Source organism: Rhodothermales bacterium, from assembly GCA_034439735.1.
In the GTDB taxonomy this organism is placed as follows: domain Bacteria; phylum Bacteroidota; class Rhodothermia; order Rhodothermales; family JAHQVL01; genus JAWKNW01.
Window position 1 is genome coordinate 1 of record JAWXAX010000117.1, and the last position, 57671, is coordinate 57671.

Genomic DNA, 57671 nt, shown 5'->3' on the forward strand with positions numbered 1-57671 from the left:
GACGCCGGCGCCGGCGTCATCGGGGCCTACGATTCATGTGCCTTCGTTGGGCCCGGACAGGGCTTTTTCCGGCCGGGTCCGGACGCATCGCCCCATATTGGGTACGCCGGCGGCCCGCTCGAATCGGTCGATGAACGCCGCATCGAAGTAGAGGTGGCGCGCTGGGCCTTGCCGCGTGTCGTGGATGCCCTGCGCGCCGTACATCCGTACGAGACCGTCGCGTACGACGTCTACCCCGTCCTCCAGCCCGACGCTCGCATCGGGATGGGCGCCATCGGGACGACCGATATGCTGCCGTTGCGCGCTTTCCTCGCACGGGTGCGTGACATCCTCGGCGCCGGCCACCTGCGGTTCACTGGCGCGCTTGACGCCCCGATCCGTCGCGTCGCCGTTTGCGGCGGCTCGGGCGGCGACCTGATCCCGGACGCGCTCCGCGCCGGCGTGGATGCGCTGGTGACGGCGGACGTGACGTATCACCGCTATTTCGATGTCTTGGACGCCGCCGGCCACTCTCGGATGGCGCTGATCGATGCCGGCCACTACGAGACGGAACGCCACACCGCGACGCTCCTCCAGTCCTGGCTGGCCGCGCGTTTTGCGAATGTTCGATGGATTTGCTCGACCCGTGAGACAAACCCGGTCCAGTCGTTTCCATGACAGCCCCGCTTCCGCGCCCCGCGTGTCTGGATTCGCGGATCTGAGCCGCCGGGTTACCGGAGAGAACGGGGCCGATGCCCGGCATCCCGGCCCGGACGGGGCGAACCTTCTTTGTGTTGCGCGGTTTATCCCGTTTGCGTTTGACCACGAAGTGAAGCCCAAAAAAAACCTGAGAGTCGACCATGTCAAGCATTGTCCATGAAAGTGGCATCGGTGAACAGCTCAAGGCGCTCATCCGCCTGCAACACGTAGATAGCCGTATCGATCGGCTCGAAAAGATGCGCGGGGATCTCCCCGACGAAATCCGGGACATGGAGGACGAAAAGACCGGCCTCGAGACCCGCCTCAACAACCTCAAGCAGGAGGAAAAGGAGAACGAAGTCGGCATGCGGCAGGCCGAGATCACAATCAAGGAGAGCGAGGGCCTGATCAAGAAGTATGAGGAGCAGCAGCTCCAGGTCCGCAACAACCGCGAGTACGACGCGCTGACGAAGGAGATCGAGGCGCAGAAGCAGCGGATCGTGGACTCGAATCTGCATATCGAGCAGATCAAGATGACCACCGTCTCCAACAAAGTAGCCTTCGAGGAAGCGCAGATCCGGTTGAAGGATCTGCTCGACATCCTCGGTGGGAAGCGGAAGGAGCTCGATGAGGTCCTGGGCGATACGAAGCAGGAGCAGGACGAACTGGAAGGGAAGCGGGCCGAGGCCGAGGGCGCGGTGGATATGCGCTACCTGCGTGCCTACAAACGCCTCCGCAACCGCCTACGCGATGGCCGTGCGTTGGTGCCACTGGAACGCGGTGCCGCGTCGGGCTACGCCGTACCTCCCCAGCGCCAGGTGGAGATCCGCCAGCGCAATCGCATCGTCGCCTGCGAACACACGGGCCGCATCATCGTCGATAGCGAGCTGTATCTGGAGACGATCACCGAACTTGAATCCGCGATGCCTTCAACGCGGTAAAAGAACCTGCAGTACGAGATTATCGCCGGCCGGATCATCGCATACCGCGCAAGCGGCATGAGGAAAGTCCGAACACCATAGGGCGCCGTGCTTCCTAACAGGAAGGTCCCGCCATGCGCGGGAACAGCACGTGCAACAGAGAGCAAACCGGCCGATGGCCCCTCACGGGGCACAGGCTACGGGTGAAAGGGTGGGGTAAGAGCCCACCGGCGTTCCAGGCGACTGGGGCGGCCAGGTAAACCTCACGGGGTGCAAGGCCAAACAATCCCGGCTCGAGCAGGCTTCGGCCAGCTCGGATATGGCGGCCCGTCGAACGGGGTGGGTAGGCTGCTAGAGGCGTGCGGTGACGTACGCCCGAGATAAATGATGGTCGCTGCCTCGTAACGGACGCGGTACCGTTTGGGGGAGACAGAATTCGGCTTACAGGCCGGCGAAATTACCGCAAAAAAGAAGGCAGCAGGATCCGTCCTGCTGCCTTCGCCTTTTTTCTACTGTGCTGATTACTGTGCTGATCTACGGTGCTGTCAGGGCGCCGTAAAGACGCAATGTATTGCGTCTTTACCGAACGCGTGACGCCCTATCGTCCGCTATCGCGCTATCGGTTAGTTATTCACCTCTCCGGCCGGGGCGGCCTCCGTCGCGGGTGCCTCGGTCGCCGGCGTGGGCGGCGGCAACACTGGGACGGCTTGCTCGGTCTGCTGACCCTGAGCCCGCTGCTGGAGCACGCTATTCCGTGTCTCGCCCTGATCGATCAAGAAGTTCGAAAGGACGCAGAGCACGATAAAAAGACCTGCCATCGTCCACGTTGCTTTTTCCAGTACGTCGGGCGCTTGCCGTGCACCCAGCATCTGCTGGGTACCGCCGGATGCGATGCCGGCCAGACCGCCGCCGCGCCCACTCTGAAGCAGCACGACAAATGTCATCAGAACAGCGATGATCGCGATGAGGATAATCAGAAAGGTATACATGATCGTCTAATCGGTTACGGAGCCCTGCGTTTAATCATATCCCCATTGATAAGATCCGGTACCCATGGGGGAATTTGCTGCGCCCTACCGCAGCCTGTCCGCCGCAAGCCGCAAGGCGAGCGCGGTTTTCATATCGGTGATGGCGCCGGAGGCAATACGCTGGAGTGCCTCGTGAAACGGGAGGTATACTACCTCGACAAACTCGTCCACATCCGGACGCGCCTCGCCCAGATGGAGCGACCGCGCCATGAAGAGATATATACATTCATCACTGAAGCCGATCGCCGGGTGGAACGCTCCCAGCGGCTCGAGCCGGTCACACGACCAGCCGGTCTCCTCCTCCAACTCCCGCATCGCCGCGCGTTCGGGGTCATCCCCCGGACCGTCGAGTTTGCCTGCCGGCACTTCAAGAAACTCACGGTCTAGCGCATACCGAAACTGTCGTACCAGCACCACCCGGCCGTCCGGCAAAACCGGCACCACGGCCGCCGCACCGGGATGGACGATACGCTCTCGTACCCCCTCGTTACCGTCCGGCAGCAACACAACATCCCGATATACATCCAGCAGCTGACCGCGAAAGACGGATTCTGATGCCAGGCGTCGTTCCTCGAGGGATTTCATGGGGTTGATGGAATATGGCGTTGATAATGAAGCATGATGCCAGCGCATACCGCGATTGCTGCCGTCTCCGCACGTAATCGGCGCTCGCCTAGAGATACCGCCCGGGCGCCGGCCGCGGTAAGCCGCGCCACCTCGTCGTCCGTAAACCCCCCTTCGGGCCCCACCAGCACCGTCAGCGCCGGTGGGGTCCCCGCACGGGCGATAACGTCCAGAAGCGCGTCTGACGCCGCGTCGCTCGCTTCATGGCAGACGAGTAGAAGTTCGGCGCCGACACCGGAGAGGCATTCCACGAGCGACCGCGGCTCGGCGGTGGACACCACCCGCGAACGCAGGCACTGCTTCATAGCCGCCTGCAGGACGTGTTCGACTCGCGCGGGCCGAATCGACTGCTTCTCCGTCCGCGCCGTCACCAGAGGAATCACCTCGGACACCCCCAGCTCAGTCGCCTTCTCCAGAAAATGACTGAACCGCTTTTCCTGCTTGAGCAGCGCCATGCCGACCCGTAGCCGAAACGCCGGCTCTCCCACCTCCTCCCGTCGCTCTACGATCCGGCCGGCAACCTGGTGCGCATCGATTCCATCGATCACGACGCGATACCACCCCCCCGCCCCATCCACTACAACAATCTCGTCCCCGGTCCGGCGCCGCACCACGCGAAACGCGTGGAGCGCCTCGTCCGGAGGCAAAGTCAGCCGGTCACCGTGGACCCGGTCGGGCGGGGTATAGAAATACGTTGTCATGGCGGGCGGGTTGAAGAGCGGGCAACCACCAAATCGCTCCGCCGGCACGGTGTTCCCACGTCGTTTTACATCGTTCCCACCTCAGAGCCCCACCGACAACCCGACATGCACTTTTGCGTCCGTCGGTGTGTCTTCCGGACTGAGCGCGAAGCTGGTGTTAATGATCCCCATGGCGGTCTCAAACTGAAAACCGAAGCCGTACCCGGGGTACACGGCTTTCTGGCGAACGACGTTCTGCAACGCGGATCGATCCACATACCCGAGATCAAAAAATAGATAGGCAAACGAGGCGCGTTCGAACTGGTAGCGGTACTCCACGAAGCTTCGGTTTACAACCTGACCCCGAAAACGATCCTCTTCGTACCCCCGCAGGCTGGCCGCCCCCCCAAATCGAAAGAGATCGCTTTCGTCAAGCGCTTCGCCAATCACCGCTGAGGTGGCATTTCCAATAACGGCTACCTGCCGAGGGAGCGTCGGGAGATAGACCCGAGCCTGCATGTGGAGCCGCTCCTGCCGGCCCAATGTCACCGACCGCACCGTATCCCCTGCCACCCCTGCATTAAAGGTGGCGCGCTCCTTGAGCCCTCGTTCGAACCGGGTCTCCACGACAAGCCCCCGGCGCGGATTGGCCGGCCGATCCACCCGCCGAAATCGAACCGTCGCACCGGCGTAGAAGGCGTCTGCGCGGGCGATGCGCTGCTGGCCGGCCACAAGCTGGGCGCCGGCAAAACCCGGACGCGTCACCTCCCGACTGAGCGTCAGCAGCAGCTCCAACCCACCTGGCAACCGATACCCCAGCGCCCCGTCGTAGCGCTGCTGCCCATAGGTCGAGTCCTGTTGAAGACCTTCGAAGTTCAGTTCCAGCTGCACGGGCAGCTTCGCCACAAAGGGATCGCGGAACGAGGCGTCGAGTTGGCTGATCTGCCCCGGTAACCGATTGAGCCGCAACGCCATCTCACGACCGCCGCCAAACAGATTACGGAGGTGTAGATTACCGTTGCCCACGAGGCCCTGCGCCCGCCCTCCACCGGTCGGCGGCTGATACCCCAGCACAAGGTCGAACACCCCGGGCGATGCTTCTTCCAGGCCGACGCGTAATCCGATGGCGCCCGACTCGAGCCGGTACAGCGCCGGCCGATCGACGCGCGCAAACTGCATCGTCTCTTCGAGGCGCTGCTGCAAAGCGTCCAGATCGTGTGTAAGCGGGTCGCCGGCGCGAAGGCCCAGCAACCGTTCCACATAATAAGGCCGCGTCCGCGCCGCGCCGGCAAGTTCAATCGCACCCAGAACGACCGGCTCCCCCTCATCCACCGCCATATCGATCCCCAACGACGACTCGGCAGGGTCCCCCTCCACGGTAATAGACTGGATGCGCACGGTCGTCAAGACGTACCCCAGCTCCACGTACGCGTCCAACATGTTCGCGACATCCTCCTCCAATTCCTGTGGATCGAGCAGCCGGCCCGAACGAGTTTTCATGAGCGACCGGAGCGACTCCGGAGACACCACCGCCGCCCCGTGGATCCGCACGGCGCCCACCCGAATCTCTGGCCCGGGAGCCACATATACGACCATTGCTCTCCGCCGATCCGTCCCCACGCGCCGAATGGAGTCGACCTCCGCCAGATAGTGCCCACGCCGGTGGAAAAGCGCCACGATATCCCTCGACACTCGCCCCAGACTGTCCGGATGCCAGCCCGACTGCGGCTTCACCTCGCGGCGCTGCCGGCCGTCGTCGGTCTGCCAGCGCAAAGTCGCCGAGCCGGCCTGCGCCGCCGCGTCCGCACCTACCCACAGTAGCATGCCTATCCACACCACCACGCCGGCCCAGATTTTCAGCCTGCGCCCCGTGGGATTCCCAGCGCTTTTTGCATATCTTTGCATAAACAACGCCTACCTCGCCATGCCCGTGAATCGTACGATCTCCCCTCCCGTCGCAACAGGCGCCTCTTTTACCGCCACGTTTGTTGTACCATTTCTCGTGCTGACCGCCCTGGCCACGGCCGGCTTCCGCGCGCCGGCCTCGCACCGCCTCGAGGAGCAAACGAATGCCTCCTTCCTCCGTTCCTACACCGACACGACCCTCTCAGGTCATCGCGCCGTCCCCGCCGAGACGCTTTCGTACGTGGTCCAGTCCGGCGAAGTGCTCATTTTTAACCTGCCTTCCTCTTTTGGCACCCGACGGATGGAGCGGTACCGCCTCAAGCAAGCGCCGGCGCTGAGCTGGCTCGTCGATCGTTCCTACTTCTGGCGGACGCTTTCGAAGGACGTCGGGGAGCACACGCTCATCTTCGAAGCCACAGCGGTTGGATCGACGCTGGAGGACATCTACGTAGTGGTCGATGTCCGCTGACGACGCGGAGGCCTTACCGGAATTCAGAGACGCGCTGCTTGCCTGGTACGGGCAGGTAGCGCGGCCCATGCCGTGGCGAAATTCGGCCGACCCGTATCGGATATGGCTTTCGGAGATCATGCTCCAGCAGACGCGGGTAGACCAGGTGTTGCCGTATTTCGAACGATTCGTGGCGGCTTTTCCCGATCTGCCGGCCCTCGCTAGCGCCCCACTCGATGAGGTTCTACGCCACTGGGAGGGCCTCGGCTATTATTCCCGAGCCCGCAATCTGCACGCTGCCTCCCGCGCCATGGCCGAACACCACGCGGGGCGCATCCCATCTACCTACGAAGCCATCGTCGCGTTGCCGGGCATAGGCCCCTACACGGCCGCCGCCGTATTGTCCATCGCCTACGGCCGTCCGCACGCCGCGGTGGACGGCAATGTGATCCGTGTCCTGTCCCGCCTGTTCGTCGTGACCGACGATGTCGGAGCCGGCCGCACCCGCGCCCACCTCCAACGCCTCGCGGATACCTTGATCGACCCCCGGCGGCCCGGCGATTATAACCAGGCCCTGATGGAGCTGGGCGCAACGGTTTGCATCCCACGCTCGCCACGATGCGGGGCCTGCCCGATCGCGCTCTGGTGTCGGGCATGCGCCGAAGGGACCCAGGAAAACTTTCCGGTGAAGACGAAAAAAGGGCCTACGCCGCATTATCATCACGTGGTGGGCATCGTCCGCAACGAGGCCGGCGAATATTTAATCCACCAGCGCCACGAGGAGAACATGTTGGGTGGAATGTGGACCTTCCCCGGCGGCCGGCTCGAGGCAGGCGAGTCGGTCGAGGCGGCCTGCCGTCGCCTCCTCCTGGAAGATTTCGACATCGATGCGCTGGCCGAATCGCCGTTTCACCGGCTCTCGCACGCGTATTCCCACTTCAAGATCACGTTGAATGCTTGCGACTGCCAGAACGCCCGCCCGCGGGACACACCCGGTGACCGTCGGCTGAAATGGGTCGCAGCAGAAGCGCTGACCGAGCACGCCTTCGATCGGGCGAGTCGCAAATTGATTGACGCGATACGCCTCCGCGACGCCTCATAGGGGGATTCGGCCCCGACTTTGATTTTGGGACGCGCCTGCCACTCGGCATCGTATCACGTACGTCTCGAATCTACGTCGCCATGGGTTTTTTTCGTACCGGGCTGCCGGCCATGTATCTCCTGTCTCTGTTCGCCCCGGCCAGCGTCGCTCAGTCTACTACTTCATTTCTCGAGGCCCGTTCGATCCGGGCGGCCGAACGGGAGCGGCTCGCCGATGTGCGTGGACTGGATCATGCACCAGAGGACGGGTCGGTCGCGCTCATCGGAATGAGCGACGGGCATCCCGTGTACTTCGGCACCCAAAACGATGCCGTCGCGCTGGCGATGGGCGTGCGCGGCCTGCACTTGCGCGCCGGCGCCTCGCTGACCGGCGCCGGGCAGATCATCGGCCTGTGGGACGAGGGGCCTGTTTACGCGGACCACCAGGAGCTCTCGGGCCGCGTAGCCGACCAGGACGGCGGAGCCCCTTCCAGCCACGCTACCCATGTCGCCGGCACGCTGGCGGCCGCGGGCATCGACCCCGATGCGCGCGGCATGGCGCCGGCGGCCCGCCTCCGTTCACACGACTGGCTTCTACATGCCACGGAGATGCTGGAGGCGGCCCAGGGAGGGATGCTGCTGTCCAACCATTCCTATGGACGCGTGACCGGATGGCACCGGATCCGCGTGAGCGACACCGAAAGCGTCTGGTATTGGTTCGGCGACCCGCGGGTGAGCACCGAGGAAGATTACGCGTTCGGAGCCTATGACCAGGATGCCGCCCATTTCGACGCCGTAACCGACGCTTTCCCCTATTTTTTACCCGTCGTCGCCGCCGGCAACGACCGCGACGACCCGGGCCCCTCCACCGGGACGTACTGGGCACTGACGGAGCAAAGCCGTTGGACGCCGTTTGATGTTTCCGGTCGCCGCATCGCGCCGGACGGAGGGGAGAGCGGATACGACACCATCGCCAGCTTCGCGCTCGCAAAAAACGCGCTCACCGTAGGGTCCCTGGCGCCGGCACCTGCGGGCGTAGGCGATCGCGTCAGCGGATTCAGCGGCATGGGACCAACCGATGACGGGCGCGTCAAGCCGGACGTGATCAGCCCGGGCGAAGACCTGTACTCGCCGGTCGCCCTCGGGCCCGCCTCGTATCGTGTCTCCTCCGGCACCTCGATGGCCGCGCCCACGGTTACAGGTAGCCTGGCCCTGCTTCAAGAACTGGCGGAAAACGAGCGCGGCGCCCCGCTGCGTGCCGCCTCCCTGAAGGGTCTCGTCCTCCACACCGCCCGAGATGTCGGCGCTCCGGGTCCCGACTATAGCTCCGGCTGGGGCCGGTTCGACGCCGCCGCCGCCGCAGAGACGCTGCTCGACGCCACGCATCATCCGACGGTGCTGATGGAAATGGAGCATCCGCTGGTTCAGTCGCACCGTGTACCCCTCACATTGGACCTCTCCGGACCACTCCGCCTTACCCTCTCGTGGACCGATGCGCCCGGGCAACCCCTGGGTAGTCGGTCGCCGGATGTGCTGGACAACCCCACGCCGCACCTGGTGCGTGACCTGGATCTCCGTCTCTACCACCTGCCAAGCGGCCTGGAATACCGACCTTTTGTACTGGACCCGGCCGCCCCGCAGGCCGTGGCCAGGCCGGGGGATAATCGGGTGGATCCCATCGAACAGATCGACCTGCGCGAGGCCCTGGCCGGCTCGTATATCGTCGAGGTATCGATGAAAAACGCCCCCGACACCCCGGTCGCGTTTACCTTGCTCGTCGCCGGCGCTCGGGACGACGCGGACCCCGTAACAGTGGACTCCGCCCACGCCGACGTGCGCGTCGATAGGGTAGAGTTGACCTGGACGGCCCGGCAGGAACGTCTCGCCGGGGCCTATGTGATCGAACGAGCCGTCATCGGTACTGAGGGGTTCAATGGGCCACTCGATGCCCGGTTTGAACCCGTCGCGCTACTGCCTGCCAGACTGGATGCGACCCTACCCGGGAGCGCCGAGGTAGCTGTCGGGAAGAGCTATACCTATACCGAGCCGATCGACGCCTCCGGCGTGCGGTTCTATCGGATGTATTTTGTCGCGCCCCGGTCGAATACCCGTTTCTTCATCACTTCCCTGCGGGTGGACGTACCGCTGCCCGCGCGGCTGGCGGTGGTATCGGCATTCCCGAACCCGTTTCGGGGCCGGGCGACGGCCTTGATAGACGTGCCCGAGACCCAGCAGGTGGTGGTGGAACTGGTGGATGTCCTCGGCCGCCGGCGGTTGCTGCTGGTGGATGCTCCGCTCGCCGCGGGACGGCATACGGTGCCCATCGAAGCAGAGGCTCTGCCGGCAGGGCTGTATTATATTCGCCTGATAGGCACGCGCGGCACGGCGACTCGATCCATCATTCACATGCCGGGCCATTGAACGGGAAGGTAGCCGGAGCGTATATTGACCGCGGGCTCTCGCTCTCATACACCTGAACTGGCGGTCGCACATGTCAGAAATTGTTATCTGGATCCTGTTTTTTGTCTTTTACCTGATCTTCCAGGTACTCGGTAAAAAGAAGCGACCGAAACCCCAGACGTTGCCGCCGGAAGCTACCGGTGGGGAGGACGGCTCGAGCCGACCGGCCACCCTCGAGGACGCGCTTCGGGAGATCCAGGAGGCGCTGCGCCAACCCGGGAATCAGCCCGGGAATCAACCGCGAGAACAGCCCAGATCGCTGCCTTCGACGGCGTCCGAGCCCGTTCGCCCCTTGCCGGCACCGCCCCGAAAGCTGCCGCAGCGCGCGACATCATCCGACTTCCGGAGCCTGGAAGCCCCCCCACGGGAGATGGCCGGCCCGGAGTTCCAGCGACGCGAGCGCACCAACCTCGAGCGCACCCATTGGGAGGAACCACTCGCCCGACGAACGGAGGTCCCTCGCCCTGTCGAAGTGCGCCCATCGACATCGACGCCTCTCATCAAGTCGTCGCTTATCGGAGCGAGGACGGCTGGTATCCCCTCCCCGACTACACAGGCCAGCCTGTTACGTGCATCGATCGCAGACGACGTTCGGGATCCAAAGCGCCTGCAAAAGGCCTGGCTGCTCAAGGAAGTGTTTGACGATCCCGCCTATAAGCGGCTCATCAAACCAGGATCGTAAGTTTTATTCGTTCGGGAATGCCCCGCCTTTCTTAAATGCCGAGGCCCCTATCGCGCCGCCGGCCGTGCCCAGTACGGCGCCCAGAAGGATACCGACGAGCACCAGGCCGATAAAAAACATGGGGCTATCGACAAGCCCCATGATGGTGTCGAGCTGCTCGGAGGGCATCTGGCCGCTTTCTTCCAACTGCTGGAAGGCTTCCTCCATCGTAGGGGTCAGGCCGAGTTTCGACGAGATATACCCCAACACTGAACTGACGACGGAAGCAATGACGCCGGTGAGAGCGCCCATGCTGGCGCCGGTCCCTCCGGCAATCGTTAATTCGTAGGAATTGGTATAGTGCCAGGTCGACATCAGGCCGGCCCCGATATAGGCCAGGCAACAGAGACATCCTCCCACGACCGGGACATTGGCCAGGAGCGTGACGAGTACGCCGGAGGCGACCCCGCTCAGAAGGATGGATTGCATCTTGTTCGACATGCCGTTCAGAATTAAATGGGAGGTTGGGCGATTTTCAGCTGTCGGCAACGGGTCGAATCGCAGCCGGCGCCGGCGGAAAATAGCACCTACGTTCCGAAGAAAAAACGGATACAGCAGGCTTATCTGATCGTATGCACGACCGCCGAATGCGGTGCGGGCAGGTTATCGACCGCCCGGGCGAGCACTACCCCGGCGACCAACCCAAATATCAGCCCCGTGGTAGTCCGTGTGAACGGGGTATTTTGCCCTATCTGGAGGGCCGTCAACGCCCAGTCAATTCCCAGGGGTACCACGCCGGCCGCGAGCAACGCCAGCGTATGCCGGCCAATAGAATCGGTGTGACGCCGAACGAGAGGCCACAAGAGTAACGCCGCTGCCAGACCCACATATACCCCGAAACAGCGTTGACACACGGCAAACGGCAACCCGGCAACGTGAAACGTTCGATCCGGCAACTGATGGCACACCTGCGCGAAGGCGAGCACGACCATGTGACGCCAGCCAGGCGGCAGGACGGTCGGCAGGACGATGAGGAGCGGGACCAGGAAAACGCTGATCTGGAGTAAGCGGCGTAGTACTCGGTTTGGCATCATGCTTGAAGATAGGATGGTTGGGACATTCATGCATCCGTTCTGGCAGATTTTGCACGACATCCTGACACGGCGTCACGGCGCGTACGCGCCTGTCTCGCGCGTTCTGTCAGCCAGGCTGACGGGTTCGCCTGCTGACCGGCCGGCCGGCCGGTCTCTGGAACACCGTCTACCCTTCCGGGTTTATCAGGGCCGCCGCGCAAACCCCTTCCATAACGTTGTCAACGATGGCTCGTTCAGGTGTTGACGGTATAGTGGCTGCCGGATAGGGCCGAGGCCATTCCCCTTTTTTTCTTGAATACACATGACGTGCATCCCCGCACTGGCACTCCTCTCAAGAGAGTGCTAACAGGGAGGCGCCGAAGTGAGTGAATACGTACTCTCATCAACTAAACCAATCCAGGAGGATAACCAGATGGCAAGCATCAAGCCGCTTGGCGACCGCGTTGTTGTCCGCCCAGAACCAGCCGAAGAAAAAACTTCGAGCGGGCTCTACATCCCCGATGCAGCGAAAGAGAAACCCCAGCGGGGTACCATCGTCGCCGTCGGACCCGGGCGTGTTGAAAATGGCACCAAGATCGACATGACGGTCAAGAAATCCGACATCGTCCTCTACGGCAAATACGCCGGCACCGAAATCACAATCGGCGGCGAAGAGCTGTTGATCATGCGTGAGACGGACATCCTCGGCATCGTCGACTGATCGGTCAAAATAGGCCCTATTGGGCCATTTTTGACATTTGTTACGACTAGAAACCAGATACAATCATGGCAAAGCAAATCATCTTTAACACGGAGGCCCGCAACGCCCTGAAGCGCGGTGTGGATACTCTTGCGGATGCCGTCAAGGTTACGCTCGGCCCGAAAGGCCGTAACGTGATCATCGAGAAGAAATTCGGCTCGCCGACGGTAACCAAGGACGGCGTGACCGTCGCGAAAGAAATCGAGCTCGAGAACAAGCTCGAGAACGTCGGCGCGCAGATGGTGAAGGAAGTCGCATCCAAAACCAGCGACGTCGCCGGCGACGGCACCACGACGGCCACTGTGCTCGCCCAGGCGATCATGAGCGCCGGCCTGAAGAACGTCACGGCCGGTGCGAACCCGATGGATCTCAAGCGCGGGATCGATAAAGCGGTCATCCGCGTGATCGAGGAGTTGCGCAAGCAGAGCCGCGACATCGAGGACAAGACGGAAATCGCACAGGTCGCTACGATTTCTGCGAACAACGACTCGGACATCGGCAACCTGATCGCCGATGCGTTCGAGCGCGTGGGTAAAGACGGTGTCATCACCGTTGAAGAAGCCCGCGGCACCGAAACGACCCTCGAGGTCGTTGAAGGCATGCAGTTCGACCGCGGCTACCTCTCGCCGTACTTCGTGACGAACGCGGACAGCATGGAAGTCGTCATGGAAGACGCCTACATCCTGATCCACGACAAGAAGATCGGTTCGATGAAGGACATGCTCCCGATCCTGGAGAAGATCGCCCAGATGGGCCGTCCGCTCCTCGTCATCGCCGAGGATGTTGAGGGCGAAGCCCTCGCGACCCTCGTCGTAAACAAACTGCGCGGCACCCTACGCGTGGCGGCCGTCAAGGCCCCGGGCTTCGGCGATCGCCGGAAGGCCATGCTGGAAGACATCGCGGTCATCTCGGGCGGCTCGGTCATCTCCGAGGAGAAAGGCTACAAGCTCGAGAGCACCACGCTGGATGCCCTCGGCATCGCCAAGCGTGTGGTGATCGACAAGGACAACACGACGCTCGTCGACGGCGCCGGCGAGCAGGATCAGATCAAGGCCCGCGTCAACCAGATCAAGCAGCAGATCGAAGTTACGACGAGCGACTACGACAAGGAGAAGCTCCAGGAGCGCCTTGCCAAGCTCTCGGGCGGCGTCGCTGTGCTGAAGATCGGCGCGGCCACCGAGCCTGAAATGAAGGAGAAGAAGGCGCGTGTCGAAGACGCGTTGCATGCCACCCGCGCGGCCATCGAAGAAGGCATCGTGGCGGGCGGCGGCGTAGCCTACCTCCGCGCCATCCCGGCGCTCGAGTCGGTCGTAACGGAGAACGAAGATCAGACGATCGGCGTCGCCATCGTGCGTCGCGCGATTGAAGAGCCGCTCCGTCAGATCGCCGCGAACGCCGGCCAGGAAGGCTCGATCATCGTCCAGCGGGTCAAGGAAGGTAAAGGTGATTTCGGGTACAACGCCCGCACCGAAACCTTCGGCAACCTGATCAAGGAAGGTGTCATCGACCCGACCAAGGTTACGCGCACCGCGCTCGAAAACGCGGCGTCCGTCGCCGGCCTGCTCCTGACCACGGAAGCGGTCGTGGCCGACAAGCCCGAGCGCGAAAAGGGATCCGCCGGCGCTCCGCATGGCGGCGAAATGGGCGGCATGGGCGGGATGGACTTCTAGATGGTCTCAGGTTCGAGGTTCAAGGTTTAAGGACTTTACCCATCGAACTGAATCATCCCTGAAACGCCAGGCGGCGAGGCCTTCGGGCCTTGCCGCCCTTTTTTTGTGCCTGCCGTTATCGATCGAGGCGCTCGATCACGGCCAGGGTGAGCCGGCTGACATTGACCAGTCGCTGCTGCTCGTCGCGGATCTCGATGTGCCAGACGTGGGTGGTCTTTCCCAGATGAAAGGGGCGGGCGACCCCTACGACCCGGCCTCCCCGAACGCCGCGGATATGGTTCGCATTGATGTCCAGCCCGACACAGTGGTGCGTGCGCTGGTCGATGCAAAGCGTCCCGCCGACACTCCCCAGCGTCTCCGCCAGGACCACCGACGCCCCGCCGTGCAGGATGCCGAAGGGCGTGTGGGTGCGCGGATCGACCGGCATGGTGCCCTCGAGGAAGTCGTCGCCGACGGCTGTAATGACGATGCCCAGATGGCCGGCCATGACGGACTGCCCCCAGGCGTTTAGCTGCACCAGGTCGATGGGACTGTGCCAGATGGAGGGAGATGGAGGCATGTATCTACCCGTGTGCTGGATATAGTCTATAAAAATGCGCATCATGCGCGTTCCAAAGCGTCGCTCCCAGAGACCGAACACCGCCCATGAACAGACGAATCGTTATCCTCCTCAGTGCGCTACTCCTCGCCGGCTGCGATACACCCCCCCAGCCTCCCCCGAACATCGTATTTATCATGGCGGACGACCTCGGGTACGGCGACATTGGCGTGTACGGGCAAAACGCGATTCAGACCCCAAATCTGGACCGAATGGCGGCCGAGGGTATGCGGTTCACGCAATTTTACGCCGGCTCCACCGTCTGCGCGCCGTCGCGGGCCGTGCTCATGACGGGCAAACACATCGGGCACAATGATATTCGCGGCAACCTGGAATTGCAACCGGTCGGCCAACAACCGCTGCCTGCGGCCAACGTCACCCTGGCTGAAGTGCTCCAGCAGGCCGGTTATGCCACTGGACTGATAGGCAAATGGGGCCTCGGGCATATCGGCACGGAAGGGCACCCTAACCGACAGGGCTTTGATCACTTTTTTGGGTATCTCGACCAGCGCCACGCCCACAACTTTTACACGGAGTTTTTATTTCGGAACGAAGAGCGAGTGACGCTACCGGGTAACCGAATGCCCGAACCGAAGCGGGAAGACGGCGCCGGCGAGGCCGTCGAGAAGGGCACCTACAGCCACGACCTGTTCGCCGAAGAAGCTCTCGGATTTATCGATGCCCACCAGGACGAGCCGTTTTTCCTCTACCTCGCCCTCACCATCCCGCACGCCAACAACGAAGCGGGACCGCGTGGCATGGAAGTCCCCGATTACGGGGACTATGGTGACCGGGGGTGGCCGGCATCCGCGCAGGGCCTCGCGGCCATGGTCACGCGGATGGACCGGGACATCGGCCGACTCCTCGAACGCTTGCGTGAACGGGGGCTCGACGAGCGCACGCTTGTCATCTTCACATCCGATAACGGCCCTCACGCGGAAGGCGGCAACGACCCGGACTATTTCGACTCAAACGGTCCGTTCCGAGGCATCAAACGGTCGCTCTATGAAGGCGGCATCCGCGTCCCGATGATCGCCCGTTGGCCAGGCCGGATCGCGGCCGGCGCGGTGTCCGAACACGTCGGCTATCACGGCGACTTCATCACCACATTCGCCGCCCTCGTCGACCAACCAGCGCCCGATTCGCTGGATAGCATCAGCCTGCTCCCCACCCTGCTCGGCCAGGGCGAGCAGTCGCAGCACCCGTATCTGTACTGGGCGTTTTACGAACAGGGCTCGCGTCAGGCCGTCAGGGCCGGCGCACTGAAAGCGATCCGGGAGCCCATGTTCAGTGGTCCCGTCGCCTTATATGACCTGACGACCGACCCCGGCGAGACGACCAATCGGGCCGGAGAGCATCCGGAAGAAGCAAAACGACTCGCCGCGCTTATGGACGAAGCGCATGTGGCGCACTCCCTGTGGGATGCGAACTAGTTGGCAGGTTTGCAGGTTTGCAGGTTTTATGATCTAGGCCAACATGCCAACCCGCCAACCTGCAACCTGTCAACCTGCAACCAATCAGTAGTTGACGGCGCGTGGGAGGCCTTTTGCCTGCTTGCACCAGTCGGTTATAGCCGCTAGCGTGGGGAGCTGGCGGACGAGTTTTTTCGCGGCGTTGACCTCCACCATCTTGGCGTGCAGGTTCTCCGGCTTGCGCGTGCCGAGTTCAACCACGGTATCGACGCCGGCAGCTTCGAGCAGTTCGCTGTATTCGCCGCCGATGCCCTTGATTCGCATCAAGTCCGCATGGTTAACAAAGCGGAGGATGCGCTTGTCATCAATCCCGCTCTTCGCGACGATTTCCTTGCGACCTGCCGGCGTGCCCCCTTTCTTCAGCAGTGACTCCACAGATCCAACGCCGGCTTTCTTCAGTTTCTCGGCTAGCGTGTCGGCGATACCCTCGATGGTTGTCAGTTTTGCCATAAAAAGCCTCTTGAACAATAGTGCAGGATGTTACGGATCGGCTGGAGTCCGTCGCTGCCCGGCGTCACGGCTCCCATGAAGGAGGGTGTCGTGTTCTTCGGACGCCTATTCATCCGAAACCGGGGAATTGCTACGTACACACCAGCCTTGCTGTGGGTCGGGCGCAAAAGTAAGTAGAATTTAACTGTGCATCAATCCCCGGCCCCCGGCCCCGGCATGATCGGCGAAGTAATAGCTAATATGTTTGATTTATACCGCCCCCAACCTATTTTCCCGGCAGTTGGACCCACAAATGTCCACTAACCTAACCACTCACTCACCAAAGCAATGCTCAAAGAGTTTAAGGAGTTTGCTGTTAAGGGCAACGTCGTCGACATGGCGGTCGGTATCATCATCGGCGCGGCGTTCGGCACGATTGTTCAGTCACTTGTCAACGATGTCATCATGCCCCCCATTGGCCTGATGCTCGGCAACGTCGACTTCTCCAACCTGTTCTTCGTCATCAAGGAAGGAGCCGTCGTAGGCCCGTACGCCGCGCTTGCCGCGGCGAAGGAAGCCGGCGCCGTCACGGTCAACTACGGCGCGTTCATCAACACGGTTGTGAGCTTCCTTATAGTCGCTTTCTGTGTGTTCCTCCTCGTAAAAGCTGTGAACAACCTGAAGAAGAAGGAAGAAGCCGCGCCGTCCGTACCGGCGGCGCCTTCCAACGAGGAAAAGCTGCTCGGCGAAATCCGCGACTTGCTCCGCGCGCGTTGAGCTACCAGGCGTAGGTACCGCCACGCGGCGTCGCGCCTTTATCGAATAAAAAGGACCCTCTCGTCACGTGACGGGAGGGTCCTTTTGTATAAACCCGGCGGGGCTCAGGGCATTTCGCCGTACTTGTCCTGATGAAGCCGGCGGGCGCTGTCGAGCCAGCCATCACGCTCGATGCGTCCGGGGAAGTAATTGAGATGCTCGCCGATGCGTTCGATTTCTGCTTCGGTGAGGTGAGCGATCTGACGGTAGGTCGTGATCTCTATCTCCCCGAGCCGGCGCTCGATGACGGGTCCAATGCCGTAGATCTTCTTGAGATCGTCCCGACTGCCGACCGGCATCTTCTTGCTGGCGGCGTTGGACGCTTTGCGCATGACGGGCACGGAGGCCACACCGGTGAGTGTACCGGCGTCGGAGGCACCGAGGGCCGGCGCAGGTGCCGCAACTGCCCGGGCGACAGGCGGCGCCTTCAAGCGTGCTTCCGCCAGCACGAGGCTCTGCTGGCAGGCCTCGAGTTCACGTTGGGCCTTCATCAGAGCATCGTTGAGCACCGTGCCCGTGATTGAAGGTTCAGGTGAGACGACCGTGCGGGCCGGCCGCTCGAATTTCACTTCTTTCATCGCCATTTCCTGATAGGCGTCCCCACGGATGATACCGCGAAGGTACCAGCCCAGTGTGATGCCGGCGGCGAGCGTGAGTGCGATCCAGAACAGAATCTGGCCAAAAAGATACAGCATTATTGTCCTCCTTTTAAGCTGAATTCGACGCGACGGTTCTTAATTCGTCCTTCGAGGGTCGTATTGGTGGCAACAGGGCGTGTGGGGCCGAAACCGATGGCGGTAAGCCGGCCTGACCCGATGCCCCGGGTGACGAGGTAGTCGCGCACGGCGTCGGCGCGACTCTGGCTGAGGGCATTGTTGAGCGCGACCGAACCCAGGATGTCGGTATGGCCCTGGACTTCGACGGCGACCGACTCTGCGTCGTCCATGACGGCGGCGACGCGATCGAGCAATTCCTTGGAGGCCGGCACCAGTTCCGCGGTGTTGATGAGGAACTGCACCTTATGGCCGGCCAGGACCGCCTCGAGGTCGGTGCGCATCCGGATGACAGCCGCCGCTTCCGGTGCGCCTACCGTCTCGAGTACGCGCAGATCGACCAGCAGTGTGCGAGCGCCCGCCAGGGCGGCCTCGGCGTCTTGGACGACGACCGCGCGCTGCAACGGCGTGGGCACATCGCCCCGCAGGGCGACGGCAGCGGCGCTAACGCGTACGGTGGGTTGCTGGACGGCGTTGATAGCCGGCAACATCGTCACGAATCCTTCGATCCACATGCCGAATGCGGCATCGAGGGTCGTTTCATCTGTCACGGTATGCGTCGGGAAGGCGTCGCGGACGGCTTGCAGGAATCGGTCACGGGTAGCGGAGTCCGGCAGCCGGCCGGACAGACGCATCTGTCGGGCATCCGTGGTGAGGGTGAAGAGCACCTCCGCGTCGGCCACATCCGTGGGGGCCGAGGCCGTGAGGGAAGAATCGACCGTGAGGTTGTTCGCCAGGACGCGTACCGGGTAGGACGACAATACAGCCCCGACCCGTCGCTTCTCGTCTTCCGAAGCCACCGGGCCTTCGAGCGTGGCATCGCGGCCTTCAAAGGACACCTGGTCGATGCCGATGCCGGCGCGCTCCAGCGCGATCTTCTGTCGCGCGCGCCGCATCAAATCCGTCTCGATAGGCTCCGCTCGGAAAATAAACGTCAGCGTCTGGAGCAAGGCGAGCGTCGTAAGCGTCAAGAGGATAGCTTTGCCGTACTTCATGATAACAAGATCTTCATCGCGAGAATAAAATCCGGGGGCGGATTAATGTACCGCAGGCTTTTTAATTCAACAACCGAACGAGCAGCAGAAGTTCGAGCTCCCGCGTCTGCCAGTCCGAGATCAGCACCGGCTGCTCTGCGTCCCGTTTGGCCGGCGAGAGGCCGGCCACATACGAGGCCACAAGACGCAACCGGGGGGTGATCGCCGCGCCGAGGCCGCCGCGTAAGGCGACATTGACACGCCGGAGTTCGTCGCCTACCGCCACCTCCTGCGACGAGCGCGAGGCCTCGGGCGTCAGGGTCCGGGATTCTTTCTTTGCGCCAACGAGCAGACCTACCTCGGGGCCGGCCAGCACGAAGAGCGGCGATCGACCGAGGTCCAGCCGTAACCACAGGGGGACGGAGACAAAGTGCTGTTTGAGTGTGAAGGTACCTGTGAATTCCTGCGCCGGCGCGCCGACGACAAAGGCCCAGTCGATCTGGCCGGACTGCCGGTTGTAACGCAGTCCGCTCACCACATGTAGCCGTTCCCCCAGCGGCCCATCGATGCCCGAGAGCGGCCATTCCGCAAACACGAGACCCGTGGGAAAAAGCAGCCCAGTGTCCGACCATTCGGGCAGCGGCGCGTCGAGCGCAAGCTGCTGATACGACGCGCCGGCGCCCATCCCCAGACGGGGTTGGGCCGCCAGTTCGGCCGGCAAGGCAGCGGCAAACATCGACATCGCGAGGGTTAGGGCAAAACGCGTGAAACGGGATGGCATGAGGGGAAGGGGGAAGGGGGAAGGGAAAAGGGAAAAGTAAAAAGGGAAAAGGGAAAAGTGGGCTTCGCTGGGCGCATGGGCCAGAGCCGGAACGTGCAAACGGTCAATGAGGCAACGCTTCAACGTTTGCTTTCATCGCGAAAATGGGGCATTGCCGAGATAATTTCGGGGAATACGACAAAGATTCGCGTGTGGCAAGTGTCTGAAATCGATTCTATCTTGCCAGCCCACACCCCCTTTGGTATCGAACCTGCGTTTTACCGCGTCTGTTCACCACGGTTCGTCCATCCATTACCTGGCTTCTTCCGCATGAACTACATCCTCGCGCTCGACCAGGGGACCACCAGTTCCCGGGCCATCCTCTTCACCCACGACGGGAAGATCCTGGGCGTGGCGCAGCAGGAATTCGAACAACATTTCCCTCAGCCGGGGTGGGTCGAACACGATCCGATGGAAATATGGACCTCGCAGCTGGCCGTTGCGCGACAGGTGCTGGCAGAGCAGGGGCTACGGGCCTCCGATGTGGCGGCGATCGGCATCACGAACCAGCGCGAGACCACCGTCGTCTGGAATCGCGCCACGGGGAAACCGCTGTTTAACGCCATCGTGTGGCAGGACCGGCGCACGGCCGGCATCTGCGATACCCTCAAGGCCGGCGGCCATGCGGAGCTGTTTCGCCGGAAGACCGGCCTCGTGGTGGATGCCTATTTCTCGGGCACGAAGGTCCAGTGGATCCTCGACAACGTGCCGGGCGCCCGCGACCTGGCCGGCCGTGGCGAGCTCGCCTTCGGCACGATCGACAGCTGGCTGATCTGGAATCTCACCGGGGGCCGGCGACACGTCACGGACGTGTCGAATGCATCACGCACGTTGATGTACGATATCCGTCGCGGCGAGTGGGACGACGAATTGCTCGGCCTGCTCAACGTGCCGCGTGTGATGCTTCCGGAGGTGCGCTCGTCGAGTGAGGTGTATGGCGAGACGGTCCCTGATCTTCTGGGCGGCGTCATACCGATCGCCGGCGTCGCCGGCGATCAGCAGGCCGCGCTGTTCGGCCAGATGTGCACGACCCCCGGCATGGTGAAAAACACCTACGGCACCGGCTGTTTCATGTTGATGAATACCGGCACCGAGGCCGTGGACTCGAAGAACAACCTGCTGACGACGGTGGCCTGGAAGATCGGCGACCGGACAGAATACGCGCTAGAGGGCAGCATCTTCATCGCCGGCGCCGTCGTGCAATGGCTACGCGACGGCCTGGGGCTGTTTTCATCGTCCGCCGAGGTGGAAGCGCTTGCGGCGCAGGTGGCTGACAATGGCGGGGTCTATCTCGTGCCGGCGTTTGCCGGTCTCGGCGCCCCGCACTGGGATCCGTACGCCCGCGGCACGATCGCCGGCCTCACGCGGGGCACTACCGCCTCCCACATTGCCCGCGCCGCGCTGGAAGGCATCGCCTACCAGGTGGACGACGTGCTTGCCGCCATGGAGGCCGACTCCGGCATCCGTCTCGCCGAACTCCGCGCCGACGGCGGCGCGGCGGCCAACGGGATGCTGATGCAGTTCCAGGCCGATCTGCTCGGCGTGCCGGTCGTCCGCCCCACCATCCTTGAAACAACGGCGCTCGGCGCGGCCTACCTCGCCGGCCTGGCCGTCGGCTACTGGGAGAGCGAAGAAGCCATCGCCGGCCAGTGGCAGGTGGATGCGCGCTTCATCCCCTCGATGCCGGCCGACCGTGTGGAAGCGCTCAAAAAAGGGTGGCGCAAGGCGCTCGAACGTTCGAAAAATTGGGCAACGCCCGACTAAACGGGGGCGTACAGGGGGTGGCCGAACCATCCCGATTGAATGGCCGCGATGTATCGTGGCCCTACGCGCGGGGCTCCACCATCCTTCAAACGGCCACGGCATGCCGTGGCCCTACGGTGGGACCGAACGATCGTTTTTGCCGATTCCCTTTTTCCTTTTCACTTTTGCCTTTTTCCTTCCCATGACTCCATTCCTCGCTGAATTTCTCGGCACGGCCATCCTCCTGCTCCTTGGTGACGGCGTAGTCGCCAACGTGGTGCTCAACGGGACCAAAGGCCACAATTCCGGGTGGATTGTCATTACCTTCGGATGGGCGATGGCCGTATTCACCGGCGTGTTTTGCGTGGCGGCGTACAGCGGCGCGCACCTCAACCCGGCCGTCACGATCGGTCTGGCGATCGCCGGCAATTTCAGCTGGACCGAGGCGCCTTACTTCATTCTGGCGCAGGTACTGGGCGCCGGCTTCGGATCGTTTCTGGTGTGGCTGATCTACCGCGACCACTTCGCCCGCACCGACGACGCGGGCGCGATCCGGGCTGTATTTTGCACCGCGCCGGCCATCCGCAACACCTCCAGCAACCTCGTGTCGGAAATCATCGGTACGTTTGTGTTGGTCTTCGGCGTGTTGTACATGGTGAGCGCGGAAGTCGGCCTCGGCCCTCTCGACGCCCTGCCCGTCGCCCTGCTGGTGCTGGCGATCGGCCTATCGCTGGGTGGGACCACCGGCTACGCCATCAACCCGGCGCGCGACCTCGGCCCACGGATCATGCATGCCTTGCTCCCGATTCCCGGCAAAGGCGGCAGCGATTGGGACTATGCCTGGATTCCCATTGTGGGGCCGATCATCGGCGCCCTGCTAGCGGCAGGCATGTATCGTTTATTGGGGTAGCCGGCCTAACTTCGTTCCGCTCGTTCGGCCCGTTCGCGTTCGATGAGGACGCGGCGCAGGATTTTGCCGGAAGGGACTTTCGGGATCTGGTCGATGAACGTCACCCTGCGGATGCGTTTGTACGGCGCGACGCGTTCCGCCACATAGGCCATGAGGGCCTCATCGGTCAGACGCACGCCGGCTTTCAGGACGACAAAGGCCCGGGGCACTTCGCCGGCCTCTTCATCGGCGCTGGGGATGACCGCCGCGTCCGCCACCTCGGGGTGACTGAGTAGGATAGCCTCCAACTCGGCCGGTGCGATCTGCAGCCCCTTGTACTTGATGAGTTCCTTGACCCGATCGATGACATACAGGTAGCCGTCGGCGTCGAGATATCCGATGTCGCCTGTATGGAGCCATCCCTTCTCGTCCAACATCGCGCGGGTTGCCCCGGGGTTGTTGTGGTAGCCACGCATCACCTGAGGGCCCCGAAGCCAGATCTCGCCTGTTGCGCCGACCGGGAGCAGCTGGCCTGTGGCCGGGTCTGTGATACACGTTTCGGTATTGGGCACCGACGGGCCCACGGACCCCATCTTGTTCGCCACTCCGGGCGAACAAAGGTGCGTGACGGGGCTCGTTTCGGTCAGGCCGTACCCCTGCCGAACGGTGCATCCGAGCCGGTTCTGGCACATCGAAGCGATCCCTTCCGAAAGCGGCGCGGCGCCAGACGTGATATGGCGGAGGCGAGATAGGTCGTACTGATCAACCAGTGGATGTTTGGCCAGCAGGAGGATGATGGGTGGAACGAGGAGGGCGAGCGTGACGCCGTTGTCCTGCAGATGCTGGAGGAAGGCTTCTGGCTCGAACCGGGGCATCGTGACCACCGTCGCGCCGGCGTGGAGGGCGAGCCCCATGATGGCCGTCATCCCGTAGATGTGATAAAACGGCAAGATCCCGATGAGCACCTCGCTGGCATCGATCGGGAGTGCGGCGCGGGTTTGGAGGATATTGGCGACCAGGTTGGCGTGGGTGAGCATGACCCCCTTCGGAAGCCCGGTCGTGCCGCTGGAATACGGAAGAACCACCAGGTCGTTGGCAGGGTCGATGGTCACCACCGGCGCCGGCTCGCGGCTGGCGCGCAGCGTTTCATACGAGATGCCGTTCTCCGCTTCGCCGAGCACGACGATGTGACGCACACGGGTGCCTTTCGCCGCCTTCCAGGCTGTGTCGACCCCGGCCGGATGGGCGACGAGGAATACCGCGCCGGAGTCGACCAGTTGGTAGTGCAGCTCGTCGGGCGTGTAGGTGGGATTGATGGTCGTATTTACCGCCCCGTTCATCGATACGGCAAAAAAGACCACCGCGTATTCCGGCACGTTCGGACTATAGAGGGCCACGACATCGCCCTGGCGCAGTCCGTACGCGTGCAGGCCCGCGGCGACGCGTTCGATGGCGGCGCGGAGAGCGCTGTACGTGAGCGTCCGCCCCGAGGCGCCGTCGATGAGCGCGGGCGCGGCCTCCACCGCGCCGAATCCCTTCATCACAAAGGCGTGGAGCGAGAGCGAGGGTATGGCGATGTCGGGCAACGGGCTGGAGACGATCATGCGGGTCGGGTTGCGTGAAACCATTCCTGACCCTGCATCTTACCCCGAATCCGGGAATGGCGCAAACTCATGCGCCAGATCGATGCTCCCTTTTTGCGTCGGATTTCTGGCTTTTGCCGGCGATGACACGACTATGAGGCGCCCCTTGCACTTCGATCCCGTGGATGTCCTATATTTGAGGCGTCCCAAACCACGAGTATGAAGCGAAATATTGACCTCATGCGCCATATCCTGCTCCATGTGGAGGAGGTGGGTGATCCTGCCGAGCCACTGATCCATGCCCTCTCGCTGGACGACATTGAACAGCCGCTCGTCGATGAACACGTGAAGTTATTACTTGGCGCCGGCCTGCTGGAAGGTGATTGTAAGTACACGACGAATAACCGCATTTTATTTACGGCCATCCGTAGCCTGACTCCACGCGGGTACGATTTCCTCGATAATACCCGGAATCCCAATCTCTGGAATCACATCAAGGAGCGCGTCCAGACGACGACCGGCACCGCGTCATTCGACCTCATCGAAGACCTTGCCCGCCAGCTCGTCGCTGCTGCCCTGAGCCGTCCACGGCAGGGCTGAGCGCTTCGCCGCGATCAGGCTTTTTCTCGCGCTGTTGCACCTTTAATTCGTGGGGCATGCCCATGCCTGTGGAAGAGCAAAGTCTCCCGACCGACACTCCGCGCCGATCACGGTTGGCCAGTTTTGGCTGCCCGCTGTTCATCATCGGCTTCATCCTGCTGTTGATTGTGGTCGCATTATTGCTTTTCTGACCAATACACGGCCTCCGGGATCATTTGCGGCGCGCGTCCGGCAATCCTTGCCGGCGTGCCGGAGCGCTCGCGCGCCACGCATTCTCCCGGCGTCATGCGAATCGCTTTCCTGTGTAATTCTGAGTTTGCGCTCTCTTCCGTCGACCTTCTCGCGCAGGCCGGCGTGCTTGCCGGCGTAGCCTGTTCCGACGGCGCGCCTCACATCGCCGCCCCGCTCGCCTCGCACGCCAACGCCCTCGGCATCCCCTTCGCCGTCATCCGGAAGGCCGAGATCGGCGCCGACCTCGAGGACTGGCTGCTGGCCACCGCCCCGGACGCCGCGCTCGTGCAAACCTTCCCCTACCGCATCCCGGCCGTCGCGCTGAACATCCCGCGCCTCGGATTTTTTAACCTGCACCCCGGCCAGCTACCCGCGTACCGCGGCCCGGACCCCGTCTTCTGGCAGCTCAAACGGCAGGAGGCCGTCGGCGCCGTTACCCTACATCGGATGACGCCGGCGTTCGACGACGGCGAAATTGTCTGCTTCGAGTCCATCCCCATCGGACCCGACGATACCTACGGCGTCCACCAGAGCCTGTTGATCGACGCGGCCCTCCGCTGTATCACGCCGTTCTTGCAGGGCGCCATCAAGGGGACACCGCAGGACGAAGTGGGCGCCGGCTATCAGGGCCGGCCGGCCGCGACGGACCTCACGATCGACTGGACGGCTTGTGACGCCTCCGCCGTCGCCGCGCTGGCCAGAGCGTGTAATCCCACGTATGGCGGCGCGATCATCCTCCTCCGCAATACGATGGTCCGCCTCCTCGAAGCGCAGGCGGTGCCGTTTTCGCCCATCCCCCGTTTGCCGGCCGGCACCGTGATCTCCGCCCAGTCGGGGCGCGGGTTGCTGGTGCTTTGCGCGGGCGGGACGGTCGTCGATCTCACCATCGTCGCCACCGACGAGGGGACGTTCAGCGGCGGTCGATTCGCGGCCTTGTTCGGGATAGAGATCGGGGAGAAGTTTTTACTTCCGGCGTTCGTATCTTGAGCGCGCATCGCAGCATGCCCGCCGGTTGGGCTGCCAGGGCAAGCCGGCGGTAGATTTCCCCTCATTCCAACCCTCTATTCCATGATTCATATCCAGGTGGAGCGCGTGGACGACGCGTTCCATTTCGTAGGCCGCAACGACCGCGGCAACACCGTCCATATGGACACCAGCGTAGAAGACGGCGGCAGCGGACAGGGGGCCGGCCCCATGCAAACCCTCCTGATGGCGCTTGGCGGCTGTAGCGGCATCGATATCGTAGCCATCCTCAAGAAGGGCCGGCAGGAAATTTCCTCTTTCAAGGTCGACTTCGACGCCGAGCGGGCCCAGGGCGAGATTCCTTCCCTCTACACCCGGATCCACGCCCACTTCTCGCTTGAAGGTGATCTTGACCCCGAGAAGGTGCGCCGCGCCATCGAGCTGAGCCTCGACAAGTACTGTTCGGTGGCGAAGACCCTCGAAAAAACGGCCACCATCACCTACTCGTTTTCCGTCAACGCGGTCGACTATGTCTGAGTATCCCCCCCAAGAAACGGGTCCCCGGGAAGCGGCCCCCAAACGAACGCCCCACGAAGAGACCCGCGCCATCCGCACCCAGACCGAACGATCGATCCAGCGGGAGCATGCGACCTCGATCTTCATGACGTCGAGCTTTATGTTCGACGATGCCGAACATGCGCGGGCCCTATTCGCAAAGGAGCAGAGCGGCAACATCTACTCCCGCTACAGCAACCCCAGCGTCGACGAGTTCGTGCTCAAGATGTGCCAGCTGGAAGGAGCGGAGGACGGCATCGCGGTGGCCTCGGGCATGGCGGCGGTATACACCGGGCTGGCCGGCCTCATCAAAAGCGGCGATCATATTCTGGCGTGCCGATCGGTATTCGGCTCTACACACCAGATCCTGACACAGCTGCTCCCCCGCTTCGGTGTCACGCACAGCTACGCACCGATCGAATCACCCGAAGCGTGGGAGTCGCTGTTCCAGCCCACCACCCGCCTGTGTTACATCGAGACTCCCTCGAACCCGGGGCTGGATCTGATCGACATCGAGTGGCTCGCCGGCCTATGCCACGAGCGCGGGGTGTTGTTGTACGTGGATAACATCTTCGCCACGCCCATCCTCCAGAAGCCTATCGCGTTCGGGGCAGACCTCGTGATGCACTCGGCGACCAAATACATCGACGGCCAGGGCCGCGGCATCGGCGGGGTGATCCTCGGGCGGGCCGAGGTGATCGAGCCGATCCGGTTTTTCGCGCGGCACACCGGGCCGTCGCTCTCGCCGTTTAACGCCTGGATGTTCAGCAAAAGCCTCGAGACGCTGGCCGTTCGCATGGAGCGGCATGGGAAAAATGCACTTGCCCTCGCCGAATTCCTGGAGACGCATCCGCGTGTCGACTTCGTCAAATACCCCTTTCTCCCCAGCCACCCGCAGTACGCCCTCGCGCGCCGGCAGATGAAAGGCGGCGGCGGCGTGGTCACGTTTGGGGTCAAGGGCGGCCTGGAGCAGGGCCGGCGCTTCCTGGATGCGCTGGAGATGTGCTCGCTTTCGGCCAATCTGGGTGACACCCGGACCATCGCCACCCACCCCGCCAGCACCACGCACAGCTCGCTGAGCGAAGAAGATCGCCAGGCCGTTGGCATTTTACCCGGGCTTGTGCGAATTTCGGTCGGACTCGAACACATCGACGACATCGTCGCCGATATCGACCAGGCGCTGAACCACAGCGCCTGATTCCACCTTCGTCCGCACCATCCTCATGCAACTCGCCACGATAGACTGGGCGATCGTATTCGCTTTTTTTGCCTTTTCCTTGATCGTAGGGCTCTGGGCTTCGCGAAGGGGGGGCTCGAATACGACCGAGTATTTCTTGTCCGGCCGGAGCATGCCCTGGTGGCTGCTCGGCGTTTCGATGGTCGCCACGACGTTCTCGTCGGACACCCCCAACCTGGTCACGAACCTTGTGCGAGTGGACGGCGTCGCCGGCAACTGGGGGTGGTGGGCGTTTTTGCTTACGGGGATGTTGACCGTGTTCGTCTACGCCAAGCTCTGGCGGCGTTCGGAGGTGATGACGGATATCGAGTTTTACGAATTGCGGTACAGCGGCAAGGCGGCGGCGTTTCTGCGTGGATTCCGGGCGCTGTATCTGGGGTTGATCTTTAACGTGGTCGTGATGGGCTCCGTCGCGCTCGCCGGCATCAAATTCGGGGAGATCATCCTCGGATGGCCGGGCTGGTTGACGCTGACGCTTGCCGGCTCGATCACCCTGGCGTACAGCACAATCGGCGGGCTGCGCGCGGTAATCATCACCGACTTCGTCCAGTTTGCCATCGCCATGGTCGGGTCGATCTGGGCGTGTGTGTACATCCTGGGCCTAGAAGAAGTCGGAGGCCTGACGAACCTCCTGCAAAACGACGCTGTGGCGAGCCGGCTCAGCCTCCTGCCCGATTTTTCAAATCCGGACGCGTGGGTGCCCATCCTATTCGTGCCACTGGCCGTACAGTGGTGGGCCTCGTACTACCCCGGCGCCGAGCCGGGTGGCGGCGGCTATATCGCCCAACGGATTTTCTCGGCGAAGAACGAGAAACACGCCATGACGGCGACGCTGTTTTTTAACGCCGCTCACTTCGCGCTCCGTCCCTGGCCATGGATCCTCATCGCGCTGGCGTCGCTGGTGGTTTTCCCGAATCTGTCGGACATCCAGACGGCCTTCCCGAATCTGCCGGCGGACAAGCTGGGGCACGACGTGGCCTACCCGGCCATGTTGACTTTCCTCCCCCCCGGCCTGCTGGGCCTGGTGGCCGCCTCCCTCATCGCGGCGTTTATGTCGACCATGTCGACCCAGCTCAACCTGGGCGCCTCGTACCTGGTGAACGACTTTTACCAGCGGTTCATCCGCCCGGACGCCTCGCAAAAACAGCTCGTCTGGGCCGGCCGACTCTTCACCGTACTCTCGACATTCCTCGGCCTCGGCCTGGGCCTGATGCTGACGGACGCCGGCCAGGCGTTCAGCCTGCTGTTGCTGCTCGGCGCCGGCACGGGGCTCATCTACATCCTGCGCTGGTTCTGGTGGCGGATCAACGCCTATACCGAGATCGTCGCCATGGTTTCGTCGATGCTCATTGCCGGCTACCTCACGTTTGTGCACGACGGCCTGGGCTTTCTACCCCTGTCGGCCTCCGCGAAGGTGGTCGTAGGCGCCCTGCTCACGACGATCACGTGGGTCGTGGCGACCTTCTTCACGCCCCCCGACGACGACGCCACCCTGCGCGCCTTCTATCGCCGCATCAAGCCCGGTGGCAACGGCTGGGATGCGGTGCTGGACCGGGCGCGAGCGGACGGAGATGTTATTCAGAAGGAGTCTGGCCGGCTACCGCTCGAACTGCTGGGCATGGTGCTGGGCATCGCGGCCGTCTACGCGGCCTTGTTTACGACGGGATTTGTGCTGTATGGGGAGATGGGTTCCGCCCTTATCGCCGGGCTCGTCTGTATCACCAGCGTAGTCGGCCTCATCCGCGTCTTCCCTCGTTTGACGTTTTCATGAGGTCGCGGATCGCCGGCGCGCCCGGCCGAGTGACAAAAACGCCGGCCCCGACGCGGTCTGGGAACGCGGTCCGGTAGGCATCCAGCCAGTGTTGGGCCAACGCGTCGGCGCGGTCGGCGGTGGTCAGCGCCCAGACGGCGCCGCCGAAGCCCGCGCCGAAGGCCGAGGCCGCGATAGCCCCGCCGGCGCGAGCGAGCCGGGCGAGGGTGATGGTTTCCGGGGTCTGGTTGCCCAGCCAGGCCTCGGCGAGGGCCTGGGACCGGTCCGTGATGCGTCCGAGCGCCTCCCAGTCGCCGCCCTGCATGGCCTCGAACGCGGCGGGCACGAGTTGGGTGTGCTCGGAGAAAAAGTGTCGATAGCGGCGCAGCAGGTCGGGCTCCGGCGCCAACAGGGCTTCCATAGCCGCCGGCGAGAAGCCGGGTGTTTCGACGATGTCGCGCAGGCGGCCGCCCGTACCGGGATACCGGTCGCGCCATCGTTCCGCGACCTGGCCGGCCTGCCGGCTGGCGCGGTTGTAGTCTGCCATAGCCGCACCCGTTTTTCGGGCGGGCACGCCGGAAGTCGCGACGACAAAAAGCATTTCTGGAGGGAGGAAAACCGCGCCGCGCCGTTGCGTTGGCGCGTACTGGAATCGGACGACGGCGCCCGGTTCGCTGCACAGGATGGCCGCGTGATCCTGGCTTCCGCCGAACGTCCCGACCCCCGCCTCGCCGGCCAGTGACCTGTAGGTCTGTCCGTTTTCGACGTGGCCGAGGTAATCCGCGAGGTCGATTCGCGAGGCGATTGCCCCTTGGTAGCTGAGATCGGCTTCGAGCCCCCAGGCATCGGCCAGGGCGAGGAAGCAGCCGACCATGAAGGCGCTCGAGCTGCTGAGGCCGGCGTCGGGCGGAAGGGTGCTGGCGAAGGCGATTCGGAGCCCGCCGGCCCGCGATCCGAAGTTGGCGGCGGCTCGGCGATAGACGGTCTCCGGGTACCGGGCCCAGTCGGGCATGTCCGCCTGAGATTCAACGGCTCTACCAGGCGTCGCCGACTCTCCGCGAGCCGCATCGATGAGGAGGAAGCCGCTCTCTTCCGTGCGAGCCGCCAGCAGGCAGAACCCGCGTTCGACGGTGCACACGAGGCTGTCGCCGCCGGCATAGTCCGTATGCTTGCCTAACAACTCGATGCGGCCCGGGACGAAATAGGCGCGTACTTCGGATGGAGCCGGAGGGCCGCCGGCCTGGAGGACATGAGCGAGCTGGTCGAACACCGGCGCGTGGCGATTGGCGCCAGAATCGGAGAGGCCGGCGCGGCGCAGCGGCGAAGAAAAATCGTGGGTAGCGGCGAATTTCGCGAAGGTGCCCATGCGATCGTTTAAGTGCGGGAAAAAGGGGCCGATACAGACCATGGGTACCTTACCCACGCCCCACGCTAGGCGCTTCTCCACGGACGATTCCGAGCTCGTCGCAGATCCCATGACCTATGGAAAGTACGATTGCCGGCATCACCCTGGCGATGGTTGCTCCAGCTTGTTCATCGTATCCGAATGTAAACCCAACCTGTAACGATCCTGCCCCCTGGCCGGCCCGCGCTTAAGCCCGCCCGAATTCGGCCGATACTCATGCTGTGTTGTGCGCCCGCCGACGAAGCGGGCGCTTCCGCCTCCTCCCCATCTGCCTTAGCCTATGAATCTGTCCATCGACCCCATGGGCTCGCCGATCGACGAGTCCGCCGCGGCCCGGCGAAGATCGAGCCTCGAGACCGTTATCCAGCGCATCGCGAAGAGCCTGCCCGATCCTACCGCGATGCGATCGGACGTGCTCACCCTCCGTTCCAACGCCCAGTCCCCACCCGCTCAGGCCGTATCGCAGGAAGCGCCGGCCCGGCTGGATGAGAGCGCACTGCGCACGAAGACCTTCCTGGCCACCGAAGCCATCCGGGGGGACCGATCGGCCGCGAGTTCACATGCGCCCGAGGTCCTGCAGTCGTTCATGCAATCGCGTAAAGCGACCTGAGCATATCCATCCTTCCCACCCTGTCCCTTCATGACCCCGCCGGCCGGTGGCGAGACCTGCCGGCGGGGTCCTCCTAGTGACTGCCCATGACGCCCTACAGTACTGCTGCCCAGGCCTATCAGACCGGCCGAACGATCGGCGCGCACCCGATCGATCTGATTGTCATGACGTATAATGAAGCGCTGGCCGGCTGTTTCGAGCGTAACGCCGGCCGAGCCCGCGAGGCCATCGTGGCGCTCAAGCAAAGCCTCGACCATGCGATGCATACCAGTCTGTCGATGCATCTGGAGCATATCTACGACCATTGTTTGTACCTCGTCCATAGACAACATTTCGATCAGAGCGCGCTGCTGCTCACCGAGATCCGGGATGCCTGGCGGGAGGCGCGGCAGAATCAGCAGGATTAGCGATTAATGCGAATCAGGAGTTGAAAAGGTAACCAACGGTCCCTCCTACTCGGTTCGTCATCCCCGACCCCGATCGGGAATCCATAGAAAAGTTGAGAATAGCTCACTTGGTGTTCCTTGCTTGCAACTTCGCCATCTCGGATCGTCATTCCCGACCCCGATCGGGGATCCATTGAAGCATGAAAATGCAGCATATGCGTCATTAAGGGCGATAGTAGCACACCCGAAGTACCCGAAACGAAGCTTGAATAGGTTGGTGCTCCTGTTTTCCTTTAGCCCCCATGAGGCCCGGCTGAATCCGATCAGCCGCCTATGGATCCCCATCAAGTTGGGGAGGACGAGGAAAGGGGGAAAGCCAGTCAGATTTATTCATTTGATACGGCCTCAACTCCTGATTCGCATGATTAGTAAGTGATGATGTTACGCAGCAAAGCACGCATGTCACGCTGAGCCTCGCGAAGCGTCTTTTTAAAACGCGATTCTGCGTTAAAAAACGCCATCGACGCGTCTTAGAAAGGTCCTTCACTGCGTTCAGGATGACCTTCGCGCTGTGTGCGCGTAACGTCAGTTAGTAATTAGCGATTGGCGATTGGCGAAGTAGATTCTTATTCTTGAAGATTGCTACACATAAAACCTTCGCCTCATGCTTTCGACGTGCTACTCGTTTTCTCGCCTTTCCACCGCCTGTCTTCTGGCGCTGTGCCTCGCATCTGTCCCTGCCGTCCGCGCCCAGACCCTTCCTTCGCCCGACATCCAGATCGCCGGCGCCGTATCCCCGCTGCCGGAGAACCTCAAGGCGGGCGCCACGGTCCTGGGGTACGACGCCTCAAAAGCCCTCGTTACCCTGCGCGAGGGCAATAATGAGATGATCTGCCTGGCGGACAATCCGTTTGACGACCGCTTCCAGGCCGCGTGTTACGCCGCCTCGCTCGAACCCTTCATGGCGCGCGGCCGGCAGTTGGTCGCCGAGGGGGCGGACCGCGGTGTCAGCCGCGACCTCCGTTTGAAAGAGATCGAAGCCGGCACCCTGAAGATGCCCGAGGCCCCCGCCGCCCTCTACCAGCTCTTCGGCCAGGCCGACAGCTTCAATCTCGCCACCGGCGAGCTGACCAACGTGCGGCCCCTCTACGTGATGTACATCCCCTACGCCACAACCGAAACGACCGGCCTCTCCACCGAGCCGCCGATGCCCGGGGCCCCCTGGCTTATGGACGCCGGCCTGCCCTGGGCCCACATTATGTATTCGCCCGCGCAGTCGGGGAATTGAAGTGCCATGCTGTCGGACGGACACGACGTGGTTGAGCGGCGCGCCATGCTGTCGGACGGACACGACGAGGTTGAGCGGCGCGCCATGCTGTCGGACGGACACGACGAGGTTGAGCGGCGCGCCATGCTGTCGGACGGACACGATGTATCGTGTCCCTACGACGGGCGACGCCATCATCGTTAATCGCTCATCGTTTAATCGCTACTCGCTAATCCCATGCGTCCCTATGTGATCGCCGAGGCCACCTGGAAAACCGTCCGCGAAACCCCGTACGAGGTGATCGTGCTGCCCTGGGGCGCCACCGAGGCGCACAATTACCACCTTCCATACGCGACGGACAACATCCAGAACGACGCCGTCGCGGCCGAGGCGGCGCGGCTGGCCTGGGAGCAGGGCGCGCGGGTCGGCGTGTTGCCGAATATCCCTTTCGGGGTAAATACCGGGCAGCTGGATATCAAGCTGGACATCAACATGAACCCCAGCACGCAGTTTTCCGTGCTGCGCGATGTGGTTGATGCATTGTCTCGGCAGGGCATCCCTAAACTGTTGGTACTCAACGGCCATGGAGGGAACGATTTCAAGCAGATGCTGCGCGAACTACAGCCGCAGTTCCCTGGGATTTTTCTGTGCACGTTGAACTGGTACACGGCCGAGCCCTGGACGCCGTACTTCGAAGACATGGGCGACCACGCCGGCGAACTCGAGACGAGCGTGATGCTTCACCTCGTTCCGCACCTCGTACGCCCCCTCGCCGAAGCCGGCGACGGCGCCCAGCACCCTTTCAAGATCCGTGCGCTGCGCGAAAAGTGGGCCTGGGCGCAGCGGGACTGGCTGAAGGCCACCGACGACACGGGCGCCGGCAACCCCGCGAAGGCGACGACCGAGAAAGGGGCGGCGTATTTCAAGGCCGCCACGGAGCGTATCGCGGGATTTCTGGTGGAGTTGGCGGAGGCGGATCCGGCGGATATGTATGAGTGACGTTACACGATAGTACGTTGCACGTTATGCGTTCGGCCTGAAAAGGCGCTAAGTTGCCTGAAAACGGAGGCGGTACTTTCAGATACACAACGAAAAAACGTTCAACGCGAAACGTCACATCGTATGAATCCATCCAAGCGGACGTTTTTTATCACGGGAGGAGGCTCGGGCCTCGGGGCGGCGACGGCGGAGGTGTTGGTCGAGGCCGGCGCGAACGTCGTTCTGGCGGACATCAACCCGAACGCCGGCGTCGAGGCCGAGGCGCGGTTGGGGGCGCAGGCGTTGTTCGTCCGAACCGATGTAGCGGATGAAGCCAGCGTCCAGGCGGCCATCGCGGCGGGCATCGCCCGGTTTGGCGGGCTTCATGGCACGGTGAATTGCGCCGGCGTCGCCATCGCCCAGAAGACCCTAGGGAAAGACGGTCCACACGACCTCGCCTCGTTCACGCGCGTCATCCAGGTCAATCTGATCGGGACGTTTAACGTGATTCGGCTGACGGCTGCCGTCATGGCCAGCAACGAGCCCAACGAGGAGGGTGAGCGCGGGGTGATCGTCAACACCGCCTCCGTCGCCGCGTTCGATGGGCAGATGGGGCAGGTGGCCTACTCGGCGTCCAAGGGGGGCATCGTGGGGATGACGCTGCCGATCGCGCGCGATCTGGCGCGGAGCGGAATCCGGGTAATGACCATCGCGCCAGGGTTGTTCGACACCCCGTTGCTGGCCGGCCTCCCCGAAAAAGCGCGGCAGTCGCTCGGTGAACAGGTGCCGTTTCCCTCGCGTCTCGGCCGGCCCATTGAATACGGCCGGCTGGCGCGGCACATCATCGAAAACCCGATGCTGAATGGCGAAGTGATCCGCCTCGACGGCGCGATCCGGATGGCGCCCCGGTGAGCCTCTATCGCCCCTGGGGCATCGAGACATGCAGATGGTCCGCCGTGCCTACGTGGCGGAGTGTGTTGAAGCCCATGGCCCAGAAATAAAGCCGTACCAGCCCGTTTCGGATCTCCGATCTCCCCGTGGTGCGGATGTCCACAGCCTTCACGTAGCCGCCTGGCTGTTTATAATGGAGCGACTGTTCGCGGACCGGCAGCCCCATCTTCTTGTAGTCTGCCGGCGTCCGTCCGGCGTCGGTCACCACCAGATCCCGGTTCACGAGCACCAGCGTGCTGGTGGCCACTCGAAGGATAGGGTGGAGCGATCGATAGGTGGCGCGGACGGCCTCTGACTTCACATTGGAGCTCGAGATATACATGATCGAGTAGCCGCTGTACAGGACGACGATGAGGAGCATCGTCTTAAACATCCGGCCCGACAACTGCCAGGTCCCGAACCACCGCCGGCGCAGGTAGGCCGTATACCCCACGAGGACGATGCCTGTGACGACGATCCCGCAGGCGAGGGCGACCCACGTGTTCATCTGCTGCTCGAGATAGAGGTACAGGGAGGTACGGACCAGCAGGATAAACGGCATGGCCACGACAAAAAAAACGGCGGCCATTCCGCCGAAGAATCGGCTAGACCAACTTCGGTGGCGACGGCGAGTGGGTTCGGTAGCGGTTTCGGGCATGGCGCTGGATGAAGGATGGCAGGCTCTCGTCGTCTTGTGTTCGGCGTCGGGCGCGTGAGGTTGCACCGGTCCCGTCGCTGATTGACCCGCGGAACATCAACGGCCTTCGGACTGTCGCTTCTTGAGATGCTCCACTACGCCGGCCTGCTCGTTCCGTTCTACCCCCCGCCTTATGTTTTTCCGACTGCTCCTACTTTTTATCGTGCTCCCCATCGTGGAGCTTGCCCTGCTGATTGAACTCGGCCGGCGGATCGGCTTCTGGCCGACCATGGGAATCGTCGTAGTGACGGGGATCCTGGGCAGTACGCTGGCGCGCCGGCAGGGCCTGGCCGTGTGGCGGCAATTCAACCAGCGGCTGCAGCAGGGACAACTGCCCGGGACGGAGCTTGTCGATGGTATCATCATCCTCCTCTCCGCCACGTTCTTACTCACGCCCGGCATCATCACCGATGTCCTTGGCTTGATCGGACTCCTTCCGTTTTCTCGTGCGCTGATCCGGCGGGGCGTGCTGGGGTATCTGGGGCGCCGGCAGGCGTCCGGTGCGCTCCGCTTTCATGTCGATATTCAGGGCGCCGCCTTTCGCCGCCCTCCCGAACCACCCTCCGCGCCGGATGTACTCGAATGGCAGGGCACCCCGCGCGAACGGCCGAGCAGTACTGAATAATGTGTGGGTAGGCACTCGCCGGGATCCCCCTCAGCTATTTACAAACGAATACTCTTCGCCGTTCGGCGATACATGAAAGCTGCGGAAGCCGGCGCCGTTGAGCGCCAGCACGGCCCGCCGCGTTCGCTCGGGATGCAGGCCATCGAACCGGTGATGAAATTCCACCAGCAGCTGTCCGATAGGTATACGCGCCGCGATCAGGTCGCCGATAACGTCGTATTCCGCCCCTTCGATGTCAAGTTTCAGCAGATCGATGCGGTCGTGCCCGAGCATCTGCATGAGGGTCGTCAGCCGTCGCACGGGCACTTCGATAGCCTGGTCGGTGGTATGGCTGGCCTGTAGGACCGAGTGGGAGATCCACTCCGGATTTTTGTGCGCAAAAAAGGCCGTCGTTCCATCCTGATTGCCCAGGGCGTAGGGATGGAAGATAAACGCCGCCGGCAGGTGCTGGCGGGCCAACCAGTCGCGCGAGGCCGGGGTGGGGTCGAAGGCATGCACCACGGCGCCGATTCGCTCGATGAGCGCCAGATCAAACGAGATATCGTCCCCGACGCCAACGGAATAGATGACGCTGTCGCGCTTCAAGGTGCCCACGAAGGTGGCCCAAGCGCCGTAGTTCGAGCCCGGCCGGCCCCCGAGATGCGTCACAGGCCGCCGCACCTGGGTCGTATGGAAGTAGTCTTTTCCGACGGCCGACTTCAGCATCCAGCGACCACGGCGGAGTATGTTCTTGATGGATTCGCGCATACACGGTGGGAAGGATTCACGTCCACACGGCCGGCCTCAACGGCTCGCAGCGACCTGCGGAGAAGCGCCGCAATGTACGGCTCGCGGGCATTGGATGCACACCTGCCGACGTCGGGTAGATATTATCCCGCCACGTTACGCTACTACCGACCGCTTGCGCTAAAAACCCGGCCCATCCCACATTTTGCCCCTGTCGTGTCGGTATTCTCCCTGGCACACCTCTTGTCTATCGACGAATCGACCCCTAGAGATCCTCCGGCTCTGCCCCCCAGATCCGGCCCCCCCGATAAGTCAGGAGACGCTCTATGAAAAAGCCTTCCCTTTCCTCCCGCTGGCTCGGAATCATGATTCTCGGCCTGCTCTTTTTCAGCCCCTCGCTGCTTCAGGGGTGCGACGCCATGATTGGTGACGACCCCAATGGCACCGAGCCGGACGCCCTGGTAGCGTCCGTACCCGTCGAAGGAGATGGGCTGCGTCACGCCCATCTACTGGATAAAGCGCGTACGAAAGCCACCGGCGCTGGCAAGGTGGCCGGCGAAGCCACCCTCAACCTGGTGCTGGGCATGGCCACCTACGAGGCGAACGGCATCACGCCTCGCATTGTGAATAAGTTCGACGTCACGAACCGTCTCTTAAACAAGTTTGGCGAAGGGATCACGATTAAGTCCGAGATATCCACCGCGCTCGACGCCCTGACGCTGACGCTGAACGAAAGCCAGCTGGACTCGCTACTGGCCCTGATCGAAAGCGACCCCGACCTCTCGTGGCTGGAACCGGATCCCCTGCTTGGCAACGAGCTGGCTGAAGGCACGACGGCGCGCGTGAAACGCCGGCAGAACGCCTCGTGGAGCATCGCCCACATCGGCGCTGAGAAGGCGCCGGTGCCGCTGGACGCCAGCCGGCTCCGCGTGTATGTCGTGGATACCGGCGTCAACCCGATCAGCGACCTGAACCTCGTGGGCTCAGTCGACTTCACCCCGTACATGGAGCTCCGCGTGCCGGGGGTCGATGGATTCGAGGGGATGCGGACGATGAACCCGAACCGGGACCGGCCCGATAGCCTGGGCCACGGCACGCACATCGCCGGCATCATCGGTGCATTGAATAACGATGGGGGCGTCCTCGGCGTCTTCCCGGGCGTGGCGATTTCCAGCATCAAAGTGATGAACAGCGCCGGCGTGACGGACATGACCGTGCTCCTGAAGGCCGTGGATTACATCATGGAGGAGAAACTGGCCAACCCGGACCTCCAGATCGTCGTGAACATGAGCCTCGGGGCGGACCTCGAGTCCCGCGAGATGAGCGCGCTCGACATGGCGATCCGCAAATCGATCGGCATCGGCATCGTGTACGTGACGGCCGCCGGCAACGACGGGCGGGACGCGATCACGTATTCGCCGGCGCACGTCCCCGAGGCCATCACGGTGGGCGCCTACGACCAGAGTGACCGGTTCGCCGCCTATTCCAACTACGGTTCGACGATCGACCTGCTGGCGCCCGGTACCGATATCCTCTCGCTCTCCGCCTTTGGCAGCGACGTGCTGATGCTCTCGAGCGGCACGTCGATGGCCGCTCCGCATGTGGCCGCCATGGCGGCCCGCTACCTGACGCTGAATCCCGGCCAGTCGGCCGCCCAGGTCCAGACGGAACTGATGAGCCGCGCCACGTACGGCATCCTGAGCGTGCCGGCCGGCACGACGGGCGCGGCTGTATCGGCCAGGTGACACACCCCCCTAACCCCCCTGAAATACAATGACTTCCCCCCATACACCCAGAAGATGGTACATGGCTGCCATCATCGCCGCCCTCTTCCTCAGCCCCGCCATCCTGCAGGGCTGCGAGATGGTCGGCGCGAACGATCCGGCGGAGACGCTGACCGATTCCTCCTCGCCCATGGCTGCCCCGACGAGCGAGATCTATCCTAAACTTCGGCATCCACAACTGCTTGATGACGCACGCCGTGCAGGGTCTGGCGCCGCAGGTAAGCTGGAGGGCGAATCCGTAAACCTTGTCCTTGGCCTTGCCATGTACGAGGCAGACGGCGTTACGCGCCGTCTGTTGGATCGGTACGGGATCACCTCGAGACTGCTGAACCGGTATGGCGACCTGATCCGGATCAAGGTTTCCGTGGATACGATCACGGATGCCCTCACGGTCTCGATCGACGGATCGATCTACGACACCTTCCTCACGGATATGGAGAGCGACCCGGATATCGCGTGGGTCGAACCCGACTTCGTGATTAACACCAGCGAACTGGGCACTACCTCGGGCGCCAAATACGACAAACAAATCACCCCATGGGGCATTAGCCGGGTAGCCGCGTTGACGAACGAAACGTTTTCCGAGTCGTTTTTGATGGACTACCTCGTCGAAGAGCCTGTTTCGGTGTATATCCTAGATTCGGGTGTACTGAGCGCTCCGTTCATCAACGACCTGGCCGTGGTTGAGCAGAAGGACTTCACCATGTTGTTCGCCAACCGCGATCAGCAGTACTGGGACGATGATGAGGCGACTACGGGGACCGGCTTCGACCCGGGGACGTCCGGCAATCCGGCGGATGAGTCGGGTCACGGGACGCACATCGCCGGCGTAGTAGGCGCTATGAAGAACATCCACGGCGTCGTGGGCGTGGCGCCGATGGCTCGCATTCATAGTCTGAAAGTGCTGACGGCCGAAGGGCAAACCGACGTCACCACGATGCTGGCGGCGGTCGAGTATGTCACCCGTGCCAAACTGGCGTCGCCTTCGACCCCAATGGTCGTCAACATCAGCCTCGGCATGGACATCGGCACGAAGGCGTACAACGTGCTGGACGAGGCGATCGCGGCGTCTATCCGGGCCGGCATCGTCTATGTCGTCTCCGCCGGCAACAGCGGCAAGGATGCTTCGACGTTCTCGCCGGCTCACGTGAGCGGTGCGATCACGGTCGGCTCGTACAACGTCTACAACCAGTTCTCGCGGTTCTCCAACCATGGGGCCGGCGTAGACGTTCTGGCGCCGGGCGAGGAAATCATCTCCCTGACCCATCGGGTGGATGAGATCTACGCCTACGAAAGCATCCTCGCCAGCGGCACGTCGTTCGCCGCGCCCCACGTAACGGGCGCCGTGGTGCGCTACCTGGGCAGCAATCCATCGGCCTCGCCGGAGGCCGTGGCAAAGTACCTGGTTAGGAACGGCAAGTCGGTGATATCCGGCCAGCCGACAGGTACGACGAATAAATCCGTCAGCCTGGAGAAGCTGCTCGGCACCTCGTCAACGACCGCGCCGGCTACGAGTTCGACGTCCACGACCACGAAAAGCACTTCGACAAAGTTAGCACAATAACCCCTTCGTCGCCGATCTGAACTCCATCCCAACCGGCGGCGATGCCGACCCATGGCAAACGAAACCAGGCCGAAAGGCCTGGTTTCGTTTTATTCGGGGGTGAGCAGGATGGCCATCACCCGTTAAGCTTTGCCCCGGCCGGCCGATCATGGAAACATACCTATGGATTAGCAGCCCAACGCCCTACGTGTCCTTTCTACGGCCCATACCCTTCTATACGCTGTTCGCCGTCCTGGTCGCCCTGTCGGGGTTGTCCGCCGGCGCCTCGCGGGCGCAGCAGACCCTGCGACTGGACCCGGACCGATCGATCGCCCAGTACGTATTCGATTCCTGGCAGGTAGACGATGGCCTGCCCCAGAGTTCCGTCACGGCGATTGCACAGACACCGGACGGCTTCCTGTGGCTCGCAACCGACGAGGGGCTTGTGCGCTTCGATGGGGTCGCGTTTCAGACCTTCGACAAGAGCACGGAGGAAGCCTTTCTGATCAACGATGTCGTCGCGATGACGGTCGGCCAGGACGGCGTGTTATGGATCGGGGCGCGCGGCGGCGGCCTTCTGCGTTACGACGGCGCCTTCACCCGCTTCGACGACACCAACGGTCTCACCAGCAACTACGTTACCGCGCTCTACGAGGACCCTGCCGGCGTCCTCTGGATCGGCACGTATGGCGGCGGCCTACTGGCTTTTGAAGATGGCCAGTTCAGAGGATATACAGCCGACGACGGGCTGCCGGGCGAGTTTATCAGCACCATCGCCCAGGATGCACGGGGCACCCTCATCGTGGGCACCGAAACCGGGATCGTACGCCTGGACACCAATCGATTCGTACCAGACAACCGCCCGGGTGCTCCCACCGGACTGATCAGTACCCTGTACAGCGCGCCAGACGGCCGGCTCTGGGCGGCGACGAGCGAGGCGGGCCTATTTTTCCTTGAAGGAAATGTCTGGATCAACCGGAGCGATTCGATCGGACTTCGCGAGGGATATGTCTCCGCATTCCTCACAGATACTGCCGGTAGCCTCTGGCTCGCGGCTACAGGTGGACGTCTTTACCGATTGCGGGACAATGTATTCGAGTCGTTTACTTCAGAGAGTGTTTTCAAATCCAATGACCTGACGTCCCTCTTCCAGGATCGGGAAGGTAGTCTCTGGATCGGCTCACGTTACCGCGGCCTACATCGCCTTCGCGGGAGTAAGTTCACGCCGTTCGGCATGCCGGAGGGGCTACCCAGCGACCGCGCCAACTCGATCTATGAAGCTCCTGACGGCACGCTATGGTTTGGCACCCAAGCCGGCGTTGCTCGCCGGCTACCCGACGGCCGGATCGAGAACTTCAACACATCTACCGGCCTCGGCGGCGATGAAGTGCTTTCCGTCATCGGAAATGCCAACGGGGAGGTGTGGATGGGTTCCAACGGCGGTGGCCTCGCCCGATGGCGCGACGGCCGCATCAGCCGATTCACCACCGAAGACGGGCTGGCGAGCGACAACATCTTCGCCCTGTTTGTCGATTCAAACGACGTGTTGTGGGTTGGCACCGATGCCGGCGTTTCGCGGTATTCGGACGGAGTGTTTACGTTGCTCACAAGCGCCGACGGCCTGTCCAGCGACTTCGTCACCGCCTTCGCGCAGACGCCCGACGGCAGTGTGTGGATCGGGACGTACGACGCCGGCGTGAATCGGTATGCCGACGGCGCCTTGACCACGATCTCCACCGCCGACGGGCTCACGAACAATACGGTGCTTTCGCTCTATGCGGACGCCGCCGGCGCGCTGTGGATCGGCACCTACGGAGGCGGCCTGAACCGTCTTAAGGATGGGGCGATCCACGCCGCCACCCAGCGCCAGGGGTTGTTTAACGACAACGTCTACGTCATCCTTGAAGACGACGAGGAGCGACTCTGGATGACCTGCAACAAGGGCGTCTTCCGGATCGACAAAGCCGGCTTCGACCGCCTCGCCTCGGGCGACACGACGGCCATTGCCTCGGTCGTCTACGACCGCTCCGACGGCCTCCGTAATGCCGAAGGGCTGGGCGGGCAGCAACCGGCTGGCTGGCGCACCCGCGACGGGCGGCTGTGGTTCACGACGGTCGCCGGCGCCGTCGCCATCGATCCCGCGCATATCCCCACCAACCCGATCCCGCCTCCCATCGCCATTACCGGGCTCGATCTGGACGAAAACCCCTACCCCATCGGCGCCTCGCTCACCCTGCCGCCGGGGGGGCATAAACTCCGCTTCGCCTTCACCGCCCCGAGTCTCGTCAACCCGCACCGCGTGCTGTTCCAGTACCGGCTCGCCAGCGCCGACGAGGCCTGGTCCGAGCCCTCATCCCGCCGAGAAGCCTTTTACACCAACCTCCCGCCGGGCGACTACACGCTGGAGGTGATCGCCCGAAATGACGACGGCGTCTGGAATCGCCAGCCGGCGACGCTGTCGTTTTATCACGAACCCTATTTCTATCAGACCCTCTGGTTCAAGCTGCTCTGCCTCGCCGGCCTCGTCGGGCTTGCCTACACAGGATACCGCATCCGCATCCGGCAGATGCAGGCCCGGCAGGAGGAACTAGAGCGAACGGTCGAAGAACGGACACACGACCTCCGCCTCGAGAAAGAACGCACGGAACAGGCGAAAACGGTTATCGAGGCGCAGGCCGACAAGCTACGTGAACTCGATCGGTTCAAGACGCGCTTCTTCGCCAACCTGTCCCACGAGTTCCGGACCCCGCTGACGATGATCATCGGGCCGCTCGAGAACTTGATCTCGGGCGCTTACGGAACCGTGAGCGAGGCCGCCGTGCGCCAGGGCCAGATCATGTTGCGCAACGCCCAGCGGCTGTTGCGGCTCATCAACCAGTTGCTTGACCTTTCGAAGCTCGAAGCCGGCAAGATGGAGTTGCGCTCGCGCGAGCGCAACATTGTCCCATTTGTCGAGGGCGTCGTCTATTCGTGTATCCCCCTGGCCGAGACCAAAAAAATCGCCCTCACCTTCACAAGCAACGTCGAAAAAGTCTCGCTCCACTTCGAGCCCGATAAACTCGAAAAGGTGTTCTTCAACCTCCTCTCGAACGCGCTCAAGTTCACGCCGGCCGAGGGAACGATCGACGTTGCCGTGACTGATCTGCCCGAACCCCGCGAGGACATGCCCGAAGGCGCCGTCGAAGTGCGCGTCCGCGACACCGGCAAAGGGATTCCCGCAAAGGATCTGCCCCACGTATTCGACCGCTTCCACCAGGTCGATGGATCGAACACCCGCGAACATGAAGGCACCGGCATCGGGCTCGCCCTCGTGCAGGAGCTGGTGCTGCTCCATAAAGGCGAGATCGATGTCACGAGTGAGCTGGGCGTCGGGTCGACATTCACCGTCCGCTTCCCGCGTGGAAAATCCCATCTCCAGCCGGACCAGTTCGCGACCGATGAGGACGTTCCGGAGGCGATGCCGGCGCGCGGCGCCCTGACCGAACTGGCCGTCGAAGGCGCCGAACTCGACCATGAGCAGCAGGCCACCCCCGCCGAACAGCCGCTGGCAAAGTCAGACAAAACCATCCTCTGCGTGGAGGACAACCCGGACGTGCGCGAATACGTCGCCGGCATCCTCGAAGCCCAATACCGCGTGATAACGGCTGTCGACGGCATTGACGGGCTCGAAAAAGCCCGGACCCTCTCGCCGGACCTCATCGTCAGCGACGTGATGATGCCGCGGATGGACGGCAACGAGATGTGCCGGCAGATCAAGGACGACCCGGAGCTGAACCACATCCCCATCCTCCTGCTCACCGCCCGTGCCACGAACGACATCCGGATCGAAGGCCTCGAAGCCCGCGCGGACGACTTCCTCGCCAAGCCCTTTAACGCCCGCGAGCTGATGACCCGCGTGGCCAACCTCCTGGCCCTGCGCCAGCAGGCCAAGGAGCTGAAGCGACTCAACGAGAACCTGGAAAAAGAAGTCGCCCGCCAGCTCGACACCATCCTCACCGAGCGTCTGAAATACGAGGAAGAGATCCTCGCCGCCCGGGACGAGGCGGAGCGGTCGTCGCGCCTCAAGTCCAGCATCCTCGACAACGTCAACCACGAATTCCGGACACCGATCGCCGGCATCGTGGGCAGCAGCGATTTGCTGGCCCTCGAAGTGCCGGAGGACCTGAAGGAGTTGGTGGACATCGTAAAAATAAGCGCCGATCGGCTGATGCGCACGCTCAACTCGGTCGTCGAACTCGGCGCCCTGGAGAGCGAAACCTACACGCTGCACGTCTACCCGGCCGACGTGCTCGACGTCCTGGAAGAAGTGCTCGAGACCCAGTTCATGCGGGTGCGTGCCAAAGGGCTGGACCTCCAGTATTCCGTGAACGACGAAGCGCTGCCGGCGATCGTGGACCCGATGGCCCTGCGGCGGGTGTTCGAGTTGCTGATCGACAACGCCATCAAGTTCACCGAAGCCGGTTCCGTCCGCATCGACGTCGAGAGCGACGGCGTCGAGGTGCGTATCCACGTCGCGGACACCGGAGTCGGGATCGATGAAGCCTACCAGCAGCGGGTCTTCGAAGCGTTCGTGCAGGAAAGCGACGGGATGACACGCACGTTCGAGGGCTGCGGCATCGGCCTGACGATCGCCAATCGGATGATCCAGAAGATGAACGGAAGGATTGAGCTCGAGTCTCAGAAAGGCATCGGCAGCACGTTTACCGTCGTGCTTCCGGCGCGGGCCGGCAAGTCGTTGGCACGCACGGATATGGTAATGAATTGATCAGCCGGCGGTACACCCGATCATTCGCGGCTATGTACGGACATGGCATGGTGGTAGCCATATGGTAAAGGGACACGAGGTATCGTGTCCCTGCGGCCCGTCACCCTGAGGTGCTCGCTGACACCGCGCCACGGGTTGTGCTGGAACTCGCCGATCCACGTCCCTTCCATCACATCGACGACTCCCCCGGAGCGGACTCGCGCACAGGCCCCCACAACGCCGCCCCGAGCAGCGCGATTGCAAGAAGGATGGATGTCGTCATACAGATTTCACCACACCATCTTTCACTTTGCATCTTTCACTTTGCATCTTTCACTTTGCATCTTTCACTTTGCATCTTTCACTTTGCCTTTTGCCTTTTACCCTTTGCCTTTACTCATTGTCCCGCAACGCCTTGATATAAGCACCATCCACTCCGTGATTGTGCATATCGATGAGTTGCTCGACGGTGACGTCCTTCAGGCCGGCATCGCGAATTTCGCGGACATAGTCGGCGTCGACGCCATGGCGCTGGAGGCGGATGAGCTCATCGAGCGGCAGATCCAGGCCGGCCTCCTTCATGTCGATGAGATAGTCGCTGTCCACCCCGTATTTGGTCATCGTGATGACGTCGTCGAGCGATATATCGGTGTACCCTTGCTCGCGGAGGTTGTCTAGCAGATCGGTATCGACGCCGTATTTACTGGCATTGATGAGCATGTCCGCCGTGAGATCCTGATAGCCGTAGCGCCCCAGGGCCTCGACCAGGTCTTGATCGACCCCGTATTTACTCATCGTCACCAGTTCCTCGCCGGACAAGTCCGTGTACCCCGCTTCGCGCATGGTCCGGACGAAGTCGACATCCACCCCGTATTTGCTCATCGTGGCATAGTCGCCCAGGGTGAGGTCGGTATACCCCGATTCCTTCATTTCGGTGATAAAGTCCGCGTCGGCGCCGTAGCGACCCAGCATCACGAGGTCCTGGTAGGTGAGATCGCCAAAGCCCATGCGTTTGAGCGACTGGATGAACTCCGTGTCCACCCCGTACTGCCGCAGCCGGATGATCTGTTCGATCGTCAACGAGTCGACCGGCGTTTGTGGGTAGGCCTGTTCTTCATCCCACTCGAATTCAGGCACTTCGAAGTTCATCTCGGGGATCTCGATCACCATCTCGGGGATGTCCACATCAAACGCGGGGATTTTGATCGCAGGCATGACAAAATGAAAGGCCGGCACGTCGACATGTATCTCGGGGATCTCGACGTCGATTTCAGGAATAGTGATTGCAGGGACCTCGATGTCCATGTCCGGGATTTCGATTTCGATCGGGGCCGGCGGCGTGGCCACGCGAGGCGCCCGGGGGGGCCTAGGGGTCGCCTGAGCCATCGTCGCGACAGGCTGAAGGGCGGCGAGCGGCACCACGATGCAGGCCACCAGCATGAGGGTGAGCCACGTCGCCGGACGGTTCTGGTTACGCCGGCGGAACGGGTCCAGGATGGAGAGGAGCCGGCCCTCGAGCTGCGAGCCGCGCGCCATGGAGACGGCCGCCACGGTGGACCACTCCCCGCGGCGCAGCATCCGTGCCGTCTCGAGCAGGGTCTCGGCATAGTGCGAGGCATCCGCGCCCGATACAATCACGATGTCGTCGGCCGAGCGTTCGCGTTCGATCCGCATCTGCCAGGAGGCGAGCCACACGAGCGGGTTGAACCAGTAGATCGCGGTGACGACGTTGGTCATCAACTGGAAAAGGCAGTCGTACCGCTTCACATGCGCCAGTTCGTGCAGGAGGACGGCGTCTTTGCGGGCGTCGCTCCATGTGTCGGCGTCGGCCGGCAAAACGATCACAGGCCGCCATACCCCTACGGCCATCGGGACGGACGTCCAGGTGCTCATCCGCAGCCGCACGAGGCGCTGGACGCCCAGGCGGTGCGCGGCGGATTCGGCCTTAAGATGCCACTCTTCATCGTCCACGTGTGAAGCCCGGCTGACGAGCAAACGCGCGCCGGCGTGGGCCAGCGCCAGGCGTCCGAGCACGACGCATACGCCAAGCGCCCAGACTAAAAAGGCCCACTGCATCCAGTTCAACGACGACGACATCGCCGACCAATTCGCCGCTAGTGACGCATCTGCAGGAGCGGTGGCTGGCGGAAGAGTCAGCGGGGCCGGCGCGGGGAGCGGGTCAAGCGAGCGGACCGCATCAGGAAGCGGAGCAGGCTGCGCGTTGAAGGGGTCCACCCGGAGGGCCTGGTCTACTTCGATTGATGCGGGCAGGACGGCCACCTGCCAGGCCGGCATCAGCGGAGACAGAAAGGGCAGCAGAAAAAGCCCGAGCAGGGCCGAGCACCAGACCATGTACCGCGTCGCGGCGGCGCTGTGGCGCAAGGCGTAGGTGAGCAAGCCGGCCGCCGACAATAGCAGCGTACCCTTCACCAGGATCAGGATCATGTCCGCTAGCCAGGGGCGCACATCGAACGCGAGGAGTGGAAAATCGAGCAAGGATGGCATGTCAGTTATCCTCCTGTTGTTTAGCTTTTTCGATGAGCCCGGCCAGTCGGTCGAGATCGGCTTCGCTCAGTTCGTCCCCCTTCAGATCCAGCAACGCCGCCACCACGCGGTCCGCCGAGCCATTAAAAAAGGCCTGGACCATATAGTTCATGGCGGATTTGCCGGCTTCGTCCGGAGAAATCGTGGCGGTGTAGATATACCGCGCGCCGTCTCGCCGATGGCTCAAATGCCCCTTCTCCTCCAGGATCCGCAACATGGCCCGCACACCGGAATACGTGGGCGGATCCGAAATGCCTTCCATCACCTCGGCGGCCGTAGCCTCCCCGCGCTTGTAGATGAACGACATGATCTGTCGTTCGCGCGCCCCGAGATCCATGGGTGATTTCTTTCGCTTCATGATCGGTTACGTTTTGTCACGGCAGCCTGTCGCGACATGTGCCGGCAACCCCAGCCGGCCCGGTATACATGCTACAATACTAGCACCCTACGCCAAACATACACAGAAGATGCAGGGCCGTCAAGTCTTTCTGCTACAATACTAGCATTTTTTTATCCAACAAAAAAAGGGAGACCCCGCCGGATCGCGGAGCCTCCCTGTCAATCCTTCACCCGGCCGTAGTCAGTTGATGACCGGAGCCTCGTGGCACCCGTCGATCGACGGGTGGATACTCCACTGATTGGCCGGCTGCGTCTGGGCAAGGAGGACCAACGGATCTCGGGTCTGCCCGACGTGAAAACACCAGACATCGAGGATCTGCTTCTTGAACCGCTCGACCAGCGTGGTGTCCGCCTTATCCATGGAGCGGTAGCGGGCGTCGACGACGGGGGTCAGCTTTTGCACGTGGCGGATCGGGTGGATCTCGTTCCAGCCCGAGTGGCCGGCGTCGTAGACCCAGTCTCCCAACACGAGGATGACATCCCCCCCTTCGCCTGTTGCAGGATCGGCGGCCGTCAGTGTGCCGGCGGCCGGGTCATACACGTCATTTAGCTCGCCGTTATGCGTCGCCGCCCATGCAATCGCCACCGCGGCGGCGGTGATGGCGAGCCAGATGGCCGCGGCAATCAGACAGATGGCCCACCCGATCAGGGGGATGGAGCATATGGCCCCGACGATGGGCGCCCCGAACGACATCACCTTCAAGACCGCGCAAACGTCGTGTACGCGGCACCCTTTCACCTCCACATGGAACACCTCCGTATCGGCCGGCAGGTTATCGAATTTCACCGAGACGCCGGCGAAACCGAGCCCCAGATCACCCGACGGCGGTTGTTCGGCCATAAATGGGGCCTGATGCGGATCCGACATCAGCATCTCCGAAAGCGACTCGACCGGTGAATGCGGAGACGGGAGGATGTTCATCGTGAAGTCATCGTCCATCTTCTCGAAACCCGACTTGTCTTGCCCCACCGGAATGATCTCCATGAGTCGACCGATCGTACACGCATCATCCTGAATGCAGATGAGCTTCCCGCCGTGTAAAAAGGCGCACAACTCAAATATCGCCACGACAAATGCCACGCCGGCCACGACGCCGAGCCCGGGGATGGCGATCCCGCCGATGACCATCACCACGATTTCGATGATCGCGAGCGCGCCGGTCAAAATCCCCCAGGCGATCACATTCGTGAGGCCCGTGAAGTTGTCTTTTGTTACGCACTTAAAGTGCTTCCCACAGTTTTTTGCCATTGCCCTACCTCATGCCGTTGGATGATCTAGGAATTCTTCCGAACCGTTAGCGTGACGCCGCCCAACACATCCGTCCCGTGCAGGGCGTTGATGTTGAAGGCCTTCTCGCCACGGAACGCATCAGGCGGATCGATGCGGACGGTAACCTGCTGAGCGGCGCCCGGGGCCAGGCTGAACTGCGCCGGCTCGATCGTCACCGACCAGCCGGCCGGTACGGGAAACGCCGCGATGTCGTGCCGGACCCGGGCCAGCGTCCAGTTGGCCGCCTCTTCGGTGACGGGTATGAACACGTTCTTGCGGTTTTTTTCAGGGTTTTGCCGTTCGCTTTCTTTTTTCTCCGGACGCTTGCGGCAGTCCAGACTCGCCGGGATCGTATAGGTGTCCACGGTCATGCGGATGCGCTTGGGAATCGTATCCTCGTTGCGAACCGGGAAGACAAAAACGGCAGGAGACTGCGCGATGCCCACGTTGGTGTTCTCCTGTCCCATGTTGTTTTTCGGATTCGCGTCGTCAAACCACTCGAGATCCACCTTCAGGCAGTAATGCCCTGCTGTCGCCGGCGTCCGCCAGACCTGTTTTGCGGCCACGGGATGTCCCGGCGCACCCTTGACTGGCAGATCGACGACCGTCGTGCCGATGGGGGTCAACACAGCGCCCACCCCAAAACTCTGGAAGGAAAAGTGAACAGGCAATCCGACCGCCGGCCCATCCAGCGAGTTGTTATAAACGGTGGCGACCACGTCGTATTCCGTGTCAACCTGGAGATCGCTTGACGATACCGGCGAGCCGTTAAAAAAGAGCTGGATATCGGGATTATCCCAGGTGACGGCCAGCCCCTGCTCCATCAGGTACTTCTGCGAGTAGATCAGGGGATCGGCGCGTTTATACACATCGGGGCGGATGACGGCGCATCGCGGGGAGCAGCGCGCCGGCCGTCCCCTCCTCACGTCCCGCAAGTGTTTCCCTCGCCGGCGGACGTCCCGATTCCCTCGGATCATGCCTAAAAATTCCTTGAGCCACAGAAGCACAATTCGGGACAACACGCGTAACAGCCGAGCCGGCAAAGCCGTCAGGGCTTTCGGGTAAAAAAGGATCCTCATCGCAATCACCAGGGTCTGGTTAACGGGTTGGATACAGGCAACAACCGGGCACAGGGGTTCGTCGTTTTACACCCCTCGACGAGAACACGACGAACCCGGTCAACAACGCGCGATCAGGCGCGCGCGTCTCGCTCCGGCCAGGACGCGACGATCAGTTTGTCGACCCGCGACACCACGGCGCTGAAGACATACCAGGTCGCCAGAAAGGCGACACATTCCAGCGTGAAGCTGTGAAACTTGTACAAGAATTCAGCGACGATCAGAGCGAGCGATAACGAGGGCAATTCTACACGGTACTTCTCTCGCACGGTGGCTTGTTTGAGGAAAGAATACATACGCATTACCTCGACATGATGAGAATGGGCGGGGATTGGGAGCGTCCGCGCCTCGAAACGCGCCGGCGCGACGATCCCACGAGGAAAGAAATGAGTACAACCTTCGAATAGACTTATGATACTCCCTGCGCATAACCTATCGCAAGACCGACATCCGGTAGGATAACTGTATCGGACGTCCTATTTTTTAAAGGATTCGCTCGGTCATAGCGCGGTGCGTCGATAACCGACTGGCTCTTCGAACCGGTCGCCGCCTCAACCTGCCCACTCACTGCCATCGCAGCCACCTGATATGCCCATCTACCATCGACTCGGATCCACGCCGGCCAAGCGGCACACCGTCTTCCAGAAATCCTCGGGCGGACTTTATTACGAAGAGCTGTTCGGGACCATCGGGTTCGACGGGATGTCCTCGCTCCTGTACCACGTCCACCGCCCCACAATGGTGAAAGCGGTGGTGGGCAGGACCGATCAGATGCCGAAGGTAGCCGTTGACCACAACCTGCAAGCGCGGCTGTTTAAAGGCTTCCAGGTCTCGCGGCGCGACGACTTCCTCGAGAGCCGGGTGCCGCTGCTCATCAACAGCGACATCCACATCGGCCTCGCCGCCCCGCGCACGTCGATGAGCGATTACTTCTACAAAAACGCCGACGCGGACGAGCTCCTGTTTATCCACGAGGGCTCGGGTACGCTGCTCACGCCGCTGGGGCGGATTCCTTTTAGCGCCGGCGACTACCTCGTCATCCCCCGCGGCACAATCTACCAGGTCGACTTCGCCACGGCGGTCAACCGACTGCTCTACGCGGAATCTTTCCACCCCATCTACACCCCCAAACGCTACCGAAATCACTTCGGCCAGCTCCAGGAGCACGCCCCCTTCTGCGAGCGCGATTACATCCTACCGCGCGACCTGGAGACCCACGACGAGGTCGGGGACTTCATGATCAAGATCAAAAAACAAGGCGTCGTGCACGATGTCGTTTACGCCGCGCACCCCTTTGATGTCGTGGGCTGGGACGGGTACAATTATGCGTACGGGTTTTCGATCCACAACTTCGAGCCCATCACCGGCCGCATCCACCAGCCGCCTCCGGTGCACCAGACCTTCGAGACCCGCGCCTTTGTCGTCTGCTCCTTTTGCCCGCGGCTGTACGACTACCACCCGCAGGCCATCCCCGCACCCTATAACCATTCGAACATCGACTCCGACGAAGTCATCTATTATGTCGATGGAGACTTCATGAGCCGCAACAACATCGAGCGGGGGCACATTACCCTCCACCCGGGCGGCATCCCGCACGGGCCGCACCCCGGGGCGTACGAGCGCAGCATTGGCAAGACCGAGACCGAGGAGCTTGCCGTGATGATCGACACGTTCAAGCCGCTCATGGTCACCGAAAGCGCCCTCGCCCTGGACGATGGCGTCTACTTCCAGTCATGGCTGGACACGCCCAACATCGCCGGCTGACGCCCCGCCCATGCCCGACTCCTGGCTGCCCATCGCCGCGGACTCCGACTTTTCGGTCCACAATCTCCCGTTCGGGATCTTCTCCGCGCCCGGCCGGCCCCGCCGCACCGGCGTGGCCATCGGGGATTGGATTATCGACCTCGCCGCCGGCGAGGCTCGGGGCCTTTTCGCCGGCCTTGGGGTCGATCGGGAGGTTTTTCTCAGCGCCTCGCTCAACCGGTTCATCGCCCTCGGAAAGGCGACCACCTCGGCCGTACGCACCCGCCTCGCCGCGGCCCTCGTCGATCCCGGCTCGCCCCTGCGCGACAGCCAGGCGCTGGTCCCACACGCCAGGGCCACAATACATCTCCCGGTCGCTATTGGCGACTACACGGATTTTTATTCGAGCATCGACCACGCCACCCATGTCGGGACGATGTTTCGCGACCCCGCCAATGCCTTGCTCCCGAACTGGCGGCATCTGCCGGTGGGTTACCATGGCCGGGCCTCTTCGATTGTCGTTAGCGGCACGCCCATCCGCCGGCCGGCCGGCCAGGTGCTGCCCAAAGGGGAGGCCACGCCGGTATTTACCGCCACGAGCAGGCTGGATTTCGAATTGGAGATCGCCTTCGTCATCGGCAAGGACAGCACGCTTGGCGAGCCGATTCCGGTGGGCCAGGCCGAGGACTACATCTTCGGGCTAGTGCTGTTCAACGACTGGTCCGCCCGCGACATCCAGCAATGGGAATACGTCCCGCTTGGGCCGTTCCTCGCCAAGAACTTCGCGTCGTCGATCTCCCCCTGGATCGTGCCGATCGAAGCGCTGGAGCCGTTTCGCGTGGTTGGGCAACCGCAGGAGCCGGCGGTCCTGCCCTACCTGGCGACCACCGGAGCGCGACATCTGGACATCGCGCTCGAAGTAGGCCTGGTGCCGGCCAGCGGGGACGAAACCATCGTCAGCCGCTCGAACGCTCGCCACCTCTACTGGTCGATGACGCAGCAGCTGGCCCATCACACCGTCAACGGATGCAACGTCCGCGTGGGCGACCTCATGGCGTCGGGCACGATCAGCGGCCCCGACGCCGGCTCGTACGGCTCGCTGCTCGAGTTGTCGTGGGCCGGCAGCCGGCCCGTTCCGCTGCGTGGCGGCGGCACGCGGACCTTTCTGGAAGATGGGGACACGGTCACCCTGCGCGGCCATGCCACCCGGGGCGATATCCGCGTCGGGTTTGGCGAGGTGCGCGGGCAGGTGCAGCCGGCCAACCACCCGCTGCTGAAAATGAAATAACAGCCGGCGGGGCGTTGGCAGGGTACGTCGGAGGGGCTGGCGCTGTCTAGGTAAGGAAACGGGGCACGATGCCCCCGCCGCCTTACAGCCCTCCCCGTCATGGTCTCCCGCTACGTCTTGCTCCTCCTCGCCGTCGCCGCGTACGCCACGCCGGCCATTGCACGCCAGGAAGTGTCAGTGGAAGTTCGCCTCGAACCCGCCCAAGCGACAGTCGGCGATGTGGTACGAGTCGCGATGATCGTAGGCGGATTGCCAGCCGGTCAGGTCTTCAGTTTCCAATTTGAGGTGACGGTAGACCCCGCCGTGGCGACGCTGGAAGAGGTTGTCACCGGAGGTACGCGTAGCGAGGGCGCCATCGTCCTGGTTGGCCCCGCCGGCACCGGGCGGGTGCGCGTGGCGGCGGCCGGCACCCGCCCGCTCGAGGGGGATGGGATACTCGTCTACCTGAGCTTGCGCGCCCATCGCGCCGGCGAAAGCCTGATCCAGGTGAGTTCCTTTTTATTTAACGAGGGCGATCCGGCCGCGCGGGCGGTCGATGGGTGGGTGACGGTGTTGGGCCCCACGACGGAAGCCGACTCCCTTCGAGTGACGCTGCCGGACACGACGGCGCGTGCGGGGCACCACATCCGCCTCCCGGTACGCATCGCCCACCCGGGCCGGGGTCTTCTGGCCGTAGCCTTTACGCTCGAGTACGACCCCGGCGCCTTCGAATCGGTCGCGATCGACACCGCCGGCGCCCTCGTCGCTGGCTCCCTCGCCCGCTTCGAGCCCGGCGATCCCGGCGAAGTTCACGGCTTTATCGCCACCGCACGGCCGGTAGCAGTTGCCGGGGATCTGTTTACCGTGGTCGCCCACGCCGGAGCGCATGAAATCAACACCCGGCTCAGGTTCTCCCGGTTCATCGTAAACGAGGGGGATCCGCCGATCGGGTTTCGGGGCGGCCGTGTCGCCATTCGCGCTCGTCCGCCTGGTGATGTCTCGGGCGATGGCCATCTGGACCGGGCCGACGCGGAAATGGTGCTCGACTTCCTGGCCGGCCGCCTCTCCCTGGATGCCATCACCTACGACGCCGCCGACGTGTCCGGCAACGGCCTCGTCTCCCCGTACGACGCCGCGCTCATCCTGCAGGCGGCCGCCGGCCTGCTTCCGTGTTTCCCGGTAGAAATCGGCTGCGATGCCGATAAACGTGTGGGCGAACGTGTGGGCGAACGTGTGGGCGAAAATCCTGGTCGATGGGCCTGGAGCCCTCCCTCGCCCGACCACTCCGGTGATTGGAGGACCCGTCTGATGCTCGACGCCACTAACGCACCCGTTTACAGCGTCGCGATCGCGATGCTACGACCGGGCTCGACCCCGGCGCAGCTAACCCCCGAACTCATCCCGCTTCCCGACGGATGGCAGTCCACCCGATTCATCCGGGGCGATTCACTGCACCTCGTGCTCGCCGGCCCGATGCCCTTACCTCCCGGCGACCTGCTGCTGTTTCCCACACCCCCTCCGGTGGGTGTCGCCGTCGCCCTCAACGACCGACGAGTGATGCCGGAGGCCCCTGCCCCGGTGTCTCCACCAGAACAACCCGCCGTCGACCTCACGCTAGCCTCGACCTTTCCGAATCCATTTTCGCGACACACCACCTTCATATTCCAACTCCCGACAGCCGGCCCGGCCCAATTGACCGTGTACGACCTCCTTGGCCGCGCAGTGGCCCGGCCTCTGGACGGCTGGCTCGAGGCCGGCGAGCACCAGCTCCCCTTCCACCGGGGCGCGCTCGGAGCCGGCGTTTACCTCTATATCCTCGACGCCGGTGGCCAGCGCGTCAGCCGGCGCCTTATTATTCAATAACGGCTTATGAACAGATCGTGGTTCACCGGGTGGCTCATGGCCGGGTGGTTCGTGGGCGGGATGTTCCTCGCACCCTACGTACGGGCGCAGGAATGCCCCACCGGCGTCTGCGCCGCGCCGGAAGGGCGAACCTACTGGGTGGATGCCCACGCCGGCAATGACAACAACCCGGGCACCGAACACCAACCCTGGGCCACCATTTCCCGAAGCACCCGCCCCGGCGTCCTCCAGCCGGGCGACGCGGTCGTGATCCGCGCGGGGACCTACCGCGAGGCCATCCTGCCCTCCACGGGTGGAGCCTCGGGCCGGCCGATTCGTTTCATGGCCCATCCGGGCGAGCGGGTCGTCATCTCCGGAGCCATTCCGCTACCGGGTGTCTGGCAACTCGCCGGCGCCGACTGGGCGCTGCCGTGGCCGTTCCCACCCCTGTGGACACGCCGCGTCCACGACGGCGTCCCGCACGACGACGACGCACGCCGGCGCGATCTGATTATCGTCGACGGTCGCGTCCTCCAACCTGTCTACCGACGCGCCGACCTCCGAGACAGCACCTTCTTCCTCGAAGGCTCACCCGATACCCCCACCACCCTGTATGTGCGGCTGCCCGCCGGGAGCCACCCATCGACCGGGATCTGGGAAACCAGCCGGCTTCCCCATCTTTTCCGAACCTCGGCGAACGAAATCGGCTGCCTGGCCGGCGAAGCGCTAAGCTACTTTCACCTCTCCGGTCTCCTCTTCGAGCATGTCGCCAACGAGGCCCAACAGGGCGCCGTGTGTATCGGCGGCGAGGAATCGGTTCTGGAGCGTGTGACCGTGCGTTGGACTAACGGCGCCGGCGTACTCGTTTCGGGTGAGGGGCACCAGCTTACCGGAGTCGAGGCCTACTTCAACGGCATGAGCGGCATCCGCGGAGAACGGTGCGACCGCTGCGTGGTCGAGCGCAGCATCTCCCGATTCAACAACTGGAAGGGGTACGCCCCATTCTGGGAGTCCGGCGGCGGGAAATGGCTTTTCACGACGCGTTCGGTGTTTCGAGAAGTCGACTTTTCAGACAACGCCGGCCCGGGGCTGTGGCTGGACATGTACAATACCGAAAACATTGTCGAGAACAGCCGCTTCCACGGTAACTACGGAGTCAACCTGTTCATCGAGTACCAGAGCAACGGTAACATCATCCGCAATAACGTGATGACCGGCGCGCGATACGCCCGCCCCTCGTTCTTTGGGTATGGGCTGCTCATCCACGCCAGCGACCAGAATCTCATCCTCCACAACACCCTGATGGCGAATGAAGGCGGCGGCATACGCATCCGGGCCGACGACCGGGGGGATGCCGCCGGCAATCGGTATCTGAACAACCTGTTCGTCGCCAACCTGAAATTCCAGGGCCTCACCGGGCGCGATCTCGCGTTCGAAAATCACCGAAGTCTGGCCCTGGCCCGTTCAAATCAGGGCGACGGAAATGTATTCTGGGGCCGGCGCTCGGCCACCAGTGAGTACCAGACGTTTTACCTGCGGCTCCTCAATACGTCGGGAGACGAAGTGCTCCGAACATCGGATCTCGCTGTCTGGCAAACACAACTGCAAACGGACCACTCTTCCTGGACCCTGCAGCCGGACGCCCACCACGGGCTCGACACCACGGACGTCATTGCCGGCTGGCGGATCGGCGCGGCTTCGGTGCTGCGGGGCACGGCCGTTCCACTATCCGGATCGTCGTCGGTCGGGGAAGATGTGGACCGCGAGCCCCGTACAACGGCCGGGGCAGACCCGGGCGCCGATCAGTTCGTGGCCGCGGTGCTCCTCGCCGGCGACGCCTCCGGCGATGGCCGGCTTTCGGCCTTCGATGCGGCGCTCATCCTTCGGGCGCTTGAAACCGGACAAGGAGTACCCGATCGTTATCCTCCGGCCTACGATCGCTCGGGCGACGGCATCGTCTCACGGCACGACGCACTGCTTGTGCTCGAAGCCATCGCGGCGGCGGAGTGACGCGGAAGGTTCATCGCAACCCGCTCACCTGGCGCGCGATGACCAGTCGCTGGATCTCGCTGGTGCCTTCGTAGATCTCCGTGATCTTCGCATCCCGGAAATACCGCTCCAGGGGCAGCTCCTTGCTATACCCGATGCCGCCGTGGACCTGGATGGCCTCGGTGGTGACCCACATGGCCGTCTCGCTCGCGTACAGCTTGGCCATACTCGCCTCAAGGGTATACCGACCGCCGTTTTTCAGTGCGTTCATCTTCGCGAGCGCCGCCTGGTAGATCAGCAGGCGGCTCGCCTCGATACGCACCTTCATATCCGCCAGCTTCTGCTGGATCATCTCGAACTGGCCGATCTTTTGACCAAAGGCCT

The 57671-nt window shown here is 62.8% G+C and carries 52 protein-coding genes and 1 other RNA gene (1 of these 53 running past the window's edge); 32 read left to right on the plus strand and 21 right to left on the minus strand.

The features are described 5' to 3' along the window. The 3 genes from SH809_09090 to rnpB form a co-directional block, all read left to right on the plus strand. Positions 1-657, plus strand: a 657-nt coding sequence (locus SH809_09090) for a Nif3-like dinuclear metal center hexameric protein (protein MDZ4699846.1), incomplete at its 5' end; no start/stop codon positions are given. A gap of 182 nt (positions 658-839) precedes the next feature. Further along, entirely contained in the window at positions 840-1619 is a 780-nt protein-coding gene (locus tag SH809_09095) for a hypothetical protein (protein MDZ4699847.1), read from the plus strand. Between the two features lie 21 nt (positions 1620-1640). Then, positions 1641-2058, plus strand: an RNA gene (gene rnpB, locus SH809_09100) — RNase P RNA component class A. A 163-nt stretch (positions 2059-2221) separates the two neighbouring features. Here rnpB and secG read toward each other — a convergent pair. The 4 genes from secG to SH809_09120 all read right to left on the minus strand — a co-directional run bounded on the left by secG (position 2222) and on the right by SH809_09120 (position 5754). Then, positions 2222-2587 (minus strand): preprotein translocase subunit SecG, encoded by a 366-nt coding sequence (gene secG, locus SH809_09105; GenBank protein MDZ4699848.1) that lies wholly within the window; start codon positions 2585-2587, stop codon positions 2222-2224. A gap of 84 nt (positions 2588-2671) precedes the next feature. Next, positions 2672-3211 (minus strand): NUDIX hydrolase, encoded by a 540-nt coding sequence (locus SH809_09110; GenBank protein MDZ4699849.1) that lies wholly within the window; start codon positions 3209-3211, stop codon positions 2672-2674. After that, on the minus strand, positions 3208-3951 hold the full coding sequence (locus SH809_09115) for an RsmE family RNA methyltransferase (GenBank protein MDZ4699850.1): 744 nt from the start codon (positions 3949-3951) through the stop codon (positions 3208-3210). The genes SH809_09110 and SH809_09115 overlap by 4 nt, the downstream gene beginning before the upstream one ends. A gap of 81 nt (positions 3952-4032) precedes the next feature. Then, entirely contained in the window at positions 4033-5754 is a 1722-nt protein-coding gene (locus SH809_09120; protein ID MDZ4699851.1) for a POTRA domain-containing protein, read from the minus strand. Here SH809_09120 and SH809_09125 point away from each other — a divergent pair. The 4 genes from SH809_09125 (at position 5753) to SH809_09140 (ending at position 10505) form a co-directional block, all read left to right on the plus strand. Continuing rightward, the gene (locus tag SH809_09125) at positions 5753-6304 is read left to right on the plus strand and encodes a hypothetical protein (GenBank protein ID MDZ4699852.1); all 552 of its coding nucleotides are present in this window, start codon (positions 5753-5755) and stop codon (positions 6302-6304) included. The two genes, SH809_09120 and SH809_09125, sit on opposite strands and share 2 nt — an antisense overlap. Beyond that, a complete protein-coding gene (gene mutY, locus SH809_09130) occupies positions 6294-7385 on the plus strand; it encodes an A/G-specific adenine glycosylase (protein ID MDZ4699853.1) in 1092 nt (363 codons plus the stop codon). Before SH809_09125 ends, mutY begins: the two co-directional genes overlap by 11 nt. A gap of 80 nt (positions 7386-7465) precedes the next feature. Then, a complete protein-coding gene (locus SH809_09135) occupies positions 7466-9784 on the plus strand; it encodes a S8 family serine peptidase (protein MDZ4699854.1) in 2319 nt (772 codons plus the stop codon). A 70-nt stretch (positions 9785-9854) separates the two neighbouring features. Continuing rightward, entirely contained in the window at positions 9855-10505 is a 651-nt protein-coding gene (locus tag SH809_09140) for a hypothetical protein (protein ID MDZ4699855.1), read from the plus strand. A 3-nt stretch (positions 10506-10508) separates the two neighbouring features. On the opposite strand, the gene SH809_09145 is transcribed toward SH809_09140, so the two are convergent. Together SH809_09145 and SH809_09150 are read right to left on the minus strand one after the other, a co-directional pair. Continuing rightward, positions 10509-10973 carry a hypothetical protein gene (locus SH809_09145; GenBank protein ID MDZ4699856.1) on the minus strand — a complete coding sequence of 155 codons (465 nt, stop codon included), beginning with the start codon at positions 10971-10973 and terminating at the stop codon, positions 10509-10511. A 131-nt stretch (positions 10974-11104) separates the two neighbouring features. Continuing rightward, the gene (locus tag SH809_09150) at positions 11105-11578 is read right to left on the minus strand and encodes a DUF2085 domain-containing protein (protein ID MDZ4699857.1); all 474 of its coding nucleotides are present in this window, start codon (positions 11576-11578) and stop codon (positions 11105-11107) included. 412 nt (positions 11579-11990) lie between these two features. On the opposite strand from SH809_09150, the gene SH809_09155 reads away from it, so the two are divergent. After that, complete coding sequence (locus SH809_09155; GenBank protein ID MDZ4699858.1) at positions 11991-12278, plus strand: co-chaperone GroES; 288 nt, start codon at positions 11991-11993, stop codon at positions 12276-12278. 62 nt (positions 12279-12340) lie between these two features. Next, on the plus strand, positions 12341-13987 hold the full coding sequence (gene groL, locus SH809_09160; protein MDZ4699859.1) for a chaperonin GroEL: 1647 nt from the start codon (positions 12341-12343) through the stop codon (positions 13985-13987). A 115-nt stretch (positions 13988-14102) separates the two neighbouring features. On the opposite strand, the gene SH809_09165 is transcribed toward groL, so the two are convergent. After that, positions 14103-14546 carry a hotdog fold thioesterase gene (locus SH809_09165; protein MDZ4699860.1) on the minus strand — a complete coding sequence of 148 codons (444 nt, stop codon included), beginning with the start codon at positions 14544-14546 and terminating at the stop codon, positions 14103-14105. Positions 14547-14632: 86 nt separating this feature from the next. Between SH809_09165 and SH809_09170 the strand changes: the two genes are divergently transcribed. Further along, positions 14633-16018 (plus strand): arylsulfatase, encoded by a 1386-nt coding sequence (locus SH809_09170; GenBank protein ID MDZ4699861.1) that lies wholly within the window; start codon positions 14633-14635, stop codon positions 16016-16018. An 84-nt stretch (positions 16019-16102) separates the two neighbouring features. Here the strand turns inward: SH809_09170 and SH809_09175 are convergent, their stop codons facing one another. Then, positions 16103-16507: a DUF4332 domain-containing protein gene (locus SH809_09175; GenBank protein MDZ4699862.1), complete on the minus strand. Its 405-nt coding sequence runs from the start codon at positions 16505-16507 to the stop codon at positions 16103-16105. A 327-nt stretch (positions 16508-16834) separates the two neighbouring features. On the opposite strand from SH809_09175, the gene mscL reads away from it, so the two are divergent. Further along, on the plus strand, positions 16835-17263 hold the full coding sequence (gene mscL, locus SH809_09180; GenBank protein ID MDZ4699863.1) for a large-conductance mechanosensitive channel protein MscL: 429 nt from the start codon (positions 16835-16837) through the stop codon (positions 17261-17263). 104 nt (positions 17264-17367) lie between these two features. Here the strand turns inward: mscL and SH809_09185 are convergent, their stop codons facing one another. The 3 genes from SH809_09185 to SH809_09195 all read right to left on the minus strand — a co-directional run bounded on the left by SH809_09185 (position 17368) and on the right by SH809_09195 (position 19830). Continuing rightward, positions 17368-17997 carry a hypothetical protein gene (locus SH809_09185; protein MDZ4699864.1) on the minus strand — a complete coding sequence of 210 codons (630 nt, stop codon included), beginning with the start codon at positions 17995-17997 and terminating at the stop codon, positions 17368-17370. Next, the gene (locus SH809_09190; protein MDZ4699865.1) at positions 17997-19070 is read right to left on the minus strand and encodes an OmpA family protein; all 1074 of its coding nucleotides are present in this window, start codon (positions 19068-19070) and stop codon (positions 17997-17999) included. The genes SH809_09185 and SH809_09190 overlap by 1 nt, the downstream gene beginning before the upstream one ends. Positions 19071-19131: 61 nt before the next feature. Next, on the minus strand, positions 19132-19830 hold the full coding sequence (locus SH809_09195) for an outer membrane beta-barrel protein (protein ID MDZ4699866.1): 699 nt from the start codon (positions 19828-19830) through the stop codon (positions 19132-19134). Positions 19831-20139: 309 nt separating this feature from the next. Here SH809_09195 and glpK point away from each other — a divergent pair, with 309 nt between their 5' ends. Together glpK and SH809_09205 are read left to right on the plus strand one after the other, a co-directional pair. Then, positions 20140-21633, plus strand: coding sequence for a glycerol kinase GlpK (gene glpK, locus SH809_09200; protein ID MDZ4699867.1), 1494 nt, complete (start codon positions 20140-20142; stop codon positions 21631-21633). Positions 21634-21814: 181 nt separating this feature from the next. After that, positions 21815-22522 carry an MIP/aquaporin family protein gene (locus SH809_09205; protein MDZ4699868.1) on the plus strand — a complete coding sequence of 236 codons (708 nt, stop codon included), beginning with the start codon at positions 21815-21817 and terminating at the stop codon, positions 22520-22522. Positions 22523-22527: 5 nt separating this feature from the next. Here the strand turns inward: SH809_09205 and SH809_09210 are convergent, their stop codons facing one another. Further along, a complete protein-coding gene (locus tag SH809_09210; protein ID MDZ4699869.1) occupies positions 22528-24105 on the minus strand; it encodes an AMP-binding protein in 1578 nt (525 codons plus the stop codon). Positions 24106-24303: 198 nt separating this feature from the next. Between SH809_09210 and SH809_09215 the strand changes: the two genes are divergently transcribed. The 6 genes from SH809_09215 to SH809_09240 all read left to right on the plus strand — a co-directional run bounded on the left by SH809_09215 (position 24304) and on the right by SH809_09240 (position 29441). Next, positions 24304-24684 (plus strand): DUF2513 domain-containing protein, encoded by a 381-nt coding sequence (locus SH809_09215; protein ID MDZ4699870.1) that lies wholly within the window; start codon positions 24304-24306, stop codon positions 24682-24684. 56 nt (positions 24685-24740) lie between these two features. Continuing rightward, positions 24741-24875 carry a hypothetical protein gene (locus SH809_09220; GenBank protein MDZ4699871.1) on the plus strand — a complete coding sequence of 45 codons (135 nt, stop codon included), beginning with the start codon at positions 24741-24743 and terminating at the stop codon, positions 24873-24875. A gap of 94 nt (positions 24876-24969) precedes the next feature. Next, complete coding sequence (locus tag SH809_09225; GenBank protein MDZ4699872.1) at positions 24970-25902, plus strand: formyltransferase family protein; 933 nt, start codon at positions 24970-24972, stop codon at positions 25900-25902. 81 nt (positions 25903-25983) lie between these two features. Further along, complete coding sequence (locus tag SH809_09230; GenBank protein ID MDZ4699873.1) at positions 25984-26415, plus strand: OsmC family protein; 432 nt, start codon at positions 25984-25986, stop codon at positions 26413-26415. Beyond that, positions 26408-27631 carry a PLP-dependent transferase gene (locus SH809_09235; protein ID MDZ4699874.1) on the plus strand — a complete coding sequence of 408 codons (1224 nt, stop codon included), beginning with the start codon at positions 26408-26410 and terminating at the stop codon, positions 27629-27631. Before SH809_09230 ends, SH809_09235 begins: the two co-directional genes overlap by 8 nt. 25 nt (positions 27632-27656) lie before the next feature. Beyond that, complete coding sequence (locus tag SH809_09240; protein MDZ4699875.1) at positions 27657-29441, plus strand: sodium:solute symporter family protein; 1785 nt, start codon at positions 27657-27659, stop codon at positions 29439-29441. Here SH809_09240 and SH809_09245 read toward each other — a convergent pair. Beyond that, the gene (locus SH809_09245; protein ID MDZ4699876.1) at positions 29407-30786 is read right to left on the minus strand and encodes a galactokinase family protein; all 1380 of its coding nucleotides are present in this window, start codon (positions 30784-30786) and stop codon (positions 29407-29409) included. The two genes, SH809_09240 and SH809_09245, sit on opposite strands and share 35 nt — an antisense overlap. A gap of 319 nt (positions 30787-31105) precedes the next feature. Here SH809_09245 and SH809_09250 point away from each other — a divergent pair, with 319 nt between their 5' ends. From SH809_09250 to SH809_09270, 5 genes are all read left to right on the plus strand, one after another. Further along, the gene (locus SH809_09250; protein MDZ4699877.1) at positions 31106-31435 is read left to right on the plus strand and encodes a hypothetical protein; all 330 of its coding nucleotides are present in this window, start codon (positions 31106-31108) and stop codon (positions 31433-31435) included. 86 nt (positions 31436-31521) lie between these two features. Continuing rightward, positions 31522-31842 carry a hypothetical protein gene (locus SH809_09255; protein ID MDZ4699878.1) on the plus strand — a complete coding sequence of 107 codons (321 nt, stop codon included), beginning with the start codon at positions 31522-31524 and terminating at the stop codon, positions 31840-31842. Positions 31843-32485: 643 nt separating this feature from the next. Beyond that, positions 32486-33109, plus strand: coding sequence for a hypothetical protein (locus SH809_09260; GenBank protein MDZ4699879.1), 624 nt, complete (start codon positions 32486-32488; stop codon positions 33107-33109). A gap of 216 nt (positions 33110-33325) precedes the next feature. Further along, positions 33326-34087, plus strand: coding sequence for a creatininase family protein (locus tag SH809_09265; GenBank protein ID MDZ4699880.1), 762 nt, complete (start codon positions 33326-33328; stop codon positions 34085-34087). A gap of 123 nt (positions 34088-34210) precedes the next feature. Beyond that, a complete protein-coding gene (locus SH809_09270; protein ID MDZ4699881.1) occupies positions 34211-34978 on the plus strand; it encodes a 3-hydroxyacyl-CoA dehydrogenase in 768 nt (255 codons plus the stop codon). Between the two features lie 4 nt (positions 34979-34982). Here the strand turns inward: SH809_09270 and SH809_09275 are convergent, their stop codons facing one another. Beyond that, positions 34983-35585: a hypothetical protein gene (locus SH809_09275; protein MDZ4699882.1), complete on the minus strand. Its 603-nt coding sequence runs from the start codon at positions 35583-35585 to the stop codon at positions 34983-34985. A gap of 241 nt (positions 35586-35826) precedes the next feature. Between SH809_09275 and SH809_09280 the strand changes: the two genes are divergently transcribed. Next, a complete protein-coding gene (locus SH809_09280; protein MDZ4699883.1) occupies positions 35827-36318 on the plus strand; it encodes an FxsA family protein in 492 nt (163 codons plus the stop codon). Positions 36319-36348: 30 nt separating this feature from the next. Here SH809_09280 and SH809_09285 read toward each other — a convergent pair whose 3' ends face one another. Next, entirely contained in the window at positions 36349-37065 is a 717-nt protein-coding gene (locus SH809_09285) for an FkbM family methyltransferase (GenBank protein ID MDZ4699884.1), read from the minus strand. A gap of 305 nt (positions 37066-37370) precedes the next feature. On the opposite strand from SH809_09285, the gene SH809_09290 reads away from it, so the two are divergent. The 3 genes from SH809_09290 (at position 37371) to SH809_09300 (ending at position 45136) form a co-directional block, all read left to right on the plus strand. Further along, entirely contained in the window at positions 37371-38789 is a 1419-nt protein-coding gene (locus SH809_09290; GenBank protein MDZ4699885.1) for a S8 family serine peptidase, read from the plus strand. A 61-nt stretch (positions 38790-38850) separates the two neighbouring features. Beyond that, positions 38851-40392, plus strand: a complete 1542-nt coding sequence (locus tag SH809_09295) for a S8 family serine peptidase (protein MDZ4699886.1) — start codon at positions 38851-38853, stop codon at positions 40390-40392. A gap of 148 nt (positions 40393-40540) precedes the next feature. Next, positions 40541-45136 carry an ATP-binding protein gene (locus SH809_09300; GenBank protein ID MDZ4699887.1) on the plus strand — a complete coding sequence of 1532 codons (4596 nt, stop codon included), beginning with the start codon at positions 40541-40543 and terminating at the stop codon, positions 45134-45136. 372 nt (positions 45137-45508) lie between these two features. On the opposite strand, the gene SH809_09305 is transcribed toward SH809_09300, so the two are convergent. From SH809_09305 to SH809_09325, 5 genes are all read right to left on the minus strand, one after another. Next, the gene (locus tag SH809_09305) at positions 45509-47620 is read right to left on the minus strand and encodes a M56 family metallopeptidase (protein MDZ4699888.1); all 2112 of its coding nucleotides are present in this window, start codon (positions 47618-47620) and stop codon (positions 45509-45511) included. Position 47621: 1 nt separating this feature from the next. Beyond that, positions 47622-48017, minus strand: coding sequence for a BlaI/MecI/CopY family transcriptional regulator (locus SH809_09310; GenBank protein MDZ4699889.1), 396 nt, complete (start codon positions 48015-48017; stop codon positions 47622-47624). Positions 48018-48239: 222 nt separating this feature from the next. Further along, positions 48240-49307, minus strand: a complete 1068-nt coding sequence (locus SH809_09315) for a hypothetical protein (GenBank protein MDZ4699890.1) — start codon at positions 49305-49307, stop codon at positions 48240-48242. A gap of 26 nt (positions 49308-49333) precedes the next feature. Beyond that, positions 49334-50407, minus strand: coding sequence for a hypothetical protein (locus SH809_09320; protein MDZ4699891.1), 1074 nt, complete (start codon positions 50405-50407; stop codon positions 49334-49336). A 113-nt stretch (positions 50408-50520) separates the two neighbouring features. Further along, positions 50521-50742 (minus strand): hypothetical protein, encoded by a 222-nt coding sequence (locus SH809_09325; GenBank protein ID MDZ4699892.1) that lies wholly within the window; start codon positions 50740-50742, stop codon positions 50521-50523. 292 nt (positions 50743-51034) lie between these two features. On the opposite strand from SH809_09325, the gene SH809_09330 reads away from it, so the two are divergent. The 4 genes from SH809_09330 (at position 51035) to SH809_09345 (ending at position 57308) form a co-directional block, all read left to right on the plus strand. Beyond that, entirely contained in the window at positions 51035-52210 is a 1176-nt protein-coding gene (locus SH809_09330; GenBank protein MDZ4699893.1) for a homogentisate 1,2-dioxygenase, read from the plus strand. A 10-nt stretch (positions 52211-52220) separates the two neighbouring features. Next, positions 52221-53477 (plus strand): fumarylacetoacetase, encoded by a 1257-nt coding sequence (fahA, locus tag SH809_09335; protein ID MDZ4699894.1) that lies wholly within the window; start codon positions 52221-52223, stop codon positions 53475-53477. A gap of 99 nt (positions 53478-53576) precedes the next feature. Next, complete coding sequence (locus tag SH809_09340) at positions 53577-55319, plus strand: cohesin domain-containing protein (protein MDZ4699895.1); 1743 nt, start codon at positions 53577-53579, stop codon at positions 55317-55319. A 6-nt stretch (positions 55320-55325) separates the two neighbouring features. Beyond that, the gene (locus tag SH809_09345) at positions 55326-57308 is read left to right on the plus strand and encodes a right-handed parallel beta-helix repeat-containing protein (GenBank protein ID MDZ4699896.1); all 1983 of its coding nucleotides are present in this window, start codon (positions 55326-55328) and stop codon (positions 57306-57308) included. 10 nt (positions 57309-57318) lie between these two features. On the opposite strand, the gene SH809_09350 is transcribed toward SH809_09345, so the two are convergent. Beyond that, positions 57319-57671, minus strand: partial view of an acyl-CoA dehydrogenase family protein gene (locus SH809_09350; protein MDZ4699897.1) — the final stretch only. Its footprint extends 811 nt past the window's final position; 353 of the gene's 1164 nt are visible here — the last part of the coding sequence; the start codon falls outside the window, past its right edge; the stop codon is at positions 57319-57321.

Bases quoted from the DNA above. Each gene is read 5' to 3' on its own strand.
- SH809_09095 (MDZ4699847.1), top strand. From the start codon at position 840: ATGTCAAGCATTGTCCATGAAAGTGGCATCGGTGAACAGCTCAAGGCG.
- secG (MDZ4699848.1), bottom strand. From the start codon at position 2,587: ATGTATACCTTTCTGATTATCCTCATCGCGATCATCGCTGTTCTGATG.
- SH809_09110 (MDZ4699849.1), bottom strand. From the start codon at position 3,211: ATGAAATCCCTCGAGGAACGACGCCTGGCATCAGAATCCGTCTTTCGC.
- SH809_09115 (MDZ4699850.1), bottom strand. From the start codon at position 3,951: ATGACAACGTATTTCTATACCCCGCCCGACCGGGTCCACGGTGACCGG.
- SH809_09125 (MDZ4699852.1), top strand. From the start codon at position 5,753: ATGCCTATCCACACCACCACGCCGGCCCAGATTTTCAGCCTGCGCCCC.
- SH809_09120 (MDZ4699851.1), bottom strand. From the start codon at position 5,754: ATGCTACTGTGGGTAGGTGCGGACGCGGCGGCGCAGGCCGGCTCGGCG.
- mutY (MDZ4699853.1), top strand. From the start codon at position 6,294: ATGTCCGCTGACGACGCGGAGGCCTTACCGGAATTCAGAGACGCGCTG.
- SH809_09135 (MDZ4699854.1), top strand. From the start codon at position 7,466: ATGGGTTTTTTTCGTACCGGGCTGCCGGCCATGTATCTCCTGTCTCTG.
- SH809_09140 (MDZ4699855.1), top strand. From the start codon at position 9,855: ATGTCAGAAATTGTTATCTGGATCCTGTTTTTTGTCTTTTACCTGATC.
- SH809_09145 (MDZ4699856.1), bottom strand. From the start codon at position 10,973: ATGCAATCCATCCTTCTGAGCGGGGTCGCCTCCGGCGTACTCGTCACG.
- SH809_09150 (MDZ4699857.1), bottom strand. From the start codon at position 11,578: ATGATGCCAAACCGAGTACTACGCCGCTTACTCCAGATCAGCGTTTTC.
- SH809_09155 (MDZ4699858.1), top strand. From the start codon at position 11,991: ATGGCAAGCATCAAGCCGCTTGGCGACCGCGTTGTTGTCCGCCCAGAA.
- SH809_09165 (MDZ4699860.1), bottom strand. From the start codon at position 14,546: ATGCCTCCATCTCCCTCCATCTGGCACAGTCCCATCGACCTGGTGCAG.
- SH809_09170 (MDZ4699861.1), top strand. From the start codon at position 14,633: ATGAACAGACGAATCGTTATCCTCCTCAGTGCGCTACTCCTCGCCGGC.
- SH809_09175 (MDZ4699862.1), bottom strand. From the start codon at position 16,507: ATGGCAAAACTGACAACCATCGAGGGTATCGCCGACACGCTAGCCGAG.
- mscL (MDZ4699863.1), top strand. From the start codon at position 16,835: ATGCTCAAAGAGTTTAAGGAGTTTGCTGTTAAGGGCAACGTCGTCGAC.
- SH809_09185 (MDZ4699864.1), bottom strand. From the start codon at position 17,997: ATGCTGTATCTTTTTGGCCAGATTCTGTTCTGGATCGCACTCACGCTC.
- SH809_09190 (MDZ4699865.1), bottom strand. From the start codon at position 19,070: ATGAAGTACGGCAAAGCTATCCTCTTGACGCTTACGACGCTCGCCTTG.
- SH809_09195 (MDZ4699866.1), bottom strand. From the start codon at position 19,830: ATGCCATCCCGTTTCACGCGTTTTGCCCTAACCCTCGCGATGTCGATG.
- glpK (MDZ4699867.1), top strand. From the start codon at position 20,140: ATGAACTACATCCTCGCGCTCGACCAGGGGACCACCAGTTCCCGGGCC.
- SH809_09205 (MDZ4699868.1), top strand. From the start codon at position 21,815: ATGACTCCATTCCTCGCTGAATTTCTCGGCACGGCCATCCTCCTGCTC.
- SH809_09210 (MDZ4699869.1), bottom strand. From the start codon at position 24,105: ATGATCGTCTCCAGCCCGTTGCCCGACATCGCCATACCCTCGCTCTCG.
- SH809_09215 (MDZ4699870.1), top strand. From the start codon at position 24,304: ATGAAGCGAAATATTGACCTCATGCGCCATATCCTGCTCCATGTGGAG.
- SH809_09220 (MDZ4699871.1), top strand. From the start codon at position 24,741: ATGCCCATGCCTGTGGAAGAGCAAAGTCTCCCGACCGACACTCCGCGC.
- SH809_09225 (MDZ4699872.1), top strand. From the start codon at position 24,970: ATGCGAATCGCTTTCCTGTGTAATTCTGAGTTTGCGCTCTCTTCCGTC.
- SH809_09230 (MDZ4699873.1), top strand. From the start codon at position 25,984: ATGATTCATATCCAGGTGGAGCGCGTGGACGACGCGTTCCATTTCGTA.
- SH809_09235 (MDZ4699874.1), top strand. From the start codon at position 26,408: ATGTCTGAGTATCCCCCCCAAGAAACGGGTCCCCGGGAAGCGGCCCCC.
- SH809_09240 (MDZ4699875.1), top strand. From the start codon at position 27,657: ATGCAACTCGCCACGATAGACTGGGCGATCGTATTCGCTTTTTTTGCC.
- SH809_09245 (MDZ4699876.1), bottom strand. From the start codon at position 30,786: ATGGGCACCTTCGCGAAATTCGCCGCTACCCACGATTTTTCTTCGCCG.
- SH809_09250 (MDZ4699877.1), top strand. From the start codon at position 31,106: ATGAATCTGTCCATCGACCCCATGGGCTCGCCGATCGACGAGTCCGCC.
- SH809_09255 (MDZ4699878.1), top strand. From the start codon at position 31,522: ATGACGCCCTACAGTACTGCTGCCCAGGCCTATCAGACCGGCCGAACG.
- SH809_09260 (MDZ4699879.1), top strand. From the start codon at position 32,486: ATGCTTTCGACGTGCTACTCGTTTTCTCGCCTTTCCACCGCCTGTCTT.
- SH809_09265 (MDZ4699880.1), top strand. From the start codon at position 33,326: ATGCGTCCCTATGTGATCGCCGAGGCCACCTGGAAAACCGTCCGCGAA.
- SH809_09270 (MDZ4699881.1), top strand. From the start codon at position 34,211: ATGAATCCATCCAAGCGGACGTTTTTTATCACGGGAGGAGGCTCGGGC.
- SH809_09275 (MDZ4699882.1), bottom strand. From the start codon at position 35,585: ATGGCCGCCGTTTTTTTTGTCGTGGCCATGCCGTTTATCCTGCTGGTC.
- SH809_09280 (MDZ4699883.1), top strand. From the start codon at position 35,827: ATGTTTTTCCGACTGCTCCTACTTTTTATCGTGCTCCCCATCGTGGAG.
- SH809_09285 (MDZ4699884.1), bottom strand. From the start codon at position 37,065: ATGCGCGAATCCATCAAGAACATACTCCGCCGTGGTCGCTGGATGCTG.
- SH809_09290 (MDZ4699885.1), top strand. From the start codon at position 37,371: ATGAAAAAGCCTTCCCTTTCCTCCCGCTGGCTCGGAATCATGATTCTC.
- SH809_09295 (MDZ4699886.1), top strand. From the start codon at position 38,851: ATGGCTGCCATCATCGCCGCCCTCTTCCTCAGCCCCGCCATCCTGCAG.
- SH809_09300 (MDZ4699887.1), top strand. From the start codon at position 40,541: ATGGAAACATACCTATGGATTAGCAGCCCAACGCCCTACGTGTCCTTT.
- SH809_09305 (MDZ4699888.1), bottom strand. From the start codon at position 47,620: ATGCCATCCTTGCTCGATTTTCCACTCCTCGCGTTCGATGTGCGCCCC.
- SH809_09310 (MDZ4699889.1), bottom strand. From the start codon at position 48,017: ATGAAGCGAAAGAAATCACCCATGGATCTCGGGGCGCGCGAACGACAG.
- SH809_09315 (MDZ4699890.1), bottom strand. From the start codon at position 49,307: ATGGCAAAAAACTGTGGGAAGCACTTTAAGTGCGTAACAAAAGACAAC.
- SH809_09320 (MDZ4699891.1), bottom strand. From the start codon at position 50,407: ATGAGGATCCTTTTTTACCCGAAAGCCCTGACGGCTTTGCCGGCTCGG.
- SH809_09325 (MDZ4699892.1), bottom strand. From the start codon at position 50,742: ATGTATTCTTTCCTCAAACAAGCCACCGTGCGAGAGAAGTACCGTGTA.
- SH809_09330 (MDZ4699893.1), top strand. From the start codon at position 51,035: ATGCCCATCTACCATCGACTCGGATCCACGCCGGCCAAGCGGCACACC.
- fahA (MDZ4699894.1), top strand. From the start codon at position 52,221: ATGCCCGACTCCTGGCTGCCCATCGCCGCGGACTCCGACTTTTCGGTC.
- SH809_09340 (MDZ4699895.1), top strand. From the start codon at position 53,577: ATGGTCTCCCGCTACGTCTTGCTCCTCCTCGCCGTCGCCGCGTACGCC.
- SH809_09345 (MDZ4699896.1), top strand. From the start codon at position 55,326: ATGAACAGATCGTGGTTCACCGGGTGGCTCATGGCCGGGTGGTTCGTG.